Source organism: Pantoea sp. Fr+CA_20 (assembly GCF_024520835.1).
Lineage (GTDB): Bacteria > Pseudomonadota > Gammaproteobacteria > Enterobacterales > Enterobacteriaceae > Pantoea > Pantoea allii.
On sequence record NZ_JALNPN010000017.1, the window covers coordinates 57,672 to 113,974 of the forward strand.

At 52.3% G+C, this 56,303-nt stretch carries 50 protein-coding genes, 1 other RNA gene and 1 pseudogene (1 of these 52 only partly in view); 25 read left to right on the plus strand and 27 right to left on the minus strand.

Annotated elements, in window-relative coordinates; translation table 11 throughout:
• Positions 1-611 carry the 5' portion of an ATP-dependent Clp protease proteolytic subunit gene (locus NR177_RS18005; protein WP_109717479.1) on the minus strand. The gene continues 58 nt to the left of window position 1, outside the view, so the window shows 611 of its 669 coding nt (coding positions 1-611); it begins with the start codon at positions 609-611; the stop codon falls past the left edge of the window.
• A gap of 627 nt (positions 612-1,238) precedes the next feature.
• Here NR177_RS18005 and licT point away from each other — a divergent pair.
• The 4 genes from licT (at position 1,239) to NR177_RS18025 (ending at position 7,209) form a co-directional block, all read left to right on the plus strand.
• Positions 1,239-2,072, plus strand: a complete 834-nt coding sequence (gene licT / locus NR177_RS18010) for a BglG family transcription antiterminator LicT (protein ID WP_218995997.1) — start codon at positions 1,239-1,241, stop codon at positions 2,070-2,072.
• A 132-nt stretch (positions 2,073-2,204) separates the two neighbouring features.
• Positions 2,205-4,067 (plus strand): PTS beta-glucoside transporter subunit IIABC, encoded by a 1,863-nt coding sequence (gene bglF, locus NR177_RS18015; RefSeq protein ID WP_256853351.1) that lies wholly within the window; start codon positions 2,205-2,207, stop codon positions 4,065-4,067.
• A gap of 12 nt (positions 4,068-4,079) precedes the next feature.
• Positions 4,080-5,474, plus strand: a complete 1,395-nt coding sequence (locus NR177_RS18020; RefSeq protein WP_256853352.1) for a glycoside hydrolase family 1 protein — start codon at positions 4,080-4,082, stop codon at positions 5,472-5,474.
• 394 nt (positions 5,475-5,868) lie between these two features.
• Positions 5,869-7,209, plus strand: coding sequence for an MFS transporter (locus NR177_RS18025; RefSeq protein ID WP_256853353.1), 1,341 nt, complete (start codon positions 5,869-5,871; stop codon positions 7,207-7,209).
• Positions 7,210-7,369: 160 nt separating this feature from the next.
• Here the strand turns inward: NR177_RS18025 and NR177_RS18030 are convergent, their stop codons facing one another.
• From NR177_RS18030 to NR177_RS18045, 4 genes are read right to left on the minus strand one after another with little or no spacing between them, the layout of a single operon-like run.
• Positions 7,370-8,722 carry an MFS transporter gene (locus NR177_RS18030; RefSeq protein ID WP_172897321.1) on the minus strand — a complete coding sequence of 451 codons (1,353 nt, stop codon included), beginning with the start codon at positions 8,720-8,722 and terminating at the stop codon, positions 7,370-7,372.
• Positions 8,723-8,760: 38 nt separating this feature from the next.
• Positions 8,761-9,693 carry an SMP-30/gluconolactonase/LRE family protein gene (locus NR177_RS18035; protein ID WP_256853354.1) on the minus strand — a complete coding sequence of 311 codons (933 nt, stop codon included), beginning with the start codon at positions 9,691-9,693 and terminating at the stop codon, positions 8,761-8,763.
• Positions 9,690-10,628 carry a hydroxyacid dehydrogenase gene (locus NR177_RS18040; RefSeq protein WP_256853355.1) on the minus strand — a complete coding sequence of 313 codons (939 nt, stop codon included), beginning with the start codon at positions 10,626-10,628 and terminating at the stop codon, positions 9,690-9,692. The genes NR177_RS18035 and NR177_RS18040 overlap by 4 nt, the downstream gene beginning before the upstream one ends.
• Positions 10,628-11,320: a methyltransferase gene (locus tag NR177_RS18045; protein ID WP_063880630.1), complete on the minus strand. Its 693-nt coding sequence runs from the start codon at positions 11,318-11,320 to the stop codon at positions 10,628-10,630. The genes NR177_RS18040 and NR177_RS18045 overlap by 1 nt, the downstream gene beginning before the upstream one ends.
• A 171-nt stretch (positions 11,321-11,491) precedes the next feature.
• On the opposite strand from NR177_RS18045, the gene NR177_RS18050 reads away from it, so the two are divergent.
• Positions 11,492-12,208 (plus strand): IclR family transcriptional regulator, encoded by a 717-nt coding sequence (locus NR177_RS18050; RefSeq protein WP_145394908.1) that lies wholly within the window; start codon positions 11,492-11,494, stop codon positions 12,206-12,208.
• Positions 12,209-12,340: 132 nt separating this feature from the next.
• Here NR177_RS18050 and NR177_RS18055 read toward each other — a convergent pair whose 3' ends face one another.
• From NR177_RS18055 to NR177_RS18100, 10 genes are all read right to left on the minus strand, one after another.
• Positions 12,341-13,099: an ABC transporter ATP-binding protein gene (locus NR177_RS18055; protein ID WP_096012781.1), complete on the minus strand. Its 759-nt coding sequence runs from the start codon at positions 13,097-13,099 to the stop codon at positions 12,341-12,343.
• Positions 13,096-14,088 carry an iron chelate uptake ABC transporter family permease subunit gene (locus NR177_RS18060; RefSeq protein WP_172897325.1) on the minus strand — a complete coding sequence of 331 codons (993 nt, stop codon included), beginning with the start codon at positions 14,086-14,088 and terminating at the stop codon, positions 13,096-13,098. The genes NR177_RS18055 and NR177_RS18060 overlap by 4 nt, the downstream gene beginning before the upstream one ends.
• Positions 14,078-15,037 carry an ABC transporter permease gene (locus NR177_RS18065; protein WP_063880626.1) on the minus strand — a complete coding sequence of 320 codons (960 nt, stop codon included), beginning with the start codon at positions 15,035-15,037 and terminating at the stop codon, positions 14,078-14,080. Before NR177_RS18065 ends, NR177_RS18060 begins: the two co-directional genes overlap by 11 nt.
• Complete coding sequence (locus NR177_RS18070) at positions 15,038-15,979, minus strand: siderophore ABC transporter substrate-binding protein (protein ID WP_256853356.1); 942 nt, start codon at positions 15,977-15,979, stop codon at positions 15,038-15,040.
• A gap of 273 nt (positions 15,980-16,252) precedes the next feature.
• Entirely contained in the window at positions 16,253-18,460 is a 2,208-nt protein-coding gene (locus NR177_RS18075) for a TonB-dependent receptor domain-containing protein (RefSeq protein WP_256853357.1), read from the minus strand.
• A 1,030-nt stretch (positions 18,461-19,490) separates the two neighbouring features.
• Positions 19,491-20,387, minus strand: a complete 897-nt coding sequence (locus NR177_RS18080; RefSeq protein WP_256853358.1) for an alpha/beta fold hydrolase — start codon at positions 20,385-20,387, stop codon at positions 19,491-19,493.
• Between the two features lie 3 nt (positions 20,388-20,390).
• On the minus strand, positions 20,391-20,831 hold the full coding sequence (locus NR177_RS18085) for a DMT family transporter (protein WP_256853359.1): 441 nt from the start codon (positions 20,829-20,831) through the stop codon (positions 20,391-20,393).
• A gap of 3 nt (positions 20,832-20,834) precedes the next feature.
• Positions 20,835-21,452 (minus strand): TetR/AcrR family transcriptional regulator, encoded by a 618-nt coding sequence (locus NR177_RS18090; RefSeq protein WP_145394913.1) that lies wholly within the window; start codon positions 21,450-21,452, stop codon positions 20,835-20,837.
• A gap of 229 nt (positions 21,453-21,681) precedes the next feature.
• Entirely contained in the window at positions 21,682-22,146 is a 465-nt protein-coding gene (locus tag NR177_RS18095; RefSeq protein WP_256853360.1) for a hypothetical protein, read from the minus strand.
• A gap of 615 nt (positions 22,147-22,761) precedes the next feature.
• Positions 22,762-23,766, minus strand: a complete 1,005-nt coding sequence (locus tag NR177_RS18100) for a hypothetical protein (RefSeq protein WP_256853361.1) — start codon at positions 23,764-23,766, stop codon at positions 22,762-22,764.
• A gap of 557 nt (positions 23,767-24,323) precedes the next feature.
• On the opposite strand from NR177_RS18100, the gene NR177_RS18105 reads away from it, so the two are divergent.
• Positions 24,324-26,246: an ATP-binding protein gene (locus tag NR177_RS18105; RefSeq protein WP_256853362.1), complete on the plus strand. Its 1,923-nt coding sequence runs from the start codon at positions 24,324-24,326 to the stop codon at positions 26,244-26,246.
• A 113-nt stretch (positions 26,247-26,359) separates the two neighbouring features.
• Here NR177_RS18105 and NR177_RS18110 read toward each other — a convergent pair.
• From NR177_RS18110 to smpB, 3 genes and pseudogenes are all read right to left on the minus strand, one after another.
• Positions 26,360-26,632 (minus strand): annotated as a pseudogene (locus tag NR177_RS18110) (integrase arm-type DNA-binding domain-containing protein); the annotation flags it as partial.
• Positions 26,633-26,824: 192 nt separating this feature from the next.
• Positions 26,825-27,187, minus strand: a transfer-messenger RNA (tmRNA) gene (gene ssrA / locus NR177_RS18115).
• A 43-nt stretch (positions 27,188-27,230) separates the two neighbouring features.
• Positions 27,231-27,713 carry an SsrA-binding protein SmpB gene (smpB, locus tag NR177_RS18120; protein ID WP_063880613.1) on the minus strand — a complete coding sequence of 161 codons (483 nt, stop codon included), beginning with the start codon at positions 27,711-27,713 and terminating at the stop codon, positions 27,231-27,233.
• A 158-nt stretch (positions 27,714-27,871) separates the two neighbouring features.
• On the opposite strand from smpB, the gene NR177_RS18125 reads away from it, so the two are divergent.
• A complete protein-coding gene (locus NR177_RS18125) occupies positions 27,872-28,306 on the plus strand; it encodes a type II toxin-antitoxin system RatA family toxin (protein ID WP_063880612.1) in 435 nt (144 codons plus the stop codon).
• On the plus strand, positions 28,299-28,592 hold the full coding sequence (locus NR177_RS18130; protein ID WP_063880611.1) for an RnfH family protein: 294 nt from the start codon (positions 28,299-28,301) through the stop codon (positions 28,590-28,592). The genes NR177_RS18125 and NR177_RS18130 overlap by 8 nt, the downstream gene beginning before the upstream one ends.
• Positions 28,593-28,694: 102 nt before the next feature.
• On the opposite strand, the gene bamE is transcribed toward NR177_RS18130, so the two are convergent.
• The 3 genes from bamE to nadK form a co-directional block, all read right to left on the minus strand.
• A complete protein-coding gene (gene bamE, locus NR177_RS18135; RefSeq protein WP_256853363.1) occupies positions 28,695-29,042 on the minus strand; it encodes an outer membrane protein assembly factor BamE in 348 nt (115 codons plus the stop codon).
• Between the two features lie 186 nt (positions 29,043-29,228).
• Positions 29,229-30,890, minus strand: coding sequence for a DNA repair protein RecN (gene recN, locus NR177_RS18140; RefSeq protein ID WP_256853364.1), 1,662 nt, complete (start codon positions 30,888-30,890; stop codon positions 29,229-29,231).
• A gap of 84 nt (positions 30,891-30,974) precedes the next feature.
• Complete coding sequence (nadK, locus tag NR177_RS18145) at positions 30,975-31,853, minus strand: NAD(+) kinase (RefSeq protein ID WP_063880608.1); 879 nt, start codon at positions 31,851-31,853, stop codon at positions 30,975-30,977.
• Between the two features lie 122 nt (positions 31,854-31,975).
• Between nadK and grpE the strand changes: the two genes are divergently transcribed.
• Positions 31,976-32,557: a nucleotide exchange factor GrpE gene (gene grpE, locus NR177_RS18150; RefSeq protein ID WP_063880607.1), complete on the plus strand. Its 582-nt coding sequence runs from the start codon at positions 31,976-31,978 to the stop codon at positions 32,555-32,557.
• 57 nt (positions 32,558-32,614) lie between these two features.
• On the opposite strand, the gene ung is transcribed toward grpE, so the two are convergent.
• Positions 32,615-33,295, minus strand: a complete 681-nt coding sequence (gene ung / locus NR177_RS18155) for a uracil-DNA glycosylase (RefSeq protein WP_256853365.1) — start codon at positions 33,293-33,295, stop codon at positions 32,615-32,617.
• A 257-nt stretch (positions 33,296-33,552) separates the two neighbouring features.
• Between ung and grcA the strand changes: the two genes are divergently transcribed.
• Complete coding sequence (gene grcA / locus NR177_RS18160; RefSeq protein WP_063880605.1) at positions 33,553-33,936, plus strand: autonomous glycyl radical cofactor GrcA; 384 nt, start codon at positions 33,553-33,555, stop codon at positions 33,934-33,936.
• Between the two features lie 208 nt (positions 33,937-34,144).
• Here the strand turns inward: grcA and srmB are convergent, their stop codons facing one another.
• Positions 34,145-35,473, minus strand: a complete 1,329-nt coding sequence (gene srmB, locus NR177_RS18165) for an ATP-dependent RNA helicase SrmB (RefSeq protein WP_063880604.1) — start codon at positions 35,471-35,473, stop codon at positions 34,145-34,147.
• A 167-nt stretch (positions 35,474-35,640) separates the two neighbouring features.
• On the opposite strand from srmB, the gene NR177_RS18170 reads away from it, so the two are divergent.
• On the plus strand, positions 35,641-36,393 hold the full coding sequence (locus tag NR177_RS18170) for a tRNA1(Val) (adenine(37)-N6)-methyltransferase (protein WP_256853366.1): 753 nt from the start codon (positions 35,641-35,643) through the stop codon (positions 36,391-36,393).
• On the opposite strand, the gene nadB is transcribed toward NR177_RS18170, so the two are convergent.
• Complete coding sequence (gene nadB / locus NR177_RS18175) at positions 36,375-38,036, minus strand: L-aspartate oxidase (protein WP_096012796.1); 1,662 nt, start codon at positions 38,034-38,036, stop codon at positions 36,375-36,377. The genes NR177_RS18170 and nadB overlap by 19 nt on opposite strands.
• A 371-nt stretch (positions 38,037-38,407) precedes the next feature.
• Here nadB and rpoE point away from each other — a divergent pair, with 371 nt between their 5' ends.
• From rpoE to acpS, 11 genes are all read left to right on the plus strand, one after another.
• Positions 38,408-38,986 carry an RNA polymerase sigma factor RpoE gene (gene rpoE / locus NR177_RS18180; RefSeq protein WP_006120509.1) on the plus strand — a complete coding sequence of 193 codons (579 nt, stop codon included), beginning with the start codon at positions 38,408-38,410 and terminating at the stop codon, positions 38,984-38,986.
• Between the two features lie 26 nt (positions 38,987-39,012).
• Positions 39,013-39,666, plus strand: coding sequence for an anti-sigma-E factor RseA (gene rseA, locus NR177_RS18185; protein WP_109717518.1), 654 nt, complete (start codon positions 39,013-39,015; stop codon positions 39,664-39,666).
• Complete coding sequence (gene rseB, locus NR177_RS18190) at positions 39,666-40,622, plus strand: sigma-E factor regulatory protein RseB (RefSeq protein WP_256853367.1); 957 nt, start codon at positions 39,666-39,668, stop codon at positions 40,620-40,622. Before rseA ends, rseB begins: the two co-directional genes overlap by 1 nt.
• Positions 40,619-41,083, plus strand: coding sequence for a SoxR-reducing system protein RseC (gene rseC / locus NR177_RS18195; RefSeq protein ID WP_063880600.1), 465 nt, complete (start codon positions 40,619-40,621; stop codon positions 41,081-41,083). The genes rseB and rseC overlap by 4 nt, the downstream gene beginning before the upstream one ends.
• A 219-nt stretch (positions 41,084-41,302) precedes the next feature.
• Complete coding sequence (gene lepA, locus NR177_RS18200; protein ID WP_063880599.1) at positions 41,303-43,102, plus strand: translation elongation factor 4; 1,800 nt, start codon at positions 41,303-41,305, stop codon at positions 43,100-43,102.
• 9 nt (positions 43,103-43,111) lie between these two features.
• Positions 43,112-44,086 carry a signal peptidase I gene (lepB, locus tag NR177_RS18205; protein WP_063880598.1) on the plus strand — a complete coding sequence of 325 codons (975 nt, stop codon included), beginning with the start codon at positions 43,112-43,114 and terminating at the stop codon, positions 44,084-44,086.
• Between the two features lie 129 nt (positions 44,087-44,215).
• A complete protein-coding gene (gene rnc, locus NR177_RS18210; RefSeq protein WP_014594336.1) occupies positions 44,216-44,896 on the plus strand; it encodes a ribonuclease III in 681 nt (226 codons plus the stop codon).
• Between the two features lie 45 nt (positions 44,897-44,941).
• Entirely contained in the window at positions 44,942-45,847 is a 906-nt protein-coding gene (gene era / locus NR177_RS18215) for a GTPase Era (RefSeq protein ID WP_241567950.1), read from the plus strand.
• 4 nt (positions 45,848-45,851) lie between these two features.
• Complete coding sequence (gene recO, locus NR177_RS18220; protein ID WP_063880596.1) at positions 45,852-46,589, plus strand: DNA repair protein RecO; 738 nt, start codon at positions 45,852-45,854, stop codon at positions 46,587-46,589.
• Positions 46,590-46,655: 66 nt separating this feature from the next.
• Complete coding sequence (gene pdxJ, locus NR177_RS18225; RefSeq protein ID WP_096012801.1) at positions 46,656-47,387, plus strand: pyridoxine 5'-phosphate synthase; 732 nt, start codon at positions 46,656-46,658, stop codon at positions 47,385-47,387.
• Positions 47,387-47,767, plus strand: a complete 381-nt coding sequence (gene acpS / locus NR177_RS18230; RefSeq protein ID WP_063880594.1) for a holo-ACP synthase — start codon at positions 47,387-47,389, stop codon at positions 47,765-47,767. The genes pdxJ and acpS overlap by 1 nt, the downstream gene beginning before the upstream one ends.
• Here the strand turns inward: acpS and NR177_RS18235 are convergent.
• Positions 47,764-48,012: a YfhL family 4Fe-4S dicluster ferredoxin gene (locus tag NR177_RS18235; RefSeq protein ID WP_063880593.1), complete on the minus strand. Its 249-nt coding sequence runs from the start codon at positions 48,010-48,012 to the stop codon at positions 47,764-47,766. The two genes, acpS and NR177_RS18235, sit on opposite strands and share 4 nt — an antisense overlap.
• Before the next feature lie 369 nt (positions 48,013-48,381).
• A complete protein-coding gene (locus tag NR177_RS18240) occupies positions 48,382-49,221 on the minus strand; it encodes a MurR/RpiR family transcriptional regulator (RefSeq protein WP_063880591.1) in 840 nt (279 codons plus the stop codon).
• Positions 49,222-49,376: 155 nt separating this feature from the next.
• Here NR177_RS18240 and yfhb point away from each other — a divergent pair, with 155 nt between their 5' ends.
• A complete protein-coding gene (gene yfhb, locus NR177_RS18245; RefSeq protein ID WP_063880590.1) occupies positions 49,377-50,015 on the plus strand; it encodes a phosphatidylglycerophosphatase C in 639 nt (212 codons plus the stop codon).
• Positions 50,016-50,088: 73 nt separating this feature from the next.
• The gene (tadA, locus tag NR177_RS18250) at positions 50,089-50,583 is read left to right on the plus strand and encodes a tRNA adenosine(34) deaminase TadA (RefSeq protein ID WP_096012804.1); all 495 of its coding nucleotides are present in this window, start codon (positions 50,089-50,091) and stop codon (positions 50,581-50,583) included.
• Here the strand turns inward: tadA and mltF are convergent.
• Positions 50,580-52,037, minus strand: a complete 1,458-nt coding sequence (gene mltF, locus NR177_RS18255) for a membrane-bound lytic murein transglycosylase MltF (protein ID WP_096012805.1) — start codon at positions 52,035-52,037, stop codon at positions 50,580-50,582. The genes tadA and mltF overlap by 4 nt on opposite strands.
• A 267-nt stretch (positions 52,038-52,304) precedes the next feature.
• Between mltF and purL the strand changes: the two genes are divergently transcribed.
• A complete protein-coding gene (gene purL, locus NR177_RS18260; RefSeq protein WP_256853368.1) occupies positions 52,305-56,195 on the plus strand; it encodes a phosphoribosylformylglycinamidine synthase in 3,891 nt (1,296 codons plus the stop codon).
• Positions 56,196-56,303: the final 108 nt, after the last annotated feature.

Below are 56,303 nucleotides of genomic sequence, written 5' to 3' on the forward strand. Positions count from 1 at the left end.
CCTGTGGCGATGCCCGTGGCTAATGCCTGCTTGTTGTCCAGCAGCTTATGGTTATCTTCACTGTAGGTGATCTTTTCAATCTGCTCGTCAGTGAGGTGGGTGCAGGACTGATAAATCGTTTTTATCACGTTCCGGTATCTGCTGGTAAATTCGCTTTTCTCGTCCAGCATATTTTCACTGACATTGCTACGCGGCGGGTTTCCAACGGTTGGCGCATGCAGTAAGAAAATGCTGTCACCCATAACCTGCCTCTTTTGTGCGCCGCAGTAGATCATCGTCGCCGAGGACTCAACGGAGGAGGCGTTCACGGTCGTAACGGGAATGGGGGAGTTTTTAACGACCTGATAACCAATTTTCCCGGCATCAATGTCACCACCGGGGCTGCTGATATAGAGCAGCACCTGCGTGGCTGATTTATAATTCTGACCGATCTCATCGAGCACGGATGAAAGTGACATCACCTTATTAAGCGTGACCGCGCCGGTAAAAAACACCTTTACGGATTTAACCGTATTTGGCGGGCGTTTGCCGTCAACGACTCTGTTGATAGCAGCCAAAGAGGGTGCACTGATCGTAATAAACAGGGCCGCTATCAAAGCGTTATATTTCATTGTTGAATCATCCCTCCGTTTTTTTCATTTCTTATCAGCCACAGGGATTTTATGCAATGCCGATTCGTTTGTTGCAGGGCTTTGTTACCCTTTACTATATTTCTCATTATTATTTATCAGGCATTTTTAATTATTAGGGTGCGAATTGTTTTTCCTCGCGATAGTAATAGCGTGAATCCCGGAATACCTGATGCTTAACACTGTTTTGAATATCGCGAAACCTGTTATCAGTGAACACCTGCGCCTCTGAACGGAGTGCTGTCACCTGAAAGCAAATGGCGGCGCATGGAGGATAATCCAGCTGTCGGGTGATTGCCGGATAACCGTGAATGCGTTGACCAGGCACGTTCGACGCATGCACTGAAGGCGCTCTCAACACAAAACGCTGTCGGTGTCGGTCAGGTCATCGATTCGCGCCTTATCCTGGGTGTATTTTCGCCTGTCTGCGCTCGCGTGCAATGAAAACATGAAGAGACCTTCGCGCGACATCACGTTTTTAGTGGCGGTGTATTGAGGCGCAAAATGAAACTGATAAGATGCCTTTTTTGGATTGTTACTGCTGCGGCAGGCAAAACCTGATTTCCTGGCCTGTGCCGGAAGTCGGGTTTTTTTGTTTCTGGGGTTCTGATGAAAATCGCCAAAATACTTAATAACAATGTGGTGGTTGTTCTGGATGAGCACGGGCGTGAGCAGGTTGTTATGGGCCGGGGGCTGGCGTTTCAGAAACGTGTGGGTGAAGCGCTGGACAAGCAGCGTGTAGAAAAGGTGTTTGCGCTGCAGAACGATGAGCTGGTTCATCGCCTCGGGGAGTTACTCAACCAGATTCCGCTGGAGGTGATGACGACCTGCGATCGCATTATCGAACGGGCAACACAACAGCTGGGGAAATTGCAGGACAGTTTGTACATCACTCTGACCGATCACTGCTACTTTGCGATTGAGCGACAGAAGAAAGGGCTGGCGATTAAGAACGTTCTGCTGTGGGACATCAAACGGCTTTATCCCAGGGAGTTTGCGTTAGGGCAGGAGGCCAGGCAAATCATCGCCAGCCGTCTTCATACCGAGCTGGACGAGGACGAAGCCGGTTTTATCGCGCTGCATCTGGTTACCGCGCAGCTCAACAGTGAAATGCCAGAAGTGATGCACGTGACGCATGTTATGCAGGAAATCCTGCAACTGGTGAAATATCAACTGAAGCTGGATTACCAGGAAGAGTCGCTGAGTTATCAGCGTTTTGTGACGCACCTGAAATTTTTTGCTCAACGCATGTTAACGCGCACCGTGGTGCCGGATGATGATGTTTCACTGCATTCGGCAGTCAAAGACAACTATGCGAAAGCCTGGAAATGCGCGGAGAAAGTTTCACAGTATCTACAGCAAAGCTATCAGCGCGAACTGACAACGGAAGAGATTATGTTTCTTGCCATTCATATCGAACGGGTAAGAAAAGAGGCGCATTAAGCCTTATTAACACAGGATTGTAACTGCATTGCGCAGGCAAAACCTGAGCGCGGCCCATGACACACAAGGGGGCCGTTCTCAGGTTTTTTTATTTTTAACAGATGCCAGCGGCATCGCTCTGAGGACATCAACATGAAATATCAACCGTTGGCCAGGGATATTCTCAGCCACGTCGGCGGCAAAGAGAACATCATCAGTCTGGTGCATTGCGCCACGCGTCTTCGCTTCCGGCTCAAAGACCATCATCAGGCGGATGTTGAAGGACTCAGGCAGCATCCCGATATCATCATGGTGGTAGAGAGCGGTGGACAGTTTCAGGTGGTGATCGGCAACCACGTTCACGAGGTCTGGCTGGCGGTATGTGATGAAGCGGGACTCACTGACGAGACGCACGACCACAGCGATGATAAGGCTGAAAAGGGGCATTTTTTTGGCCGCCTGATTGATGTGATCTCCGCTATTTTCACGCCGTTTATCGGCATTCTTGCCGCCTCCGGTATTTTGAAAGGGCTGCTGGCTCTTGCGGTGGTGTGCGGATGGCTGACCACCGACAGCGGCACCTACAAAATCTGGTTTGCCGCCAGCGATGCGTTGTTCTTCTTTTTCCCGTTAGTGCTGGGTTATACGGCCGGTAAGAAGTTTGGCGGTAATCCTTTTATTACCCTGGTCATTGGTGGCGCGCTGACGCATCCGATGATGCTTGAGGCTTTTCACGCCAGTCAGCAAGCCGGGGCGATAAGCGAATCATTTCTTGGCATCCCGATTACCTGGTTCAACTATAGCTCCTCTGTGATTCCCATTATTCTTGCCGCATGGGTCAGCTGCTGGCTGGAAAAGCAGGGCAACAGGCTGTTACCCTCATCGATGAAAAACTTCTTCGCGCCGCTGATCTGTATTGTGGTGACCGTGCCGCTGACCTTTCTGGTTATTGGCCCTGTGGCGACGTGGCTCAGCCAGTTGCTCGCGAATGGCTATCAATGGATCTACGAACTGGCACCGTGGCTGGCTGGCGCGGCAATGGGCGCGCTATGGCAGGTTTGCGTGATTTTTGGTCTGCACTGGGGCCTGGTTCCGTTAATGATCAACAATCTGGCGGTGCTCGGTTATGACTCAATGCTTCCGATGTTACTGCCCGCCGTGATGGGCCAGGTGGGCGCCACGCTGGGGATTTTTTTACGCACCCGAGACGCTCGTCAGAAAATGCTGGCGGGATCGTCGATCATGGCCGGCATCTTCGGCATTACCGAGCCTGCGGTGTATGGCGTGAATCTGCCCTTGCGGCGTCCGTTTATCTTCGGCTGTATTGCTGGCGCGATTGGCGGAGCCATCGTGGGATTCAGTCATGCGCACGTTTATTCATTTGGCTTTGCCAATATTTTTACCATCGCGCAGATGATCCCGCCTGGTGGCGTCGATATGACGCTGTGGGGCGGCATCGTCGGTGCGCTGGTGGCATTCGTTCTGAGCGGTGTGCTGACCGTTGTGGCTGGCATGCCCAAAACGCTGACGCCCGATCTTCCGACCGCGTTTTCTGTCGAGAAGAACGAGGTGCTGGCACCGATGACGGGGACGGTGTTAGCTCTCGATCAGGTGCCTGATGCCACGTTCGCCAGCGGCGTGATGGGTAAAGGCGTCGCCATTATTCCAGCCGATAATCAGGTTATTGCGCCCTTTGCGGGCGAAGTCGCCTCGCTTTTCCAGACGAAACACGCCATTGGCCTGCTGAGCGATAGCGGTATTGAAGTGCTTATTCATGTCGGCATCGACACCGTCAAACTCGAAGGGAAACCTTTCACCGCCCACGTAAACGTCGGCGACAAGGTGCAACCTGGGGACATTCTGCTGACGTTTGATCGTCAGGCCATGCTTGCTGCCGGATTTGATCTGGCAACGCCCATCATTATCAGTAACAGCGACAGCTTCGACACGGTGACCGTTTTGTCCTCTTCCGCTGTGGAGGCGGGAATGCCGTTGCTGCGCGTCAGTGACCACTAACAGGAGAGTAAGATGAAAACATTTCCAGAGACATTTTTGTGGGGCGGCGCGCTTGCCGCTAACCAGGTAGAAGGCGCGTATCTCAAGGATGGTAAAGGCTTGTCCACCTCTGATGTACAACCACAAGGGGTTTTTGGCCCGGTTGTCGAACGCGTGGCGGGGGACAGCGGCATCAAAGATATCGCAATCGATTTTTATCACCGCTATCCCCAGGACATCGCGCTGTTTGCCGAAATGGGGTTTAGCTGTTTACGCGTTTCCATCGCCTGGACGCGCATTTTTCCCCATGGCGACGAGGCGCAACCTAACGAGGCGGGCCTGGCTTTTTACGATAAGTTGTTTGATGAACTGGCAGCACACAACATTACGCCTCTGGTGACGCTGTCTCATTACGAGATGCCGTGGGGGCTGGTTAAACAATACGGCGGCTGGGGCAATCGTCAGGTCATCGGCTTTTTCGAACGTTATGCCCGCACCGTTTTTACCCGCTATCAACACAAGGTGAAGCTATGGCTGACGTTCAACGAAATCAATATGTCGCTGCATGCGCCGATGACAGGCGTGGGACTGCCGGAAACCAGCAGCAAAGCGCAGGTTTATCAGGCCATTCACCATCAGTTAGTGGCAAGCGCGTTAGCCGTTAAAGCCTGCCACGAGGTCATCACAGACGGCAAAATTGGCAATATGCTGCTGGGTGGGCTGGTGTATCCGCTCTCCAGCAAGCCCGAAGATGTTCTCAAGGCGCTGCAGGAAAACCGCACCTGGCAGTTCTTTGGAGACGTGCAGTGCCGGGGCGCGTATCCCGGCTACATGTTGCGCTATTTTCGTGAAAACGCGATTGAGCTGGATATCACCGACGCAGACCGCGATGCGCTGATGTCGACCGTGGATTTCATCTCCTTCAGTTACTACATGACCGGTTGCGTGACCACCGATGAAGAACTGAACAAACAGGCGCGGGGCAATATTCTGAGCATGGTGCCCAATCCTCATCTGAAGAGTTCAGAGTGGGGCTGGCAAATCGATCCGGTCGGCTTGCGCACCTTGTTGAATACCTTATGGGATCGCTACCAGAAACCGCTGTTTATTGTGGAAAATGGTCTGGGTGCCAAAGATACGCCGGATGCGAACGGTATGGTTCAGGATGATTACCGCATCAATTACCTCAATGACCATCTGCTGCAGGTCCGTGAGGCGATTGAAGATGGCGTGAATGTGATGGGTTATACCAGTTGGGGGCCGATCGATTTGGTGAGCGCGTCTAAGGCAGAACTGTCTAAACGTTATGGTTTTATCTATGTTGATCGCGATGATTCCGGGGCCGGGACATTGGCACGCAGTCGTAAAAAGAGCTTTTATTGGTATCAGAACGTGATTGCCTCTAAAGGTGCCTCGCTGAAAGCATAACGACCTTCAGGCTGGTTGAGGCTCATCCTTCGTGTCGCCTCAACTTGCCTGCCATCCTTCGCGCCGCTGGTGGCGAGCGTTAACCAGTAGGCCATTCTCTCTGTCGTATTATTCCGCACGGAACCAAACCCCATTTGCGGGAGGGATCTGCCTGCTTTTTCTCTGCGGCTTATCCCCAAGTAGCTACAAGATCACCGCCTGAAAACTCCTGCAGCGTCACATATCACAACTCGTGCAGCTACCTTTTTGTGACAAATCACACAACCTCATAACATTTGCCTGCACAGGGAAAGGTTTACCCAGATAATGATTGTACTTTGTACACCGTAGTTTTACAGGGTAAAACAATGATTGTGTCCCGGCGTAAAACCATGATAATTCTGCGAGGAACACCATGTCTGAAAAGATGCCGAATGGCGCTTTAACCTCCGAGATAGAACAGCAGACCGTAAAGCGCGTTATACGACGGATTCTGCCGTTCCTGATCGTCTGTTATCTGATCGCGATTATCGATCGGGGCAACATCGGGATGGCAGCATTGCAAATGAACGAGGATCTTGGCTTGTCCAAGGCGGTCTTTGGTCTGGCAAGTAGCCTGTTTTTTGTCGGGTATTTCCTGTTCGAAGTGCCCAGCAACTTAGCGATGCAAAAGATTGGCGCAAAGATTTGGATATCACGCATCATGGTGACGTGGGGCATCGTGTCCGTCTGCACCGCGTTTGTTTCAAGTGCCGAAATGCTCTATTTCCTGCGCTTTCTGCTGGGGGCTGCCGAAGCAGGGTTCTTTCCCGGCGTTATCCTTTATTTAACCTACTGGATTCCGGGTAAATATCGCGCCCGCGTCATTGCCACCTTTATGGTTGCGATCCCGGCGGCAAACTTTATTGGTTCACCGATCTCGGGCGCAATATTGTCACTGGATGGATGGTTCGGATTACGCGGCTGGCACTGGCTGTTTATTTTAGAAGGCGTTCCCGCCGTGCTTTTAGGTGTCGCCGCCTTTTTCCTGTTAAGCAATCGCCCTGAAAACGCGACCTGGTTAACCGAAGAGCAGCGTAACTGGCTCAGCACCACGCTTGCGGCAGAAAATGCAAAACGCAAAGTGATTGGTCATATTTCGTTGTGGCAGCTTCTGCGCCACAAACACATCTGGGTAATGGCACTGATTTATGCGGGCGCTTCGGCTGCCGGTTCCACATTGAGCGTCTGGTCGCCACAGTTGCTCAAGTCGTTTGGGCTGGACAATTTCACCACCGGTCTGGTTAACGCCATTCCTTATGGCCTGGCGTCGGTGCTGATGATTATCTGGGGACGCAGCTCTGACCGCACGGGTGAACGCCGCTGGCATACTGCGTTAACGCTTTTCCTGATCGCGGGCGGTCTGCTGTCAGCTTTCCTCACGCAGTCGCTGGCGGGAAGCGTGGTCATTCTGTCGCTGGTGCTGATTGGTGCTTACTCCATGAAAGGGCCATTCTGGGCGCTGGCGTCGGGCTGGATGTCTTCCACCACCGCGGCGGCAGGCTTAGCCGCTATCGGCGCAATGGCGAATCTGATTGGTGGTGGCCTGATGGTTAACGTCTACGGCATTATCAATGAGCAAACCGGCAGTCATGCATTGGCGATGGTTCCACTGGCGGTACTCTGCAGTGCGGGAGGCATTGCGGTGCTGATCATGGGCCGCAAAAGCGCGGCGAAAATCGAGGTGGATCAAAGCCTGTCGACCGCAAGCAAATAGTGGGTTCGTCTCAACATCGGTAAAGCGCCTGAGGGCGCTTTTTTTATGCCAGACACGTTTACAGGGCAGATAAAGGGCGAGAGGAGGGCGCAGGAAAGGAAAGAGGCGCCGCGCCCGGAGCGCCTTGTTTTTCTTATAAAAAAATAAGTTGCCGATTGCGCTACGTTTTGCGGTAAGGATCGTTGATTAACGCCACGGTGGCGGCACCTGTCATTAACACAGCGGACACCGCCAGCAGCGCCCACATAAATCCTCCGCTTGTCTGGCGTACATAGCCAATAAGAGAAGGCCCGACAAAGCCGCCCAGATTTCCGACAGAGACAATCATCGCTAAACCCCCTGCGGCGGCGCTTCCTGTGAGAAAGCCTGAAGGCAATGCCCAGAACGATGCCTGAAAAGCCAGAATGCCGCTCACGGTAAAGCACAGTGCAAGCATCTTCACCACGGGTTCATCCACCACGGCGCTGCAGGCCAGCGCGATGGCGGCGATCACCAGCGCAGCGCTGATCCAGCGAATGCGGTGGTCGGATGCATTTGCCCGCTGCGCCCAGAACAGCATGCTTAACGCGCCGCAGACGTAAGGTAATGCGGTCAGGAAGCCGGTCGCGGTATGGCTAACGCCAATCTGCTTGATGATCTGCGGCATCCACAGGCCGACACCGATAGAACCCACAATGCCGCAAAAGTTAATGAAAGCCAGCAGGTAGAGCAGCGGATTACGCAGTGCATCACGCAGGCTGGAACCGTGCGCCTTTTCTATCTGCTGTTGCTCGTCTGCCAGTCTCCTGCTCAGCAACGTTTTTTCCGTATCGCTTAGCCAGTTTGCTTTTGCTGGGCGGTCATGCAAAAAGAACAAGCATATTATGCCCAGGATAACGGCTGGAAAACCTTCCAGCAGCAACAGCCACTGCCAGTTACGAATATGTTCGTGTCCGGTGATTTGCATCAGCATGCCGGATAGGGGCGCGCCGATGATGTTTGCCACGGGAATCCCGACCAAAAACGCCGCCGTAATTTTTGCGCGCCAGCTTCCGGGAAACCAGTAGGTGAAGAACAGGTAAATACCGGGTGTGAATCCTGCTTCGGCCACGCCCAGACAGAAACGGGCAAAGGCAAAACTGGCTGGGCCAGTGACGAAGGCAGTCGCCATGGAGATTATGCCCCACGAAATCATAATGCGGGCGATCCAGATACGGGCCCCCACTTTTTGCATGATCAGGTTACTGGGCACTTCAAACAGGAAATAGCCGATGAAAAACATCCCGGCTCCAAACCCAAACTGTTCAGCCGTGATGCCCAGATCGGCGTTCATGCCCAGTGCGGCGAAGCTGACATTGGTGCGATCCAGATAACTCACGACATAACAGAGGAAGATAAAGGGCAGGATACGGCGGAACGCTTTACCCGCCGCTAACTCGCTTTGTTCAAAATCTGTTTGATTCATTTCTTCACGAGATGCGGACACGGCTTGCGGCTCAACAGGTGAGCCGGCGCTTGCAGAATGCAGATTCATGGTTGCCTCCGCTGCGTTCAGTAAACGCAGAGTTGTTCTCAGAGAAAAGCAGTGGAAAGGAAGGGCAGTGGGTGGCCTGGTGTTTTCATTGAACAGGTAAGAATGCTGCCGCTGACGGATTCGGTAATAAACAGCTGCTGTAAATTTTCTCCACCAAAACAGAGATTAGTGGTGGAGCGTCCGGCGGGGCTGGTGAGGATTTCTGCAGGCTCAGCCAGATCGTTGAGCAGCCAGACGCGGCCCAGGCCCGGATTGGCAATCAGCAGCTCGCCGCGCGCGTTCATCGCTAACCCGTCGGGACCGCTGGGTCCGTGCGAGGTAAAATATTGACCGACCTTGCTGATCGAACCCTCTCGCTGAAGCGGCACGCGCCAGATTGCGTTGCCGCGCGTCATGGCGACATACAGCACCTTTTCATCTGGCGACAGAACCAGCCCGTTTGGGCTGGGGCAGTTATCCAGCAGGATATCCAGTCGGCCGTCCTGGCTGAGTCGGTAAACCCGTCCGGTGGGATCGTGCAGCCCGGTTTGCCCTTGATCGGTGAAGTAAAGATTTCCGCGACTGTCGGGCGTTAGATCGTTAACGCCACGAAAACTCTCGCTATTGCGGCGCGACAGCCAGGGGGTGATGGTTTGCGTTTTAAGACAAAGCTTCATTAACCCGTGACGATAATCCGTAATCAGAAGCGTATCCGGGTCGGTGAGTTTCATGCCGTTGGGTTCGCCGTCGTACTGCACGACGATCTCCCAGTTGCCTGCCATATCGACCCGGAATATCCGGCCAAAGGGGATGTCGGTCAGGTAAAGACAGCCCGAAGGATGCCAGACCGGCCCTTCCAGAAACGAATCGGTAAGCTGGCCGCCGCGATTGGCGGCAGCCCAGGCATTGTTGCTGTCGGGTACGCGGAAACGGTCAGGCAGCCGGGTGAAAATCGTTGTCTGCCTGACTTCCGCTGTTGTCAGGCACATCATACGGTGGCTTCCTTTTGCGCTAAGACCTTGAGCAGATTGGTCACGGAGGCGGTGCCCATTTTCACATAAGAGTTATCGCTTACGCCGCCGATGTGCGGGGTAATGATGACGTTTTCGACAGACTGCCAGATGTGCGGCGCAGTAAGAGGTTCAACGGTGAAACTGTCCAGGGCGGCCCCACGGAGTCTGCCGCTCTTAAGGGCCCGAATCAGGGCATCATCATCAATCAGTCCGCCACGTGCAGTGTTGACCAGAACGGCGCCGGGTTTGAACTGGGCCAGCGCCTGTTCATTAATCATCTTGCTGTTTTGCGCGGTAAGGGGACAGTGCAGCGACACAATATCTGCGCGTGCATACAGCGTGGCTAAATCATCCACCTGCTCACAGCCTGCGGGCAAGGTTTTCGCCCAGGGATCGTAAGCAATAACCTGCATGCCAAACACGCGACCAATATCCGCCACCCGGCCGCCAATCGCGCCCAGCCCGACCAGCCCGAGCGTCCGACCTTCCAGTTCAAGTGACTTGTGGGTGGATTTATCCCAGTGTCCCTCACGCATCCGGCGATCCAGCGGGAGCAGGGATTTTGTGCAGGCCAGAATCAGTGCCCAGGTATGTTCAGCCACCGCCGCCGCATTGGCGCCTGGCGCGGACTGGACGCTGATGTTGCGTTCGGCCGCCGCGTCTTGATCAATGACGTCAATGCCGCTGCCATGCTTGGCGATCACGCGCAGCGCAGGCGCGGCATCCATAATGCGTGCGTTGATTTTTCCATAGCGCACCACGATCCCAACGGGATTATACTGCTGGCACAGCGTGAATAAGTCGTCTTCAGACGGCTTACTGCCCGCAAAAACCACCTCATAATTGTCCAGCATCGCGAGCGCGGCGGGGGCAAGATCTTCGCCAGTTACGATGACGGTGTCCTGTTTGCGCATCAGAGTTCCTCCCCTTCCGCTAACATGCCAGCTGCACGCAGTGCACCGTTCAGCCAGCCCGGTCTTTTGTCCCCCGCTTTGATCGCGGCAATACGACGGGTTTCCATATCCAGCTTTTTCGCCGCGAGTGCTAATACTATTTCAACGTCGTCGCGCGGCACGACCACCACGCCATCGATATCCCCGACCACCAGATCGCCCGCGTTAATCGTGGCGCCGGCAACGGAAACGGGATAATTCACGCGCCCGGGAATCGACTTGGTTGGGCCACAAGGGTTAAGGCCTGCGGAAAAAACAGGGTAGGTATGCGTGCTGAGTGCATCGGCATCCCTGACTGCGCCATCGATGATGATGCCAGCAATGCCGGACGCTTCGGCCTGGGTTGCCATAATCTCGCCCAATAGCGCGCAGCTGATATCACCTTTACCATCAACCACGATGACGTCACCAGGTTTGGCAACCGCCAGCGCAGCATGGATCGCCAGGTTATCACCGGGACGAACCTCGACGGTCACTGCCGGACCCGCCACTTTCATATGTGCACCCAAGGGCTTGATGCGGCCATGAAGTGTGCCCCTTCTGCCTGCCACATCAGCAATAATCGCGGCCTGAAATTCAGCCGCGCGTCTGACATAATCAGCGCTGACTCGCGTAACTTCACGGTTAATCATGGGTTTTTCATTGGTGGACATAGCGTACCTCATACGTTGTTTTACACAGTAAAACCAGGTTGTACATAATGAAACCACTATATCGGTGATACTGACGATGACGCCAGTGTTGCGAGCTTGTTTGTGATGTAAACAAGATGTGACTCACAGTTTCGGGTACACTCGGTTCCAGCAAAAATCAGGAGAAGCAAAATGGGAAATGAAGGCGTTAATGCTGTAGAGAAGGCACTGGCCTTGCTGGACTGTTTTAAGCCAGGCGAAGAAAGTCTGTCACTCACGGCGTTGTCACAGCTTTCGGGTTACCATAAAACCACCGTTTATCGCCTGATGAATTCGCTGGAACGCATGAGTTATGTGGTCAGAAGGGAGAATGGCATTTATACCCTGGGGCCAAGGTTGCTGTATCTGGGCAAGCTGTATGAACAGTCGTTTCATCTGGCCAGCGTGGTTCAGCCCGAACTGCAGGCGCTGGCCTCGGCAACAAACGAAAGCGCAAGCTGGTATGTGATTGATAACGGCCAGCGTCTTTGTGTCTTCCGTGCGGAGTCGTCGGACGGTTTGCGCCATACGCGACTGCCTGGCTCGCTTTATCCGCTGGATAACTCGGCGATTAGCCAGGTGCTGCGTCACTGGGGAATGGGCGAAAGCTTGTTTACTGACGCGCCCGATTTACCGCTCTATACCTCAGGCGCGCGCGATCCGCATACTGCCGCCTTTGCCATCCCGGTGTTTGGCGAAGGGGATAAATTGACGGCGGCCCTTGCGCTGACGGGGCCATCGTCACGATTAACCCTGGATCGTAAAGCGGCAGGGCTGGGCGACCTGATGCGGGACAGTGCGGCCAGACTGTCGGCCCAACTGGGCGCGAGAAAACCTTTCTGTGATTTCGTTTATGCACGTAACGCGTGAAAAGCGTACGGCAAAAAACACGCATTCTGTAGGCCCACATTAACGCAGACCCGGCTGACAGGCGGACGGTTGCCCGGCATGAACGTGACAGGGCAGGGGAAAACCGTCGGCGGTTATGCTCAGTGCACAGGATTAACGGTAGTAAACCGCAATATGTTGCCCCGCCACGGTTTCAACCGCGACAGGTATTTCAAAAAGGCGTTCGATCAGATCGGGTTTCATCATTTCAGCCGGGGTGCCTCTGAAAAAAACCTCACCCTTTTTCATGGCGATAATATGGTCTGAATAGGTCGAGGCGAAGTTAATATCATGGATGACCAGGATAATGGATTTTCCCAGCTCGTCAGCGGCGCGCCGTAGCTGCTTCATCATGGTCACGCTGTGTTTCATATCAAGATTATTTAGCGGCTCATCCAGCAGAACATATTTGGTATTTTGACACAGCACCATGGCGACAAAGGCGCGCTGCCGCTGTCCCCCGGACAGTTCATCAAGATACCGCTCGGCCAGTGGCAGTAAATCCAGAAAATATAATGCCTGATGAATATGATGCTTATCGTTTTCCGTTATGCGCCCTTTTGAATAGGGATAGCGGCCAAAACTCACCAGATCGTAAACCGTGAGTCGGCTGGTAAAATGATTATCCTGCCGCAGGACTGACATGATTTTCGCCAGCTTCTCGCTGTGCGTTTCATTGACGACCAGCGAGTCGATCCTGACCTCGCCACTGTCGGGCATCATCAGGCGGCTAATGACTGACAGTAATGTGGATTTGCCGGCCCCATTAGGCCCGATGATTGAGGTGATACCGGATGAGGGCAGGGTTTCATTAATGTTTTTAAGGACAGATAAGGGCCCGTACGCTTTATTAACATTTGCAACTTCAATCACGTCGCCACCTTTTTCAGAACCAGATAAATAAAGAGCCCACCGCCAAAAAATTCAATAATGACGGACAGCGTTCCCGCCATGTTGAACAACTGCTCCAGGAGCAACTGTCCGCCCGTCAGCATAATGATGCCAATAAGAATCGCCCCCGGTAGCAAATAACCATGACGCCAGGAGCCCACCACCGGCCAGGCAAGGTTAACCACCAACAGTCCCAGAAACGTCATCGGCCCGACCAGCGCGGTTGAAATCGCCACCAGCAGCGAAATCAGCAGCAGCAGGCCGGTCACATAATGTTGATAGGGCACACCCAGTGCCGTCGCGCTATTGCGCCCTAGCGCAATGACGTCAAGGCGATGCCGAAGCCGCCAGACGATAACGGTGATCGCAACAATCATCATGGCTGAAATGGCCAGTACCTCAGCATCAGCATGGGTAAAGGTGGCAAACATCCGGCTTTGCAGCACGGCAAATTCGCCGGGTGACAGTAAACGCTGCATCAGACCGGAAAGGCTGCGAAACAGCGTGCCGAACACCAGGCCAGTTAACAATACCCGGTGAAGATCCAGCCCACTGCGGTTGAATAACCAGCGATAGAGCAGCGTGGCAAAGATCATTAACAGCGCCGTTTCGCCAAGAAACTGCACCACGCTGCCCATCTGACTCAGTTGCGAAAGCTGAATAAAAAACACCAACAGGGTTTGGAGAAAGACAAAGAGTGACTCAAGCCCCATCACCGACGGCGACAGAATGCGGTTTTGCGTAATGGTCTGGAAAAGCAGCGTGCTGATTCCGGATGCAAAGGCGACCAGTACGATGGTTAATAAAATCTGCCCTCGGTGTTTCAGTATGTAGCTGATATTTCCCTGCAGATTAAGGGTCATAAAGACCAGGGATAATACGACCGCAAGCAGCGCCAATATCCACAACCGCTTCACGGGCGATCGTGCCGCTCTCGGGGCGTGGGACGGTTGCAACAGATCAGTTGGCATAGCGCTTTCCCCTGATAATCAGCACCAGAAAAACGGCTGCGCCCAGCACGCCGAGTAAGGCGCTGACCGGAATTTCAAAGGGATAAATAATCAGCCGTCCCAGGATATCGCAGCTCAATACCAACATGGCGCCTGTCATGGCGACCCAAGGCACGGTTCGTCGCAAATTATCGCCAAAAATCATGCTGACAATATTTGGGACGATCAATCCCAGGAAAGGTAAAACACCGACCACAACGATAACCACGCCGCTGGCGATGGCGATCATGGCCATGCCCGTTAACTGAATCTTGCGGTAGTTAAGCCCGACGTTAACAGAAAAGTCATGGCCCAGGCCGGCCACCGTGAACCGATCGGCAATGAAGGCCGCCAGCAGGGTAATCAGCCCGACAATCCAGAGCAGCTCATAACGTCCCTGCATCACGCTGGAAAAGTCACCGGATTCCCAACTGCCCAGGGATTGCAGGATATCAAACTGCATCCCCAAAAATGTCGTCACGGAACTGAAAACGGCCCCCAGCATGATGCCTGTAAGCGGCACGATAAAAGCGCTTTTCTGACGGATGTGTTGAATGAGCAGCATAAACAGCACCGTGCCAGCCAGGGCAAACAGGGACGCGATGCACATTTTGACGATGACGGGCGCGGCGGGATACCAGACCATCACCAGCAAAAGCCCCAGGCTTGCGGATTGCGTGGTGCCCACGACAGAAGGCTCAACAAAGCGGTTTTGCGTCAGCATCTGCATGATCTGGCCCGCGACACTCATCGCACTACCGGCCAGCACCAGCGCGACGGTACGCGGAAAGCGGCTGATAAACAGAATGTCCCGCATCTCTGCATCTTGCCACAGGTCGATTAATGACACGCGGGTTACGCCCGTCACTAAGCTCAGAATAACCAGCGCAGCCAGCAGGCCCAGGCTGACAAGATAAGCCCCGTATTTCATTCAGGGCTGGTTCCCGGCCGCGATCAGGTGCTGCCTGATCTGCTTCATCATGAGGCTGTAGCTCTGGATTCCACCGGCAATATACAGCGAGGCGGAATCCAGATAGATAATTTGCTGCTTTTTCCAGGCGGTGGTGCGGCGCACCAGCGGATTATCCAGTACCTGGCGGGCCGACAGGCCTTCTTTGCTGCCGATGGCGCTGTCACGATCCAGAACGAACAGCCAGTCGGGGTTGGCCTGCATGATCAGCTCGGGTGAAATGGCATTGCCATGTTTGCTGGCGTTTGGCATAGCGAGTGCAGGTTTGAACTGCAGCACATCAAAAATAAAACCAAAGCGGGAGTGCGGCGTGTAGGCGCTGAGTTTGCCTCCGTTTACCATTAACATCATGGCGCTGCCCGACTGAGCGGCGGCGGTGCGAAGGTCTGCAATTTGTGCATTAAAGGCGGTTAAAACGGCCTTTGCCTGGGCCTGTTTACCAAAGATCTCCCCCAGTTGCGTAGTACGCTGTGTCAGACTCGCCATGACATTATTCGGGTCAAGATCCAGCGAAACGGTTGGGGCGATATCGCTGAGTTTGTTGTAGGCCGCAAGGGCTCTGCCACCCGCAACGATCACATCCGGCCCGGCAGCGCTTAAGGCTTCATAGTTTGGCTCAAACAGCGTGCCGGCATTGAAATAGTCATGGCTGTTGTATTTAGCCAGATGCGCCGGATAGGTGAGACCGGATTGCGCGACGCCCGCAGGGTTAATGCCTAACGCATCGGCAATATCCAGCGTGGCCGGATTCAGGATCACCACGCGTTGGGGATGCAGCGGCAGCGCGGTGGTTCCCTGTAGATGCGTGACGCTGACCGTTTGTGCCGCCTGGACCGAAGCCGGAGGGAAAACGGTCAGTATGCAGGCCAGGGTAAATAAAATCGTCAGAAGAGGGAAACGCATAAGTTCTCCTTGCGCGTTGCTTTTATCCATGGGAAAGCATTCGTAGTCGGTTATAAATAATCGTTAATCTGTGCGTCAGGTCAGATAACCGGCACGCCTTGCCTGTATGACGCTCAACGTGCCAGCACCGCTTCCTCTCAGGTCGCAATAAATAAAACGTGATGCTGGCATCTGTTAACGTTCAGGTTTTATATCGCCATACCGGGCTGGTTTACCTGAATCATCCTTTTCAAAACGCCCTTAATGCAGCGGCCTGATAACAAAGCAGGGCGATCAGAATGAGGCCGTTATTGAGGCATACATGGTGCGACCGGGCACCGCGTAATTGTTGCCTGAATCCCCGCTTGAGGACGGAGTGTCAGAGACAGGATTTTTATCAAAAAGATTGTCCAGCCCGACATTAAACTTGAGGTTTTTCGTTGCCCTGTATTGTCCTGACAGACCATAAATCATGTAGGCTTTTCGGATACGTGCTGTCGCAGTATTGCCTCGCGCGGCCTGGTCTGCGCTGCTGTTCAGCCCCAGCATTTTCCCATAGTATTTTGCGGTAAATGAAAGGCTTATGTCGTCATTAACCTGCCAGTCAAGAGAAGACCAGGTGGAGAGTTTTGGCGTTGTCACTAACATCACGCCCAGAGAATCTTCGGCTTTAATCATTCGCGTGAGCGTGTTATTCAGTGACAGACGCTTCATCCAGGGACCCTTTTCTTCTGATATCAAAGGAAGAGTTAAATTGCCCTCCAGGCCCTGGGTGCGCGCAGTGTCAAGATTGACGCGTTCAAGCCAGTAGCGGCCGGAGGTATCGCCCGGAATATAGCCAACAGGTGCCGCGGCAATTTTGTCTTTGAATCGGCTGTCAAAGAAAGTCAGTCCTGCGCTCCATCCCTCGTAATCGAAGATTGCGCCAACTTCCCAGTTTTGTGATGTTTCAGGCTTGAGTTGGTCGCTGCCCATCGTGTAACAACCCCCGCTGTTGTAATCGGCATAGCCGTTACATCCCGCGCCTTTTGAGGATTCAATAAAGCCTTTGCTTGCCTGGCGCACGCTGGGTGCTTTAAAACCTTCTGAATAACCGCCTTTTAATGTCCACGCGTCCGTGGCTTGCCAGACCAGATAGGCGCGCGGCGTTGTCCTGTTACCGTAATCGGTATTATCTCTGCGCAGGCCCAGAGTCAGTGAAACATCCTCCAGCAGGTCGATCTGGTCTTCGACGAACAGGCCGGTGCTTTTGGCTTCACCGCTGTGTTTGCCGTAGGTGCTGGAGGCGTCCGCTACCACGCCGATAGAACGAGGATTGTTCAGCGCTTCTTTTTTCCACTGTGCGCCGAATGTCAGGTTGTGCGGTAAGCCGAACTCAAAAGGCAGGTTAATATCGCCTTCCACGATACTTTCTTTATTCCATAGCGCGACATCCTGGCTGCCCGTTACCGTAGCGCCAGAAATCACCGGGATATCGGACACCCAGTTTTTGAACTTATTTTGATAGGCGTTCAGCTTCACCGTGCCAAAGTCAAAAATACCGCGATAATCCAACGCATAATTTTCACGTTCAAGTTTATCTACGCCACGCAGCGCAATTTCACTGCCGTCACTGGACTCGCCGGGAATCCCTTTTTCGGTTCCCTGCTGAGTAGAAACGGACAGGCGGTGATTAGGGGTAATATCCCAGCCGAGTTCTGCGCCGTAATTTTCATTCTTGCGTCCTTCCTGGCCGCTTCCCCAGCGCAATGCGTTGGTCTCGCTTTTATCCGCTTCGCGCTTATTCCACGAACCGTTAACGCGCAAATCAAATCCATTGCCCAGCGGGCCGCCGATGCTGCCTGTCCAGGTTTGGGTGTTTCCCCGGTTACCATCTTGCGGCTGACGGGTGCCTGCCGTTAATGCACCGTGCCAGGCATCATTATTTTTTTTGGTGATAATATTCACCACACCGCCCATCGCATCTGAACCATACAGAGCGGACATTGGCCCTCTGACCACTTCAATACGTTCAATGGATTCGGTTGGAATCCAGTTAATGTCGTCGAAATAGTTTTGCTGTGTGCTTTTGATGCCGTTACTTGAGCCTATGCGTTTGCCATCCACCAACAACAGCGTATATGCCGCTGGCATTCCGCGCAGTTGAATACCGGAACTCACGTCTGTACCAATCGCTTTTGTTACGCCTGCGACACGTTCGAGAATATCCGCCAGATCCGTGGCCGATTTACCGATGTCTCTTTCCAGCTGTTCTGCGGTGATGACAGAGATCGATGCGGGCGCATCTTTAAGCCGTTGTTCAATTGCCGATGCCGTTACCACCATCACATCTTCATTGTCGTCGTTAATATCAGGCTCAGCCAGCGCGGGGGAAACCATACCAAAGGCGGGAATGAATAAACTCGTAGTAATATGACGGGTGATTTTTTTTAACGGCAGCATAACGATTAATCCTTTAACGATTGTCATCCAGTTGAGGAAGCCACACTCGAAAGAAATCATAATTCCATATGCAAATGGGAATCAACTCAAGAATCATTATCAATTGTCGAAAAAATAAATCCGTCCGGAAACTGAATAGTTTTTTTAACGGATAAAGGCGAGCGGGAGGAGAGGGCGGCATCACGAATCGCTCGCCAGAGTTTGGTGTTAACTGATTTAATTGAAATGATTTTTACTTATGATTTTCTGGATTTAACATTGAATTAACGGTAAGAATAAATAATAAGGCGCCTATAAGTAACTTGCAAAGATTAAATATTCTCTTCTTTGTAATCCATCACCTTTTAAGAGTGAGTAACGATTTTTTATTGAATAGTTAACTCATCATCAACTTTACAGGAACGTTTAAAACATAACATGACCTTGTCAGGTTTGGTTCCGGCATTGCGTGGATGGCGTGTCATTCAGATTTGTCATGGTTTCATGACAATACAGGGTGCGACAGGCTGAAATGATGGGAATATCTGGGCATATATCCATCACCACTACGAAGGTGGTTATCAGGTGGGCGAGGGCTTAGCCTCTGTTTTAAATAGGCCTTTAAGCCCGAAACGCGTTTGACGCCACCTTGCTCGCGATAGAAAGGAACGCGGAGTTTGGGGCGTCATTCACTTTTATTTTCCACACAGAACCACTAATGAAACTGAATGTTATGGTTTCGTCATTTACCGACAGCGGTTCGAAAAAAACCTGATGAAGACGTATTGCCAGTTTGCAGGCTTTCAATATTCCCTTTGCTCAAGCTGATTAGCGTTACAGTTAAAGAGAATATCGTCTGTCGTGAACAGTAGATATCTGTCGTTATCGACCTTTACCGTTGTGCGTTAATCGTGATACCTGTCGGTTTATTCTGATAACAACTTAAGAAATTGCCTGCTTAACATGCGTGGCTTTATTTTTTTACGCAGAGTCACCGAACCCGTTTGCTTCATCCTCCTCCAAAACGCTATTTCAAAAGTTCTATGACGGCTTCGCATAATAAATTAGCGTTCTGATTAATTTATACCGTTGCCAGACTAATCAACGGATTTTAATGTGCGTACTGACCAAAAAACGCGGCTAGCGCATGGGCCGTGGCTTCGGGTTGCTCCTCGGGCTGGAAATGTCCGCAATCCGAGAGACGCTGACCCTGTACATTATCGCCGTAGGCTTTCAACGTGGCAGCCATATCAGGAATGGAGCCCTGGTCGGCGGACAGTCCCAGCACTGGCATGATCAACCGCCCCTGCCTGACCAGTTCTGCATTTTGTGCAGCGGATTGAGACAGCGCCCTGTAAAATGCCAGCCCGGCGCGTAATCCCCCCGGTGTTTTAAGCAACCGCTCATATTCGGTCAGTTCAGTCTCGCCATAACAGCTGTGGTCAGCGGCTTTCTCGCGGAAAAACCATTCCAGATAAATGCGTTCACGTCCTGCCAGCAGGGCTTCAGGAAGATCAGCCACGGCATGGAAGGCAAAATGCCATGTTTTCCAGGATTTGTCGGAGGCCGACGGCAGTTTATCCGGCAGGGATATTCCCGGGATACCGGCATCCATCAGGGTCAGCGCACGTATTTCATCGCCATATAACATTGCATAGGTAAAGGCGACCCAGGCACCGACGTCATGCGCGGCAAGAAAGTACGATCCTAAATCAAGTGAATCGACAAAAGCATGCAGTCGCGTGGCAACCGTTTGAGTGTCGTAACCGGAAAGCGGCTTATCTGTATCCCCCTGTCCCGGCAAATCAACGGCAATGATTCGGTATTTATCAGCCAGGGGGCGCATGACATTTCGCCATGCAAACCAGCTTTCGGGGAAACCTGCCAGTAACACCAGGGGAAAGCCATCCTCACGGCCGCCTGTCACATAATGAAAGCGCAGACCATTTACACGCGCAAAGTGGTGACTAAAACCATCGGGTGCAGCGGGGAGCATAAAAGCAGACATAATCTATTCCTGTAGTAAAAGTACAGTACCGGTTAACAGCAGAACCGCTGCCATGGCACGTTGTACTGTAATGGGATGAGGGGGAACACCGAACAGACCGAAACGATCAATCACCAGAGAAAACGCTACCTGCCCGGCGATGACCAGGGCGACCATCGCGGCGGCACCCAGGCGCGGTAGACTGACCGTGACGCCAGCCAGCGTCATCACACCGCAAAGACCGCCAAACCACGCCCATAAAGGCAGAGACGGCAGGGATGAGGTGCGCGGTAAGGTTCCGGTTGTGATAGCGCCGAGTATAAAAAGAACGAGTGCCGAAACCAGTGCCGATACCGCCGCCGCCCAAAGCGGTGAACCCAGCGCATAGCCCAGGCGAGCATTGAAGACCGCCTGCAACGGCAGCATCGCCCCGGCTAGAACGGCAATAACGACGTAAATAATCATGGCTTATTCCAGTACCTTCAGCGCCTGAGCCACAAAACGCTCAGTATCCTGTGTGAGGGTTGAGGCCTTTCCGATGACGCGCATTCCCTGAAGTAAAGCCAGAATGACCTCGGCAGCGGCGGTTTCGTTGGTAGTCGCGGCAATGGAACCGTCCTGTTTTCCGTTTTTAATCAATTCCGCAATGTTGCTGCGTCGCTTTGCCAGCTGTTTCTCCAGACTACTGGCCGCAGCGCCAAGCTGGTCGAAGCTGGTGACACCGGCCACCACCATGCAGCCCAGCTTGCCGTCTTTTCCCTGACTGAGCTCAACATAGTCCCGCAGCAGTTCCGCAAGCTTGTCTTTACTCGTTGCCGCCTTTTCCAGCCGGGTTTTTATCTGCTCTTCGCGAAGAAACACATAGCGCTCAAGCGCCATAGCAAAAACACCCTGTTTGTCTTTATAAGCCTTGTAAACGCTACCGGTACTGAGGTTGGTGGCCGCGGTGATGTCACTGATGCTGACGCCACTAAAACCGCGATCGCGGAAAAGCCTAATAGCCCCATCCAGAAATTGTGCTTCGTTGAAAGCGCGCGGACGGCCCGCAGAGGATTGCGCACTACCGGTATGGGAAGATGGTTTCATGGCTAACCTCCAATTAGGAAATGATCGTTTCCTTTTTAAGGCATAGAGGGGGAGGTTGTCAAGGGGAAGGATGGGGAGGGGGATTTTGGGGAGGTTGTGGGTGGGTTGGGGTTTGCTGCTGGCGGAGTCTGAATAAAATTTTTATCTGAATGAATTTAAAAGATAAATACTTAATTTTAGAATTATTGATACACCTAAACGTATATCAATTGCTTTTGCTAAATGGTTTTTATGTAGGGGAGGGCGATGGCTTTGCATCTATCGTCAGATATGCTTTCAGACCTGAAGATCGTTTTACACCACGCGGATCGGAAAAGAATGGAACACGGAGCTTTGGGGTGTCGTTCACTGTGATATTCCAGACAGACCCGCCAATAAAATTGAACTCAATGGTTTCGTGATTGACAGACAGCGCTTCGAAAGAGCCTGACGAATACTCATTGCCAACCTGCAAACTTTCAACAATCCCCTGGCTCAGGCTGATGAGAGTAACAGTAAGAAACTCCTCAAAGATCACATCATCAGTTGTGAAAAGAATATACCTGTCATTGTCGACTTTAACTGAGGCTTCGAGTACCTGTCCTTTTATAGTGATACCCGTCGGATTGTTATCGATCACTACTTCAGAAACGGCCTGCTGAAAATCAGTCGCTTTACTTTGCTCAACAAGCTTTACCGAAAGAGTTTGTTCCATGACTATCCCCAAAAACGTCCCATTTCAAAGGCGGCAAGTGCACCACCAATCTACCAATCAAAACGCAAACGGGTGCGCACGGGCCGCATACCAAACCTGCTAAAGCACTTCCCGCTGCACCACCTGCTATGCCAGCACCGTTAATGGCTATTTTTTAACGGTTTCAGTATCAATTATCTTAATGGTAAAGAGAAATTGGCTGTTAACAGGTGTTTATTTACATCATTAAATTATTTTAATTTTGATTAGGACAGCGATAACTGCAAGTAAAAAACAACAAAAAAAGCCCAATAAAAAAGTAAAATATAACGGTTTGAGGCTATTTATCTCTGCGCTATATTGACTGTTACTTGCAAAATCATAGGCCTGACTTTTGGGGTCTAAAAAGAAGATTTTTTTGTTTTGTTTTAATCGCATAAAAAAATAGAGTGTTAGTGGCGAACCTAAGTAACCCATATTGCAATGCAATAAGTAAGGGGTAGGCAGCATATACTTTTGTTGGAAGTCAGAAATCAATTTGTTGTAGCGGGATCTGTTACTTAGATACAAAAGAACGCTTACCACTAAGCAAACCATAGGAAGCATAATTAAAACCATTATGGCCGACTTCATTCTTTAAATTCCCATGTATTCATAGATAGTATCCATTATAGAGTCACTCGCTTTGGCACCGACATAACCCGCGGCTATTGAGCCAACTGCTGCACATACTACCGCTCCGGTTCCTGCTGTGGCGACCCCTATCGCTGCGCATACACCTAATCCTGCTACAGAACCGGCTGCACCAGCTCCCACACCTGTTAATGTTGAAGCTCCAAACTTACCGTACTCTTTGAACGCCGTTCTTTTGCATTCGCTCTCTCGTCCTTTAACGCAGGCATTGACGACTTCATTCGTGGTACCCGCAAAGGCAAACCCTATACCTATGTAGCCACCTGATTTCAAAAATTTTGCCGCTTTCGCTGCACTACCTACATAATTCGAATAGCCAGGTATCACTCCCAGCCCTACAGTGGACCATTCATGTACGATGGAGCGGCTGGATAGATTCAGTGCTCTACGCATGTCTTCGTAAGGCTTGAACTTCACGGCATAACGAATCAATGATTTCAGTAGTGGCTTGTTCACAAGTTCTTTTAGCTGATTGAAGAGCCGGTTACGTTCTGCGAAGAATTGCTGACTAATCAGTGTCCCCTGAGTACGGAACTGGTTTTGGTAACTGATTTCTATCTTTTTGAGGGTATTCTCGATCTCTGAAAAGTATCTCTCACCAACGTCACCAATAGTGCCAAAAATTTTATCTCCCGCAGTAGTCAGGGCAGCGATCAAACCGTAGTGTTGCTGCATAAAGCTCGCTTCGTCAGGAGTTACACCAACAAACGCAATGTTAGTTTTCTGTTTGGCCTGCCTTAAAGCGTTCAACATTTGCATGGTTTGTGAAGAAGCTGGGTCTGCAACAATGACTATCTGACCCGGATTCAGCCAGGGCGTGTCTGCATTGGTTTGCATAAAGAGACGAGCAGCTTCTGAGTTACTGTCATTGAAAAGCATTCTTGCCTGGAATCCGAGGTTACCAGGTTGTTGAACTACACAGTATGCAGGTGCGAGATTGCGAGGCATTCCATTTCCTCCGATGAAACAATTAGTTAGTAGTGGGTTTGAGGCTTTTTTTCTAACGTTACTTAATCAATCCTGCCTGAGATTGTAAATAAGTCTGACGATGTAGGCAAAAGGTATTGGTCTTTATGACCGTGTGAGTATCCCGCTTAAGGGAGAGTCAGACGTTGGGCCGTTATGGTTCTGGATTTCGCCAGGTTCGTTAACTCCGCACAGCTGCTGCCTGACCAGCGGCTTTTTTATGCCTGTCCTTTGTTTTTCTGAAGCCCTTTTTCTGTCCAGCCGCTTTGTAGTAAGTGATGCATGAATAGGGTGAATGGATTTGCATGAAAAAACATGCACCGCTTTCCACCGTTCAGGACATACCGGGTGCTGCTCTGACCGCATCATGCATCTGCATGAAAAGCGATGCATAAAGCGGGCAGGTGAGGCGGGGATAGCATTGCGCGCTCATAAAAAAAGCTGAAACAGCATGATGTAGGAATGATAACTCTATAGACATCTCTCAAATCGATTCTTACTATGAAGTATAAAATGTTAGTAAGAGAGATAAGAAAGCAATGAATGATTATTCGGTAACATATGAGGAGCGATTTCTTTTTAAAGAAATAGGGTCTATAGCTACTAAGCCAGATGTTGCAATAACTGAAATTGTAGCAAACTCTCACGATGCAGGTGCCACTGTTGTTAAAATAACTGTCACAGAATCTCAACCTCAAATTCTTACAATTGAAGATAACGGCGTAGGGTTAACACAGAGTGAGTTTGAAAATAGATGGCTCAAGCTTCGCTATGACAGGCATAAACATCAAGGCATCTATGTTGAATTTCCTCCAGACTGCCATATAAAAACTAAACGCTTGGCTTTTGGTTGTAATGGCGTCGGTCGCCATGCGGGACTTTGTTTTGATGATAATTATACCGTTGAGACATGGAAGGATTCAGTAGCTAACTCATTTGATTTGGCAGTTTCTTCTGGTGACTCACCGATAAAGGTTATAAATCATGAATCTACACCTGCAAGCGGTCATGGAACCAAGATAACGGTTAACGTTAATAGAAATTTCATTAATCCTGATGAAATAAGAGATGTTTTGTCAGCGCGATTTCTGTTTAACCCTGAGTTCCATGTTTATATTAATGGAAAACAAATAACTCTTCTTGAACATCCTGGGATAGTAAAAGTAAAAAAAATTAATCCCATCGGGAAAATCAACCTAAAGCTGACTTTGGTTGATTCATCTTCTGCGGCTAGAACGTCGAACCAGCATGGAGTTGCCTTTTGGTTGGGGGGGAGGTTATTAGGTAAACCCTCATGGTCTATTGCCAAAAATCAAATAATTGATGGAAGGAAAGCCTTTGCCAAAAGATACACCTTGGTTGTCGAGTCTAATGATTTATTTAGTTATGTTGAACCAGATTGGTCAGGGTTCAAATCGGACTTTGCTGCACTAAATGTCATTTCAGAAGAGATTGGCAAAATCCTATTAAGTTGGTACGCCGAGCTATCTAAAAAAGATGTTGAGCAAACAAAAAATAAAGTAATAAATAATCATGTTGAAGATATAAAAAAATTGAATGTTCTTGCACGTAAGGAACTTAATGATTTCTTAGACCAGATTTTACATGAAAATCCTGATGTTAAACTTGATTTTTTGGAGTTGGCATTTAAGGCAGCATTAAATTTAGAAAAGTCTAGATCCGGGCATTCTCTCTTAGAAAAACTTGTACAAATCTCGCCAAATGATGCGGAAGCTCTAGACATGTTTCTGAATGAATGGAGCATTTCTGATGCAATGACTATTCTTGCGGAAATCGACTCAAGAATTAAAGTGATAGAGATGATTTCTAACTTAAGTGGAGATCACTCTGTTGATGAATTACATACGTTGCATCCTTTGATTGAAAAAGCTCGGTGGGCTTTTGGTCCTGAATTTGATACGCATGAGTATTCAAGTAATAAAGGCCTAATAAAAACAATGAAAACTATATTCAATAACAATTACAAGAAAGAAAAATTTTTAAAATCATCTCGACGCCCGGATATTGTTGTTGGCGAGAATTCATCTGTAAGCATGATGGGTCTTGAAGAGTTTGATAACGAAATCAAGAGGACTAAGACTGTTCTTTTGATTGAATTAAAAAAAGGAGGATTTACAATTGGTCGTGATGAAATGAATCAAGCAAGGTCATATGTTGAGGATATATGGCATGCGGGAGTAGGGTCATCAAGACCATTCATCAAGGCATTTGTTGTAGGTGATATGGTTGATAAATTTGCGAGTAGATATCAGACGGTAGGTAATGATGAACACGATAAGTTTGGAGAAGTTAAAGCAATTACTTTCGACGAAATGGTTCGCACAGCTCAGGCCAGACTATTCAATTTAAGAGATAAGTTATTCATACAGTATGAAGGGTTGGATAATGAGAAAACTATGAGCGAAATTATGAAAATACCAAGCCAATGTAAACTAATGTAGGCGTGAACTTTATAGTTAGGCATAACGTATGCCTAATTTATTTAATAGTGTAAGTCAATACTTTTGAGATGAGTCTTTTTGGCATTGAACTGCGGATGGAATAGATAAAGATGCTGCTTTTGCGGGTCAATCCCCTGCGCAAGCGTCGAGAGATATTGGTCACGCATTTGGCGAGCGACAGCGAGTGTTAGGGAAGGGCAGGAGCCAAGGCTGAGATTTGTGCGACTGCTGCTATTTGGTCGCTGGTAGCGAAAAGGCCACAGCTTTTTACCTGATGTTTTGACAAGCAGGAAAAGGCCGTCACCATCATGCAGTGTGAAGTCTTTCTCTTGAAGCTTAGCCTTGAGGATTTCGTTATTGGTGAGGGGGCGTGTCATCCGCGCCATGACTGGTTTCCGTCCATAATTAGTACACGTTTTTGGTACACATTATAACGTGTACCAATTCATGTACCAATTATCACTGGATTTAGCCGGATTCGCTCGGACGATTACAGACACAAAAAAACCCGCAAAGCTTTCACCTTGCGGGCTTTCAGGACTTCAGCGGACAATTCTGGTATCGCCGCGAAAGAATTTTGGTGGAGCTGGCGGGAGTTGAACCCGCGTCCGAAATTACTACACCGTCGGCACTACATGCTTAGTACAGTCTTTACATTCGCCGGTCAGCTGCGGACAGACACGCCACTGACAGACTAGCCTGATTCAGTTTAACGCTTCAACCCCAGGCAAGGCATCCGCGCGATCTCTTTTGGGTTTGACCTCTCTTGATCCCCGTCCTAAGAGCGGAGGCTAGGGAGAGAGGGCTCTAAGCAGGTTATTAAGCTGCTAGTGCGTAGTTTTCGTCGTTTGCGACTATTTTTTTGCGGCTTTTTACGAGGCCAACCGCCCCTCGGCATGCTCCTAAGGCTTCACAATCCCGTCGAATCCAGAATCAGCCCCAGAACTTCAAATACTAGCAAAAAAGCGTATCGAATTCCAGTGTTTAACGATTGGCATTCTTCATAATGCGTGCTTTATCCATTTGCCATTCGCGATCTTTGATGTCGTTGCGCTTGTCGTGCTCTTTCTTACCGCGTGCAACGCCAATCTTTAACTTACACCAGGCGTTTTTCCAGTAGAGCGACAGCGCAACGACGGTATAGCCTTCGCGGTTGACACGACCGTAGAGTGAGTCCAGCTCACGCTGCTTTAACAGCAGTTTACGGCTGCGGGTGGGATCGCAGACCACGTGCGATGAGGCCACCGCCAGCGGCTGAAAAGTGGAACCGAACAGATAAGCTTCGCCGTCGCGCAGCAGAATATAGCTGTCGCTGATGTTAGCTTTACCTGCACGGAGTGATTTAACTTCCCATCCCTGTAGCGACAGGCCAGCTTCGAATTCTTCTTCAATGAAGTATTCATGGCGAGCGCGCTTGTTCATGGCAATGGTGGCAGAACCGGATTTGTGTGTTTTTTTCTTTGTCATAATGCCGCGTATTTTACATCACTTGGTCGGTTATCGCATCCCCAGTCCAGCGGGGCAGCAGGAAACAGGCTATTCTAGCACACCATGACAATGAGGAATTTTTGTTTAATCGCTGAAAATGCTATTATTTAGCGGTTTTGTGACGAACAGGAACCATTATGGCTCAGATTAGTCGTTCGGCGCTGGTCCCCTTTAGCGCCGGACAAATGTACCAACTTGTAAATGATGTGGATGCTTACCCGCAATTCCTGCCGGGCTGCACCGGAAGCCGCGTACTGGATGCCTCAGAAAACCAAATGACGGCTTCAGTCGACGTGTCGAAAGCGGGCATCAGCAAAACATTTACCACCCGAAATACGCTGACTGACAACCAGAGCATTCATATGCAACTGGTCGATGGGCCGTTCCGTAAACTCACCGGTGGCTGGCGCTTTATCGATCTTGGGGAGGATGCCTGCAAGGTTGAGCTAAGCCTGGAGTTTGAATTCACCAACATGCTGGTTGAGATGGCATTTGGCCGAATCTTTAAAGAACTGGCTAATAGCATGGTGCAGGCATTCACCCAGCGCGCCAAAGAGGTTTACAGTGCCTGATATCTCTGTCGAGGTGGTGTACGCCCTGCCCGAAAAACAGTATCAGCACTATGTAAAACTGGAAGAGGGCAGCACGGTTGAGCAGGCTATCCGCAAATCAGGCTTACTGGAACTGCGGCCTGAAATCGATTTGGCCAGCAACAAGGTGGGGATTTACAGCCATCCGGTAAAACTGAGCGACAGCGTGCAGGAAGGCGATCGGGTAGAGATCTATCGCCCGCTTATCGCCGATCCTAAAGAGCTTCGTCGTCAACGTGCGGAGCGCGCGGCGAGCAGTAAAAAATAACCAGTTGGTACAAACTCTGGTCATTAAAAAAGGCGCTTATCAGCGCCTTTTTACATTCTGTGATACCCGGTCGTTTGTCGGTAACGACCTTTGCGTCTTCGATTAGTTATCCTGCGAAGACAGCGCTGTCTTGTTGTCGATGTTGGTCAGTACGCCGCTGCGGTCAAAGGTCAGCGTCAGCGTTTGCTGTTTCACTTTCTCGTGACCTGGCTCCTGACGGAACACGTAGTACCAGACATTGCTGCCAAAGGGATCTTTCATCATTGGCGTACCCAGCGTATAGGCCACCTGTTGCTGTGTCATACCGTTATGAAGCTTGGCAACATCATTGGCAACCAGATAGTTACCCTGGTTTATATCGGGGCGATAAACAACGCGCTCTAAAGTGGAACATCCGGCGGTCATCATTAACATTACTACTGCCGCGGCAGTCAGCGTTTTACAGCGCATCTATACATTCCTTTTCCGGGGCGAAACGCCTTTTACAGGCTGTTCTTCTGCCATCAAATTCTGAACTCTGCCTGCGGCAGGCTTTATTATTCAGGCGACATTAGCTGTCGATGATAATAAACCTTTTCGCTATTGGAAACCTCTACAGAGCATGCATATGACCACGCTGTGGTAAAAAAGTGCATATCAGGCCGCTAAAAGTTCTTTCGCGTTAGCCAGTGTGTTGCGGGTGACCTCGCTGCCGCCCAGTAAGCGTGCCAGTTCCTGCAGGCGTGCGCGCTTATCCAGAGGCTGCATGTGCGTTTCCGTCATTTCGCCATCGGTTTCCTTGCTGACATAGAAATGCTGATGCCCACAACCCGCCACCTGCGGCAGATGGGTTACGCACATGACCTGGGTGGATTCCCCAAGCTGGCGCAACATTTTACCCACTACCGCCGCCGTCGGACCGCTAATCCCTACGTCAACTTCGTCAAAAATCATCGCCGGCGTTTCCATTTTTTTGGCGGTGATAACCTGAATCGCCAGCGCGATACGCGACAGTTCACCCCCAGAGGCGACTTTACCCAGCGGCTGTAATGGCTGTCCGGGGTTGGTGGTCACCTGAAAATCAATGCGGCTGGCACCGTCGGCGGTCAGTTGCTCAGGGTTGAAGATCAGCTCAATGGCAAAGCGACCGTGCGGCATAGAGAGCAAATGCATGCTTTGGGTAATCAACTGCTGCAACTCGGTTGCATAACGGCTGCGCTGAGCGTGCAGTTGCTCTGCACACTGGAGGGCTGCGTTGTAGTGTTCGGTTACCAACGTCTGCAGGCTTTCCTGATCGCTTTCCTGCTGTGACAGCAGTTCCGCTTCATCCAGCAGTTGCTGGTGCACGGCGGGCAGGCCTTCTGGCGCCACATGATGCTTGCGGGCCAGAGCGATTTGTCGGGAGATACGCTGTTCCAGCTCATAGAGGCGGTTCGGGTCCAGATCCAGACTGTCGCAGTAGTGGCGCAGTTCGTCACTGGCTTCGCTCAACTGAATCGCCGCTTCTTCCAGCAGGTTATAAACGCCGCTCACCTTGTCATCCAGCGCGCTGAGTTCAGACAGCATCTGACGCGCGCTGTACAGCATGCTGTTCAGGTTGGTGTCATCGCTGTCGGCTAACAGCTGAAGCGCCTGCTGACTGGTCGACAACAGCTGGCCGCTGTTGGCCAGACGTTTGTACTCTTCGTCAATCTGCTCAAACTCGCCTGCCACCGGGGCAAAATCGTTCAGCTCTTTAAGCTGATACTGTAACAACTCACGGCGGGATTCACGCTCCTGCGCCTGCTGCTGATGCTGTGCCAGCGTACGGCAGCTCTGGTGCCACGTCTGGTAGGACGCACGCATTGCAACAAGCAAGTCGTCATGACCGGCGTAGGCATCCAGCAGGTGCTTCTGATGATCGGACTTGAGCAGCAACTGATGGGCATGCTGTCCGTGAATCTGAATCAGTAACTGGCCCAGGTCGCGTAACTGAGAGAGGGGAACGGCTGTGCCATTGATAAAGCCGCGTGAGCGACCATCGGCGCTGATAACACGGCGCAGCAGGCACTCGCTACCGTCGTCCAGATGATTGTCAGTCAGCCAGCGCTGTGCCGACGGCGAGGCTTTGATTTGAAAGCGCGCGCACAAGTCCGCGCGACTGGCGCCCTGACGCACCATATCCGCATCGGCACGGCCGCCAAGGCACAACCCAAGCGCATCGATAGCAATAGATTTACCTGCACCGGTTTCACCGGTGATGGCGGTCATACCGCGTTGAAAATCAATGTCGAGCTCACGAACGATAGCGAAATTGCTGATGGTCAGTTGTGCCAGCATAGCGTCACCTGTATGAATAAACACATATGGTTTTTCATACAGTATAAACTGGTTTTTTATACAGTAAAGAGGGCGCGGTCATTTTCAGAACAATTTTTTTGACCAGCCCAGTTTCGAACTCAGCGTGTTGAAATAACTGTAATTTTTAGGATGGATAAGATTGAGATGATTTTCGCTGCGGCGAATCAGCACATCTTCCCCTTCCTGGATAGGCAGCGCAATCTGGCTGTCACAGCTGATCTCAAGGTCGTTACGACGTGCCGAGAAACGGAGCCGAATCGTACTGCTGCTATTGATCACCAGCGGGCGCGCGGACAAGGTGTGCGGGAACATGGGCACAATGGTAATGGCGTCCAGAGAGGGCGTTAAAATCGGGCCGCCGGCGGAAAGCGAATAGGCGGTCGAGCCGGTGGGCGTAGAAATAATCAGGCCGTCTGAACGCTGCGAGAAGGCAAAAACTTCGTCGATATAAACTTCAAACTCAATCATGTGGGCGACTTTGCCCGGATGCAGCACTACTTCATTGATAGCGCTGCCAATACGCGGCGAGCAATCCGACTTGCACACCTGCGCTTCCAGCAGGAAGCGGCTTTCAACAAAATAGTTGCCGTTCAGCACTTCATCGAGCTGGTGATGCGCGTTATCGGGGTCAAGATCGGTTAAAAACCCCAAATTGCCGCGGTTAATGCCAATCACTTTAATGTCATAACGCGCCAGCACTCTGGCCGCGCCTAACATATTACCGTCACCTCCCACCACAACGGCCAGATCGGCTTTTTGACCGATTTCAGCCAGCGTACCGGTCTGGACATCGCCAAGCGACAGTTCCTGCGCAATCTGCTGTTCAACAATAACGGGATAGCCTTTGGCGGTCAGCCAGCGACACAGCATTTCATGCGTCGTGAGTGCGGTAGGATGGCGTGGATGGCCCACAATACCAATACAGTTAAAGTGTTTGTTCATCGAGTGGGTGTTCCTCATAAGCCAAATCGGCACGATGATGTGACGTGTTCCCTTGAAACCGTCAAACCAATCCCCATAATAAGCCAACCAGCGAAGTGAATGTGCAAAACGCGGAGAAATTCATGAGTAGTAAAGAACAGAACACCCCAAACGAGCAAGTCTCAGACGAAATTCAACAGGATCAACATCAACCTCAGGACGCGGAGACAGCAGTAGAGGTGGATCCGCGTGATGAGCGCATCGCTCAGCTTGAAGCTGAGTTAGCCCAGTTGCAGACGGGCGTACGTGATGCTCAACTGCGTGCGCAGGCCGAAATTGAAAACGTTCGCCGCCGCACCGAAATGGATATTGAAAAAGCGCACAAGTTTGCGCTGGAGAAGTTTGCCAATGAGCTGCTTCCGGTGATTGATAGCCTGGAACGTGCGCTGGAACTGGCAAACAAAGAAGACGAGAAGTCTGCCTCTATGGTTGAAGGCATTGAGCTTACGCTGAAATCCCTGCTGGGCGCGGTGCGTAAATTCGGTGTTGAAGTGGTCGGTGAAACCGGTGTGCCGTTTAACCCGGAAGTGCACCAGGCGATGTCGATGATGGAATCTGAGGATTTCGAGCCGAACCACGTGATGATGGTGATGCAACCCGGTTATACGCTGAATGGCCGCCTGCTGCGTCCGGCCATGGTTGCCGTGGCGAAAGCGAAAGCCTGATTATTGCTTTATCCTGCAACGGCCGCGCACTGACGCGGCCGTTTGTGTTTATGGCGTTTACTCAGGTAAGACCGGCGTCCAGTTAATTGGCGTTTTACCGGCCTCGCGTAACAACGCATTGGTTTTGGAAAAATGCTGGCAGCCAAAGAAGCCACGATGTGCAGAAAGCGGGGAAGGGTGCGGAGCCTGCAGAACGTGATGGCGCTGGCGATCGATAATGCTGCCTTTCTTCTGCGCATGTGAGCCCCAAAGTAGAAAGATCACGCCTTCACGCTGCTCATTGATAGCCTTGATCACCGTATCGGTAAAGGTTTCCCATCCCAGTCGGGCATGAGAATGCGCTTTACCGGCTTCAACGGTCAGTACGGTGTTCAGTAACATCACGCCCTGTTCCGCCCAACTGGCCAGATAACCATGATTGGGTTTCTCAAAGCCCGGAATGTCCTGCTGCAACTCTTTGTACATGTTTTGCAATGACGGCGGTGTCTGTACGCCCGGCAGTACAGAGAAAGCCAGTCCGTGGGCCTGATGCGGGCCGTGATAAGGGTCCTGTCCCAGAATCACCACGTTCACATCGCCTAATTCGGTTAAGCGAAACGCGTTAAACACATCTTTCTGCGGCGGATAAACCGTTACGCCTGCAGCCCGCTGGTTAGCGACATGCTTCAGGGTTTCAATAAAGTAGGGTTTTTCTTTCTCTTCAGCCAGCACGTCATGCCAGGTCAGCTTTTCAGCCATGATCAACTCCCTTGTATTTCGAACCTTAAGCTTAGCGGTTCACTCTGCAGACATGAAGCCCAAAATTTTTTTAAAAATTAAACGAAATTTTCTTAGGGCGCGTTTTTAAAATCAAAAGCTTACCAGCGTGAGGATAAAACGCCCGATTGTAATTGATGCAGGTCAAAGTCATGGCCGCTATCGGGTGATATACCAACAGCTCAAATTGACTGATTCACGGTGTTGGCAACCGTCAGCACGTTGTTGGAGGGATTGAAATGATCACAGGTATTCAGATTACCCAATCGAGTAATCCGGCATTAATTAACTCGTTTTGGCTGCTGGACGAGGAAAAAGCGCAGGCGCGCTGTCTCTGTGCCGTCGCAGGCTATCAGGAGGATCAGATTGTGACGATTGGGGAACTCGGCGACGTCGCTTACCGTGAAGTGCCTGTCGAGGTAAAACCTCAGGTGCGCGTCGAGGGTGGACAGCATTTAAACGTCAACGTATTGCGCCGGGAAACGCTGGAAGATGCCGTGAAACATCCCGAGAAGTACCCACAGCTGACTATCCGCGTGTCGGGCTATGCCGTACGTTTTAACTCACTCACCGCTGAACAGCAGCGCGACGTGATTACCCGCACTTTTACAGAAAGTTTGTAACGGCTCTGGTGTCGAAATAAAACGCAGCGCCTTATCCGGGAATTTGTTTCTATTAACAAGGAGATAACTTTTCGGGCAGGCGCGTCACGCCTGACTGTGAGGCCGGAGTAACCTGTTGGGCGTTAAAATGGCACTAAAGCAGTATTTACTGGCCTGATAAAATAAAAATCGCCTCATAAAGAGGCGATTTTTTTGAGCGGGTGTTGAATTATTCCGCACTCTCGCTGCCTGGCGTGCTGCCGCTTGGCTTGCGGCGCTTACCGACATTTTTGAGATCGCGATGACGTTTTTTAACCCGTGGTTTCTCTTCGTCTTTCGCTTTTTTCTCTGCACGCTTCACAAGCACCTTTTTCGACGGTTTTCCCGTGGATTTCGGTGAGGGCGCACGGGTCACAGGACGCAGCTCATCAATCACGCGCGCCTTAAGTGGCTCATCCACATAACGACTGACTTTACCCAGCAGCAGATAATCGTGCGCTTCGACCAGCGAAATCGCAATGCCTTTACGACCGGCACGACCGGTGCGTCCAATGCGGTGCAGATAGGTGTCCGCCGTACGTGGCATATCGAAGTTAATCACGTGGCTCACGTCGTCAACGTCGATACCGCGCGCAGCGATGTCCGTTGCTACCAGAATATTTACGCGTCCCTCAATCAGGCGCTTAATCGCCTCATTGCGTTTCGCCTGCACCATCTCACCTTCAAGGTAGCTGGTACGAATGCCGGCATCGTGAAGCCAGCCGACCAGTTCATGCAGACGTTCACGCTTACGCACAAACACAATGGTGCGGGTGACTTCAGGCTGTTTTAACAGGTGAACCAGCAGTTTGGTTTTGTGCTCCAGATCATCGGCCCGGTAATACCACTGCTGAATCTTTTTACGCTCGCGACGGCTGGGATCGGCTTCCAGTTCGACCGGATCATTGAGCAGGCGCTCGGCAAAATCTTTGATGTGTTCGCCTTCCAGCGTGGCTGAAAACAGCAACGTCTGTTTGCGCCAGCGCGTTTCACCCGCGATGGTTTCGATATCCTGGGCAAAGCCCATATCCAGCATGCGGTCAGCTTCATCCAGAATCAGGGTTTCAACGGCGCGGCAATCAAAGTTTTCTTCTTTAATGTACTGCAGCAGACGTCCGGTGGTCGCCACCACCACGTCCTGATTCTCGCTAAACACTTCGGCGTGGTTCATATAGGCTACGCCGCCCGTGATCGTCGCAATATCCAGATGCGTATGCTTAGCCAGTTCACGCGCCTGGTCGGCAACCTGCATCGCCAGTTCGCGGGTTGGCGTTAAAATTAAAATGCGTGGCGGACCAGACTTTTTGCGTGGAAAATCGAGCAGGTGCTGCAACGCCGGTAATAAATACGCAGCGGTTTTCCCGGTCCCGGTAGGTGCCGAACCCAGAACGTCGCGGCCCTCCAGCGCGGGGGGAATGGCAGCAGCCTGAATTGCTGTAGGGCGCGTATAGCCTTTCTCCTGCAGCGCTTCAAGCAGGCTTTCGTCGAGTTCAAGTTCGGAAAATGTGGTTACGGTCATGTTCTACCTCAGTTTGGGGCGCTGATTATAGACAGATCGGACGTAATCTTCATCTGTTTATCGGTATTGACTGCGCCAGATTACGTCAACGACGTGAATTCCCCAACCCACCACGTTACACTGAGCCCTTGCCGTACGGCAGGTAAAAAGGTGAATGGTCGCTGAGTATGATGCAGGACAAGCCGCAGACGCGGCCACAATTAAAAAAGAATGGTTTTACCTTCAAGCAGTTTTTTGTTGCCCACGACCGCTGTGCGATGAAGGTCGGTACAGATGGTATTTTGCTGGGCGCATGGGCGCCGGTGGCCGGAGTTAAGCGGATGCTTGATATCGGTGCTGGTTCGGGGCTGATTGCCCTGATGCTGGCCCAGCGTACTCCGTCAGCGGTTGACATTGATGCGGTAGAGTTAGATCCCGATGCCGCACAGCAGGCGCGCGAAAATATCCAGCACTCTCCATGGGCAACGCGGATTCATGTCCATCAGCAGGACATCGCCCAGTGGGCTGAAAACTGCGAAGCGCGCTACTCGCTTATCGTCAGTAATCCTCCTTATTTTGAGCCCGGTGTGGCCTGCGCGACGTCCGCAAGAGCCAGCGCGCGCGCCACCGGTTCGTTAGATCACCAAACATTATTACGTTGTGCGGCCTCGCTGATTGAAGAAGAGGGGTTTTTCTGCGTGATCTTACCCGAAGCGACAGGGCAGCAGGTTATCGCCCAGGCGCAGGCTGACGGCTGGCATTTACGCTTTCGTTTTGATGTTGCGGAATACGCGCATCGCCCACCTCATCGGGTGCTGCTGGGGTTTTCGCCCAGCGCGGGCGAAACCCTGTTTGAACGGCTGGCTATTCGCGACGCGGACAGACAATACTCTGAAGCCTGGCAAAGCCTGACGCGCGACTTCTATTTATTTATGTCATGACCGGGTTGCAGCACGGTAGGTTGTGCCTCGGGTAACAAATCAGGATAGTCGCGGATAAAATGCAACCCGCGACTCTCTTTCCTCTGCAGCGCACAGCGCACCATCAGTTCTGCCACCTGCACCAGGTTACGCAGCTCCAGCAGGTTATTAGACAGGCGGAAGTGACGGTAATACTCGTCAATTTCCTGTTGCAACAGCGTGATGCGGCGCAATGCCCGCTCCAGCCGCTTGGTGGTGCGGACAATCCCCACGTAGTCCCACATAAACAGCCGCAGTTCATGCCAGTTATGCTGAATCACCACCCGTTCATCGGCATCATCCACCTGGCTGTCGTCCCAGGCCGGTAAGCTGTCTACAGCATCAACCTCGGGTAAAATACGCAGCAGATCTTCCGCCGCCGACCAGCCATAAACAAGGCATTCGAGCAGTGAATTTGACGCCATGCGATTGGCACCGTGCAGGCCGGTATAGCTGACTTCGCCAATCGCGTACAAGCCGTTGATATCGGTGCGACCCTGCTCGTTCACCATCACGCCGCCGCAGGTGTAATGGGCAGCGGGCACCACCGGGATCTTATCCTTCGTCAGGTCAAAGCCAAAGGTGAGCAGTTTTTCGTAAATCATGGGGAAGTGCGAACGCACAAACGCTTCAGGCTGATGACTGATGTCCAGATACATACAGTCCACGCCCAGGCGTTTCATTTCATGATCGATGGCGCGGGCGACAATATCGCGCGGTGCCAGCTCAGCGCGTGCATCAAAGTCGGGCATAAAACGCGAACCATCAGGCCGCACTAGCCAGGCACCTTCGCCGCGCAGCGCTTCGGTGAGCAGAAAGTTTTGTGCCTGGGGATGAAACAGGCAAGTGGGGTGAAACTGATTAAACTCCAGGTTAGCCACACGGCAACCTGCCCGCCATGCCATCGCAATGCCATCGCCCGATGCGACATCGGGATTCGTGGTGTACTGATACACTTTGGCTGCACCGCCTGTGGCCAGGACGACGGCACGTGCGCGGCAGGTTTCAACCCGTTCGCGGTTACGGTTCCAGATCCAGGCACCGGTAACACGACGCGGGCCCGGCAGGCCGAGCTTATCTGAAAGAATAAGATCTACCGCGTTGGTGCGTTCAAGAATGCGGATATTCGGATGATGTAACGCCTGACCTACCAGCGTGGTTTCTACCTCGCGTCCGGTCGCATCCGCGCTGTGCAGAATACGGCGATGACTGTGGCCGCCTTCTCGCGTCAGATGATAGCGCATCTCCCCCGCAGCCTGTGGATCGGTATCAAAGGCCACCCCGTTATCAATCAACCACTGTACGCAGTGACGCGCATTGCTGGCGACGAACGACACAGCAGCGCGATCGCATAAACCTGCCCCCGCGACCAGCGTGTCTTCAACATGCGAATCAATGCTGTCGGTTTCATCAAAGACCGCCGCAATGCCGCCTTGCGCATACAGCGTCGAGCCTTCATTCACCTGCGCTTTGCTTAATACGGTGACCTGATAATGCTCTGCCAGACGCAATGCCAACGACAATCCTGCCGCACCGCTGCCCACAATGAGTACATCGCACTGATAATCTGAGGGAGAGAAAGTTGTCATGGTGTTTAATTTACTAAACAAGAATGGACCGAGCATAAGCGTTTGGTCGTTTTTTGTGAAGTATTTTGAACACAAATGGCGCAGGATTCGCGCCTTTAAATTAATTTATCAGATATATCAAAAGGTTAATGTATAACGGCTTTAAGCAGGGTTTTTTATACCAAACTTAATCGATTACAAGGATTTAAAGATGAAAAAGCTGTTGTCATAGGTTACTCTGCCTGCGATTTGCGCGCTTTACACTGAACGAAAACCAACAAACTGTGTAATTCTGCCGTAAAGTGGCTAAAAAGAGGCTGAGAGTGAACTTTTCGCCACGCAAAGACTCAAAGCGCATGCTTGCTCAATAGCGGTGTGCTGGCAGTTCCTTAACGCATAAGAAAGTATTTGGGGAGACATTACCTCGGATGAGCGAGCAGTTAGCGGACCAGGTTCTTGTTGAACGGGTTCAGAAGGGGGATCAGAAGGCTTTCAACTTACTGGTAATTCGTTACCAGCATAAAGTGGCGAGCCTGGTCTCACGATATGTCCCTTCAGGCGATGTGCCTGATGTCGTTCAGGAATCATTCATTAAGGCTTATCGCGCACTGGATTCGTTCCGTGGCGATAGCGCGTTTTACACATGGCTGTATCGGATAGCAGTGAATACAGCAAAAAATTATTTGGTCGCTCAGGGACGGCGTCCGCCTTCCAGTGACGTTGATGCAATTGATGCTGAAAACTTCGAAAGTGCGGGCGCATTGAAAGAAATTTCGAACCCTGAGAACTTAATGTTGTCAGATGAACTGAAACAAATCGTCTTTCGTACCATCGAGGCGCTTCCTGAGGACTTGCGAATGGCAATTACCCTCAGGGAACTTGACGGTCTGAGCTATGAAGAGATCGCCGTCATTATGGATTGCCCGGTGGGCACGGTGAGGTCGCGTATCTTCCGTGCACGTGAGGCCATTGATAATAAAGTTCAACCGCTTATCCAACGTCAGTGATAACGGCTACTGGAAGGGTATTAGGCATGCAGAAAGAAAAACTTTCCGCTTTAATGGATGGTGAGGCTTTAGATAACGAGCTGTTTTCAGCGCTGTCTAAAGATGCAGATCTACAAAAAAGCTGGGAACGCTACCATCTCATCCGCGATACCATGCGCGGTGATGTTGGTGAGCACCTGCATTTTGATATTGCTGCACGCGTCGCTGCTGCTATTGAAAAAGAGCCACAGCGCAACGTTACAACCTTGATCCCCGAAGCACAGCCCGAACCTTCTCGCTGGGAAAAAATGCCGTTCTGGCATAAAGTTCGCCCGTGGGCGGCACAGATTACCCAGGTTGGCGTCGCCGCCTGTGTTTCCCTGGCTGTTATCGTTGGCGTCCAGCATTACAACCAACCGGCCGGCGGCGGCGTCGAAAGTTCCGACTCGCCGGTGTTTAATACCTTACCTGTGATGGGTAAAGCCTCACCTGTGAGCCTGGGCGTGCCGTCTGATGCCTTTGGCGGCGGTAATGTCACGCAACAGGTGCAGGACCAGCGTCGCCGCGTCAATGCCATGCTGCAGGACTATGAACTCCAGCGTCGCCTCCATGCGGACCAGCTGCAGTTTGAAACCAATGCGCCTAAACAAGCGCAGGCCAATGTCCCTGGTAATCAGTCATTAGGAATGCAGCAGCAGTAATGAAGCCGCTATGGTATGCCGTCAGCCTTCTGGCAGGCAGCCTGTTGTGGTCATCTGCCGCCCCAGCGCAGGTTTCTGCGTCTGGGGCGTTATTGCAGCAGATGGAGCAGGCAAGCCAGACCCTCAACTACGAATTCGCCTATATCAATGTGTCCCGCCTTGGCATGGAATCGCTGCGCTATCGTCATGCGGTTATTGACGATCGCGTGTATGCGCAGGTGCTGCAGATGGACGGCCCGCGTCGTGAAGTGATTCAGCGCGGCAACGATATCAGCTATTTTGAACCCGGGATTGAACCTTTCTCTCTGCCGGGCAATCACATTGTGGATGCACTCCCGTCCATTATTTATGCCGATTTCGCCAAGCTGGATGTCGCCTATGACTTTATTACCGTAGGCCGCTCGCGCATTGCCGACCAGATGTGTGACGTGGTGCGCATCGTTTCACGCGATGGCACGCGCTATAGCTATGTCGTATGGCTGGACGTGGATACCAAGCTTCCTCTTCGCGTCGATTTGCTGGACCGCGATGGCGAAACGATGGAGCAATTCCGTGTTATCAGCTTTGCGGTCGATGATGGCGTACGTAATCTGATGCAGGGGCTGGAGAAAGCTAATCTGCCGCCGTCGTTGTCATTAACTAAAGCCGATAACGTCTCGTTAGACTGGCAGCCCGACTGGCTTCCCGCTGGAATGACGCTGATGTCTCAAAGCCGTCGAATGATTCCCACATTAAATAAATCGCTAGAGTCACGGCTTTACAGCGATGGGTTGTTTAGCTTTGCCGTCAACGTGACGCCAGCAGATAAAAACAGCACCGCACAGACATTGCGCACGGGACGTCGTACGGTGCAGACCGTAATACGCGATAATAACGAGATTACGGTCGTCGGCGAGCTACCGCCCGTGACGGCAAAACGTATCGCAGACAGCGTCGAGCTCGGGGCAAAAAAATGATGAGAGAATGGGCCACCGTTGTGGCATGGCAGGATGGCATCGCCACGCTGCACACAGAAGCAAAAACGTCCTGCAACAGCTGCCAGGCTCGTAAAGGCTGTGGCAGCCATATGCTGAATAAGCTGGGTCCTAAGAATGCGCACGTGATGCAGATAGCCAGCAGCAAGCCGCTGGAGCCAGGTCAGCGCGTTGAACTGGGCATCAAAGAGAGCAGCCTGCTGGGTTCTGCGCTGCTGGTTTATATGACGCCACTGTTCGGCCTGTTCCTGTTTGCCGGCCTGTTTCAGGCGCTGTTTGGCAGCGACCTGGCGGCAGCCAGCGGTGCGCTGTTAGGCGGTGTGGGCGGGTTTATCGTTGCTAAAGGCATTTCCATGAAATTTGGCGATCGTGAAGCCTTCCAGCCCGTTATTTTGAACATCGCTTTGCCGCCTGATGCGCTGCGCGTTGAAAGCGAAGCCTGATCCTCACTCAAGCCGCACTTGCTGCGGCTTTTGCCATTATGACTCCTCGCAAAAAACTGTTTCGTTTCCACAACGTTCCATTCTTTTATGCGCGGCCTTAACAGTGTAATATGCGTCGTCATTAATGAGGCTGACAGGATTGTGGGTTAAGAGCGATCTTCCTGAATGTGTCTGTGCTCAGGTTCCTAACTGATTCTCTACGTGAAGATATTCCTATAAATGAAGCACATAAGAAATTTCTCCATCATCGCCCACATTGACCATGGTAAATCCACGCTCTCTGACCGCTTGATTCAGATTTGTGGCGGATTAACTGCTCGCGAGATGGCCGCACAGGTTCTTGACTCTATGGACCTGGAGCGTGAACGTGGCATTACGATTAAAGCGCAGAGCGTAACGCTCGATTACAAAGCGAAAGACGGCGAAACTTACCAGCTCAATTTCATCGACACACCGGGACACGTTGACTTCTCATATGAAGTTTCCCGCTCACTGGCAGCCTGTGAAGGCGCATTGCTGGTGGTTGATGCCGGACAGGGCGTAGAAGCACAAACCCTGGCCAACTGCTATACCGCACTTGAGATGGATCTGGAAGTCGTGCCGGTGCTGAATAAAATCGATTTGCCCGCTGCCGATCCCGATCGTGTTGCTCAGGAAATCGAAGACATCGTCGGAATTGATGCGACCGACGCTGTGCGTTGCTCGGCCAAAACTGGCGTGGGCGTTCCTGAAGTCCTGGAGCGTTTAGTCCGCGACATTCCGCCGCCAGAAGGTGATCCAGAAGCCCCGCTGCAGGCGCTGATTATCGACTCCTGGTTTGATAACTATCTTGGCGTCGTATCATTGGTGCGCGTAAAAAACGGCACCATGCGTAAAGGCGATAAAATTAAGGTACTGAGCACCGGTCAGGTCTACAATGCTGACCGACTGGGCATCTTCACGCCGAAGCGGGTTGATCGCAATGAACTCAACTGCGGCGAAGTTGGCTGGCTGGTCTGCGCCATCAAAGATATTCTTGGCGCGCCAGTGGGCGATACCCTGACAACCGCACGTAATCCGGCTGATAAAGCCTTACCGGGCTTTAAAAAAGTGAAGCCGCAGGTTTATGCCGGTCTGTTCCCTATCAGCTCTGATGATTATGAAGCCTTCCGTGATGCGCTGGGCAAGCTGAGTCTGAATGATGCCTCACTGTTCTACGAACCCGAAAGTTCAACGGCACTGGGCTTTGGTTTCCGCTGCGGCTTCCTGGGTCTGCTGCATATGGAGATCATTCAGGAGCGTCTGGAACGTGAATACGATCTCGATCTGATCACAACCGCACCGACAGTTGTATACGAAGTGCAAACCACGAGCGGCGAAGTGGTCTATGTCGATAGCCCGTCAAAGCTTCCACCGCTCAATAATATCGAAGAGTTACGTGAACCCATTGCCGAGTGTCATATGTTGCTGCCTCAGGAGTACCTGGGCAACGTCATCACACTGTGCATCGAGAAACGTGGCTTCCAGACCAACATGGTTTACCACGGCAATCAGGTGGCACTGACCTATGAAATTCCGATGGCCGAAGTGGTGCTCGACTTCTTTGACCGTCTGAAATCAACGTCACGTGGTTATGCCTCACTGGACTACAATTTTAAACGTTTTCAGACCTCTGACATGGTGCGCGTCGACGTTCTGATTAACTCAGAACGTGTTGATGCGCTGGCGCTGATTACCCACCGTGAAAACGCACCTTATCGTGGACGTGATCTGGTTGAGAAAATGAAAGAACTCATCCCACGTCAGCAGTTTGATATTGCGATTCAGGCGGCTATCGGCAACCACATTATCGCTCGCTCGACCGTTAAACAGCTGCGTAAGAACGTTCTCGCCAAATGTTATGGCGGTGACGTCAGTCGTAAGAAAAAGCTGTTGCAGAAGCAGAAAGATGGTAAGAAGCGAATGAAGCAGGTCGGTAACGTTGAGCTGCCGCAGGAAGCATTCCTCGCCATTCTGCATGTCGGAAAAGACAGCAAATAAGGATCTCAAATGGCTAATATGTTCGCCCTGATACTGGCGATAGCGACATTGATTACCGGTATTCTTTGGGTGATTGATCGTATTAAGTGGGCACCACAGCGGCGCGCGGTGCAGGCGGCGGCGCAGGCGCAGGCCGGGGGTTCACTCGACAGCAAAGCGCTGGCGAAGATGGCACCTAAGCCGGGCTGGATTGAAACCGCAGCATCAGTATTTCCGGTGTTGGCCGTGGTGTTCTTTGTGCGCTCTTTTGTTTATGAGCCATTCCAGATCCCGTCCGGTTCCATGATGCCAACCATGCTGATTGGGGACTTTATACTGGTCGAGAAGTTTGCTTATGGGATTAAAGATCCTATTACGCAAACGACGCTGATCCCGACCGGGCATCCAAAACGCGGTGATATCGCGGTATTTAAATACCCGAAAGATCCCAGCCTGGATTACATCAAACGCGTGATCGGTTTGCCTGGCGATCGGGTCACGTACGATCCATACAGTAAAACGCTGACCATTAACCCGGCCTGCGATAACGGCAAACCTTGTAGCAAAGCGCTGCCTGTGACATACAGCAATATCGAACCCAGCAAATTTGTTCAGACGTTCAGCGGGTTTGACGGCAATGAAGCGGGTAATGGTTTCTATCAGTTACCGCTGAATGACAGCATGCAGGGCGGATTACGTCTGGCAACGCGCAAAGAAACGCTGGGCGATGTGACGCATGACATTCTGTTAGTAACCGAAGCACAAAGCCAGGCGAGCATGTATTATCAGCAGCCGGGTCAGCCGCAGGCTAGCTGGGTTGTGCCGCAGGGACAATATTTCATGATGGGCGATAACCGTGATAACAGCGCCGATAGCCGCTACTGGGGCTTTGTGCCCGAGCGCAATCTGGTGGGTAAAGCGGTCGCCATCTGGATGAGTTTCGAAAAACAAGAAGGTCAGTGGCCAACCGGCGTACGACTCAGTCGTATTGGTGGTATCCACTAACCGTAGCCTGACCGTCAGGCAAATAGGGTGGCCTCCATTTGGGGGCCACTGCACACCAAACAGAATGTGTTGGTTTTCCAGCCCTGTTTGGTATGCAGAGTGACAGACGCAAAACAGAACTGGAATCGCATGAACCCCATCTTGATTAACAAGCTTCAGCGTAAACTGGGCTACACTTTTACACATTCTGAACTTTTACAGCAGGCCCTGACGCATCGAAGCGCCAGCAGTAAACACAATGAACGTCTCGAATTTTTAGGCGATTCCATCCTCAGCTATGTGATCGCTAACGCGCTTTATCACCGTTTTCCACGCGTGGATGAAGGGGATATGAGCCGTATGCGTGCCACGCTGGTGCGGGGTAACACTCTGGCAGAGATGGCGCGTGAGTTCGATTTGGGTGAATGCCTGCGTTTAGGCCCTGGCGAGTTAAAAAGCGGGGGCTTCCGCCGTGAATCCATTCTGGCGGACACCGTAGAGGCGCTGATTGGTGGCGTGTTCCTCGACAGTGATATTCAGACGGTGGAGAAACTGATCCTCGACTGGTATCAGACGCGCCTGGACGAAATCAGTCCGGGTGACAAACAAAAAGATCCCAAAACGCGCCTGCAGGAGTATCTGCAAGGGCGGCATCTGCCACTGCCAAGTTATTTAGTGGTGCAGGTACGTGGCGAAGCCCACGATCAGGAATTCACCATTCACTGTCAGGTGAGTGGCATGGCAGAGCCGGTGGTGGGCGTAGGTTCCAGCCGCCGTAAAGCTGAACAAGCAGCAGCCGAACAGGCGCTGATTAAACTTGGTCTGGAATAGTTTTATCCCGGCGCCGCAACCGGCGCTGAAAACCTCAGGATTCGAATGAGCGAAAACGTTACATACAGCGGCTTTGTCGCGATAGTTGGCCGACCAAACGTCGGCAAATCCACCTTACTGAACCAGTTGCTGGGGCAGAAGGTCTCGATTACATCGCGTAAGCCGCAAACCACTCGTCACCGCATTATGGGCATCCATACTGAAGGCGCCTATCAGGCGATCTATGTGGATACGCCAGGGTTGCACATGGAAGAGAAGCGGGCGATTAACCGCCTGATGAACCGTGCGGCCAGCAGTTCTATCGGTGACGTTGAACTCATCATCTTTGTGGTGGACGGCACGCGCTGGACGCCCGATGACGAAATGGTATTAAACAAGCTGCGCGATGGCAAAGTGCCTGTCGTGCTGGCAATTAATAAAATCGACAATATTCAGGATAAAAGCATTCTGCTGCCGCATTTGCAGTTCCTTAGCCAGCAGATGAACTTTATCGATATTGTGCCGATCTCCGCAGAAAACGGTAAAAATGTTGACACCATTGCGGCTATTGCCCGTAAGCATCTGCCGGCGTCTGACCATCATTTCCCGGAAGATTACATCACCGATCGCTCTCAGCGCTTTATGGCCTCAGAAATCATCCGTGAAAAGCTGATGCGTTTTCTGGGCGCGGAACTGCCTTACTCGGTCACGGTTGAAATCGAACAGTTCGTGTCGAATGCGCGCGGCGGTTACGACATCAACGGTTTGATCCTGGTGGAGCGTGAAGGGCAGAAGAAAATGGTGATTGGTAACAAAGGTGCCAAAATCAAAACCATTGGTATTGAAGCGCGTAAAGACATGGAAGAGATGTTCGACGCGAAAGTGCATCTTGAACTGTGGGTTAAAGTTAAATCCGGCTGGGCAGACGACGAACGTGCGTTGCGCAGCCTGGGTTACACAGACGATCTCTGATTAAATGGAAGGCTGGCAACGCGCCTTTGTGCTGCATAGTCGCCCTTTCAGCGAGACCAGCCTGCTGCTTGACCTGTTTAGTGAAAGTGAAGGCCGCGTTCGTGTTCTGGCAAAAGGGGCACGTTCACGGCGTTCGCAGTTAAAAGGCACGTTACAGCCTTTTACGCCTTTACTGGTGCGCTGGAGCGGGCGCGGGGACGTAAAAACCCTGCGCAACGCTGAAGCGGTCTCCCTGGCCTTACCTCTCAGCGGTATCACGCTTTATTGCGGCCTGTACGTCAACGAGCTGTTGTCTCGGGTACTGGAACAGCACATTCCCTTCTCTGAACTGTTTTTTGACTACCTGCAATGCATCCAGATGCTGGCAGGGGCCGAAGGTTCACCCGAACCGGCGCTGCGTCGCTTTGAGCTGGCGCTGCTGGGACACCTTGGCTACGGCGTGGACTTCCTGCACTGCGCGGGCAGCGGCGAACCGGTCAGCGAAACCATGACCTACAGCTACCGTGAAGAGAAGGGCTTTATTGCCAGCCTGGTGCTGAACCAGCGTAGTTTCACCGGTCGCGAGCTGCAGGCGCTGTTTACCCGAGAATTCCCCGACGCAGAAACCCTGCGTGCAGCCAAGCGTTTCACCCGCATGGCGCTCAAACCCTATCTGGGCGGTAAACCGCTAAAAAGCCAGGAGCTTTTTCGCCAGTTTACACCGAAAAAAAAGCCGACTATTTCTGACGAGACAGAGCTCTGACCGTAGCCTGGCCTTATCTCTGCGCGGTACACTCAGCACAATGACCATAATGAACCGAGGATTGTCATGGCTGAGTTACTGTTAGGCGTGAATATTGACCACATCGCTACCGTCCGCAACGCACGTGGAACCCATTATCCCGATCCGGTACAGGCAGCGTTTATCGCTGAACAGGCGGGAGCGGACGGCATCACTGTGCACCTGCGCGAAGATCGTCGCCACATTACCGACAGAGATGTCCGCATCCTGCGCGATACCATTGAAACGCGTATGAATCTCGAAATGGCAGTGACCGAGGAGATGCTGGCTATCGCCTGTGAAATCAAACCGCATTTTTGCTGCCTGGTGCCGGAAAAGCGTCAGGAAGTCACCACAGAAGGCGGGCTGGACGTGGCAGGACAGCAGGAAAAACTCAACGCGGCGGTGAAACAACTCAGCGAAGCGGGCATTTTGGTGTCCCTGTTTATCGATGCAGATCATCGCCAAATCGAGGCGGCGGTGACCAGCGGTGCGCCCTATATTGAAATTCATACCGGTGCCTACGCAGAAGCGCCCGAAGGCCCGGCCCGCGAGGCTGAACTGGCACGTATCCGTCAGGCCGCGACCTTTGCGGCCAGCCGCGGCTTGAAAGTCAACGCCGGACATGGCCTGACCTATCACAATGTGTTGCCGATTGCCGCACTGCCGGAAATGCATGAGTTGAACATCGGTCATGCGATTATTGGACGCGCCGTCATGAGCGGCCTGCCTGAGGCGGTGAAAGAGATGAAACAGCTGCTGCGGGAAGCGCGTCGTTAATGGCTATCTTAGGACTGGGTAGCGATATCGTCGAAATAGCGCGTATTGCCGACGTGATTTCACGCTCAGGAGACCGTCTGGCACGCCGTGTGCTCAGTGATGCCGAATGGCAGCAGTACCAGCAGCACCTTCAGCCGGTGCGCTTTCTGGCTAAGCGTTTTGCGGTCAAAGAGGCGGCAGCAAAAGCGTTCGGCACCGGCATTCGTGGCGGACTGGCTTTCAACCAGTTTGAAGTTTATAACGATGCCCTGGGTAAACCGCTGCTGCGCTTCTTCGATCATGCTGCCGAGATGGCGCAACGGCTGGGCGTGCAACATGTGCATGTCACCCTGGCGGACGAGCGTCACTATGCCTGCGCCACGGTAATTATCGAAAGCTAGCCATCTAGCTGCACAAACTTATCCCACAGCGCATCGCGTGATTCGATGTGCTGTGGATCAATGATGATCGTGTTATCGATAGGGCAAACGCTCTGGCAGGTTGGCACATCGTAATGACCAACACATTCGGTACAGCGACTCACATCAATCTCATATATCGACTCACCCATTGAGATCGCCTGGTTCGGGCACTCAGGTTCACACATATCGCAGTTAATGCAGCGTTCGGTAATCAGTAAAGCCATTATGGTTTCTTAATAAATACATCGTTTCGGTGGTTTTGCCGTATCTGGCAGTGTTGACAACAGACGACAGGTTAACCCCTTGCTCAAGACCTGAGATTGTAACAGGCCGATGTTATAGCCTCAGGCCATTTTGCTTAAGCTGTCAGCGGACAGGACAGTAGCATATCTCCTTCATCACAAAAATGATGTAGATTGCAGGACGTATCATTTCAATGGCTTTTATCCAGCCGTTTCCCTTTTTATCTGGCGTTATCGCAACCGTATCGTGCAAATGGGCAACGCGTGATGCCGTGGTATTGCAGTGCCGCTAAGGCCAGCCTGACAAGCTGGCCTTCTGTCCGTTCGGTGTAGGCGTAAAACCGGGATTGCCTAAATCAGCTTCTTAACCAGCGCCTCACTGTGACGAATATGGCTGGATGCGCGCTCAGGATCGTTCTGCACCAGCGCCATAAAAAGCAGGTCGGTTAACGCCAACTGAGCGGTGGTGGACGAGATGGCGGCGCTGCGTGTGCTCTGCTCTTCTGCCACGGTGTACAGGCAATGCGTAGCGCACTGCTGAAGTGTATTCGGCGTAAAGCCGGTAAATGCCAGCACGTCCGCGCCCACACGAACGGCTTCCTGCGCGGCAAGATTAATCTCGCGCCGTTCGCCGGTATAGGAAATCGCCAGCAGCACATCGCCGGCAGACATCGCCTGCACGCTGGCCAGCAGCGCGTGCATATCCTGTTCCGCCACCGCGTTGATACCGATTTTCATCAGCTTCCATGAAAAATCCTTTGCCACCAGGCCTGAGGCACCAATCCCGACCAGCAAGATACGGCGCGCGCGTTTAAGCAACTGCAGGACGGCATTTAATTTCTCTTCACTGTTGATATCCAGCGTCGCACGAATCGCCGAGAGTTTTTCCGTCAGCAATTTTTCGCCAACCGCTTTAAGCGGATCGTCACTCAGTATCTGATTGTGCACAGTAATGGCATCTTTATCCGCCAGTGACTCACTCAGTGCCAGTTTGAGCGCAGGAAAACCTTTGTATCCCAGCTTTTGCGCAAACTTAACGACGCTCGACTGACTGACCCCTGACTCTTCCGCCAGCTTTTGCGAACTTAAATGCCGTGCCCGATCCGGTTGTGACAGTAAAAAGTCTGCCAGCCGCCGCTCGTTCAGCGCCAGAGAGGGATAAAGCTGGCGAATGCGCAGCAATGAACTCATGCTCAATCCTTGTGATTTAGCGGATGTTCCGCATGGAATAAATGATTCAATGGGCATTGTAGTCACTGGAATAAAAAATGACAGTCATCGCCTCGCTGGACGAAGATGACTACAATAGAGGCTGTTGATGCATATTCGTTAAAAAGGAGTGTTGTTTGACCAACGATATACAACGTCGCGTGGTGTTTTTCGACCTTGATGGCACATTGCACCAACAGGACATGTTTGGCACCTTCATGCGCTATCTACTGCGTCGCAAGCCGCTGAATGTGCTGCTGGTAGTGCCGTTACTGCCGGTGGTGGGCGCAGGATTATTAGTCAAGGGACGTGCCGCGCGCTGGCCGATGAGTTTGCTGTTGTGGTCGATTACCTTTGGCCGCTCTGAAGCAACCCTGTTGCGCCTGGAGGCTGAATTCGCCCAATGGTTTCGGCAACGCGTTAAAGCGTTTCCCGTGGTGCAGAAACGCCTCAGTGAATACCTCAGCAGCGATGATGCAGATGTGTGGCTGATTACAGGGTCCCCCCAGTCTCTGGTTGAACAGGTCTATTATGACTCCGCGTTTTTGCCACGAGTAAAGCTGATCGCCAGCCAGATGCAGCGTGGTTTAGGAGGACGTGTATTGAAAATGCGCTGCCTCGGTCACGAAAAAGTCGTGCAGCTGGAAGAGCAGATCGGTACGCCATTGCAGCTTTATAGCGGTTACAGCGACAGCAAACAGGACAACCCGCTGTTGTTCTTTTGCCAGCATCGCTGGCGCGTCACGCCGGTTGGTGAATTACAGCAGCTGGAATAACGGCCATCGCGCTTCGGTTTTCCGGGCGTGATGGGTATAATGCGCCGCTTTTTTGCTGCCGGGAGTGGTCTGCGTGACTCAAGAACAAGATGAATACTGGATGCGCCGTGCGCTTACCCTGGCGCAGCGCGCATGGGAGCAGGGCGAAGTGCCAGTGGGCGCGGTGCTGGTTCAGGGAGAGCGGGTGATAGGCGAGGGCTGGAACCGGCCTATCGGGCAGCACGATCCCACGGCCCACGCGGAGATCATGGCGCTACGTCAGGGCGGAAAAGTGCTGGAAAACTATCGCCTGCTTGATACCACGCTCTACGTTACGCTGGAGCCGTGCATTATGTGTGCGGGGGCGATGGTGCATGCTCGCATTGGTCGTCTGGTATATGGGGCGCACGATGTGAAAACCGGCGCAGCCGGCTCCCTGATTGACGTGTTAGGCCATCCGGGCATGAACCATCAGGTGGCGTTGCATCACGGTGTGCTGGAAGAGGCGTGCGCGGGGATGCTGAGCGATTTTTTCCGTATGCGCCGCCAGCAACAAAAAGCGCTGCGTCAGGCGCAGCGCGACAGTTAGTTCATTGCCACCTCGGGCGTGACGGCAGGATAACCTTTGCCCATCTCCGCTTCCAGAGCGGCCTGTTGGGCAAGGTGTTTTTCCTGCTCCTGCAAATAGCCCACCAGGCTAATCTCATACTTACGAATATTCTCTACGTAGTTGTAGGCTTCCTGCCCGCGCGCATAGCCATAGGTGGTTTGCGTGTAGTAACGCTTTTGACTCAACATGGGTAAACGGAGTTTCACGTCAGCCCAGCTGTCCGGGTTACCGCCCTGTTTCGCGGTGAGCTTACGCACATCCAGCATATGAGCATAGCCCATGTTATACGCCGCCAGCGCAAACCAGATACGTTCATCTTCTGGAATGGTTTGTGGCACTTTTTCCATCATGTTTTGCAGATACTGGCTCCCGCCACGAATACTCTGCTCGGGATCGGTACGGTCACCCACTTCAACGCTGTCAGCGGTGTTACGCGTTAACATCATCATGCCGCGCACGCCGGTCGGCGAGGTTGCCTGCGGATTCCAGTGGGATTCCTGATAGGAAATGGCTGCCAGTAATCGCCAGTCGATATTATTGGCATACTTCTCGAACAGCGGCTTAATGTCAGGCAGGACGTTATCAATGGAACGCAGGAAGGTGCGCGTATCCACATAGTCGAAGGTGCCGACGTGACCAAGGTATTTCTCCTCCAGTCGGGCCATCGCGCCTTCTTCTCCCATGCTGTTAAAGAAATCCAGCATCGCAGCATTCAGGCTGTCATCACTGTCATGGGGCAGGTACCACGTAACGGGTTCTTCATCCGTGACGTCGAAGGCAACGGCTAACTGAGGATGAATGCGCTGAAGCAGGGCAATCGTTACGGAATCGCCAATCGTGTAATCCAGCTTGCCTTCTGCCACGGCTTCCAGCAGGGCTTTTGGACTTTGATCGGTCGAAATGGCCCAGTCGAGATCGGGATACTGGTTTGTCCTGGCGCTCTTTAACGTCGACAGGTAGGCCGATCCTGAGGCAACCACCAGCCGTCCCTTCAGGTCACCCAGGTTTTTCGGCCGGGGTTTATCCACGCGATAAACCAGCTGCTGCGAAACGCTGTAGTAACCGGGGCCGGTTTGATAGCGATTCAGGCGCTCATTGTTGTAGATAAGGCCCGCCGCCAGCAAATCGGCTTTGCCATCGTCGAGCGCATCAAACAGGTCACTGAGGTTAGCGCGCACGGTTATGTCGAGCTTCACGCCCAAATAATCGGCAAAACGCTTTGCCAGCTCGTAGTCCATCCCGGCCGGTGCTTTATTCACGGTGTAGTAAGTCAACGGCGAGTTTACGGTACTGACGCGCAGCACTCCCCGTGATTTAATCTGTGAGATCGTATCTTGTCCACCACCGTACCAGGGGATGGACGGCCACAGTGCCAAAGCCAGAAGCACGGTGAGAAGACCGATAACCAGATAATTAAATTTTAGGCGTTTCAAATAGTTATCTCTCGATGGCTCCAAGGCCTCTGTCTTTTAAGGCAGTATTGATCTTGTTTTAACTCCCAGAGCGAGGGGCATTTTGCGCAACAAACTCGGGTAGAGCAACTTATAAAGCAAGTTTTGCGCAAATTTCAGGCAAATCTTGTTGGCCATAAATTTTGCGCAAACGGTTTCGTCGCGGAGTGGGTTTCTCTATAATACGCCCCGTTTTCCCCTGTTGCGCCCAATGAAGCGTCGCCCGGCGCTTCGAAGACGAGAGATCTTATGATGGAAATTCTGCGTGGTTCGCCCGCCCTGTCGGCATTTCGTGTAAACAAACTGCTGACCCGCTTTCAGGACGCTCATCTGCCGGTGAGTGATATTTACGCTGAGTACGTCCATTTTGCCGATGTCAGCGCGCCGCTGAGCGAGGATGAAACGTCCCGTCTGCAGCGCCTGCTCAAGTACGGCCCTTCTCTCGCTGAACATGCGCCACAAGGGCGTTTACTACTGGTGACGCCGCGTCCTGGCACCATTTCACCGTGGTCATCGAAAGCCACTGACATTGCCCACAACTGCGATCTTTCGCAGGTGCGTCGTCTGGAACGTGGCATGGCCTTTTATGTCCAGGCGCCTGAACTGACGGAAACCCAGTGGCAGGCGCTGGCGGCGCTCCTTCATGACCGCATGATGGAAACGGTGTACAGCGATTTCAATCAGGCCGAGCAGCTGTTTGCTCACCATGAACCTCAGCCGGTCAAAAGCGTCGATGTGCTCGGTGAAGGCCGTCAGGCGCTGGTTGAAGCCAATATGACGCTGGGACTGGCGCTGGCAGAAGACGAAATTGATTATCTGCTGGCTGCCTTTACCGCACTGGGGCGCAATCCAAACGACATTGAGCTTTATATGTTTGCCCAGGCGAACTCTGAGCATTGTCGTCACAAGATTTTTAACGCTGACTGGATTATCGACGGCGAAAAACAGCCTAAATCGCTGTTTAAAATGATTAAAAACACCTTCGAGCAAACACCGGATTATGTTCTGTCAGCCTACAAAGATAACGCTGCGGTCATGGAAGGCTCTGAGGTGGGACGCTTCTTCGCGGATGCTGAGAAAGGCGAATACGCCTATCACCAGGAAGCGGCGCACATTCTGATGAAGGTTGAAACCCACAACCATCCCACCGCGATTTCCCCCTGGCCTGGCGCGGCAACCGGCTCCGGCGGTGAGATTCGTGATGAGGGCGCAACCGGACGAGGCGCAAAGCCGAAGGCTGGCCTGGTCGGTTTCTCGGTATCGAATCTGCGTATTCCCGGCTTTGAACAGCCATGGGAAGAGGATTTTGGCAAGCCTGCGCGCATCGTCAGCGCGCTGGATATCATGACCGAAGGCCCACTGGGCGGCGCGGCGTTTAACAACGAATTTGGTCGTCCAGCCTTAAACGGCTACTTCCGTACCTACGAAGAGCAGGTTAACAGCCACAACGGCACTGAACTGCGTGGCTACCACAAACCCATTATGCTGGCTGGCGGTATCGGAAATATCCGTGCCGATCACGTGCAGAAGGGTGAAATCACCGTGGGTGCCAAACTGATCGTGCTGGGTGGGCCGGCGATGAATATCGGCCTGGGTGGCGGTGCTGCATCATCAATGGCGTCGGGTCAGTCCGATGCCGATCTCGATTTTGCGTCAGTGCAGCGTGACAATCCAGAAATGGAGCGCCGTTGCCAGGAAGTCATTGACCGCTGTTGGCAGTTGGGCGATGACAACCCCATTCTGTTTATCCACGATGTGGGCGCAGGCGGATTGTCCAACGCGATGCCGGAACTGGTCAGCGATGGTGGTCGCGGTGGCCGCTTTAACCTGCGCGATATCCTCAGTGACGAACCGGGAATGAGCCCGCTTGAAGTCTGGTGTAATGAATCACAAGAGCGTTATGTGATGGCCGTCGCCCCAGAGAAGCTGGCCGAGTTTGCTGCTATTTGTCAGCGTGAGCGTGCGCCTTATGCGGTTATTGGTGAAGCCACCGAGGAGCTGCATCTGACGCTGGAAGACAGCCACTTCTCTAACAGCCCGATTGATATGCCGCTGGATGTGTTGTTGGGGAAAACCCCGAAAATGACCCGCGATGTGGTGAAACAGCAGGCTCAGGGGCACCCACTCCAGCGCGACGGCATCACGCTGACGGATGCGGTGAACCGTGTGCTGCACTTGCCGACCGTGGCGGAAAAAACCTTCCTGATCACCATAGGCGACCGCAGCGTAACCGGCATGGTGGCGCGCGATCAGATGGTCGGCCCCTGGCAGATCCCGGTCGCCAACTGTGCCGTAACAACGGCCAGCCTCGACAGCTACCATGGTGAGGCCTTCGCGCTGGGCGAGCGCGCCCCTGTGGCGCTACTCGACTTTGCCGCCTCCGCCCGTCTGGCCGTCGGTGAAGCACTGACTAACCTTGCGGCCACGCCGGTCGGTTCTTTGAAGCGCGTGAAACTTTCGGCTAACTGGATGTCGGCAGCAGGCCATCCGGGTGAAGACGCTGGCCTGTATGACGCTGTAAAAGCCGTCGGTGAAGAGCTGTGCCCGGCACTTGGCATCACCATTCCGGTGGGTAAAGACTCCATGTCGATGAAAACCCGCTGGCAGGAAGGCACCGAACAGCGCGAAATGACCTCGCCTCTGTCTCTGGTGATTACCGCGTTTGCCCGTGTAGAAGACGTGCGCCGCAACGTGACGCCACAGCTGGTGGCAGATCAGGATAACCTGCTGCTGTTGATCGACCTTGGTAACGGCGCTAACACCTTAGGCGCGACGGCACTGGCTCAGGTTTATCGTCAGTTGGGCGACAAGCCTGCAGATGTGCGTGATGCACAGCAACTGGCGGGCTTCTTTAATGCCGTTCAGGCGCTGGTCAGCCAACAAAAACTGCTGGCTTACCATGACCGTTCAGATGGTGGCCTGCTTGTTACCCTGGCGGAAATGGCCTTTACCGGTCACTGCGGCATTGACGTCGATATCGCGGCGTTGGGCAGCGATGCGCTGGCTGCGCTGTTCACCGAAGAGCTGGGGGCGGTCATTCAAATCAACGCCGCCGATCGTGAGGCAGTAGAGCAGATTCTTGCAGCGCACGGTCTGGCGCACTGCAGCCATGTGCTGGGATGTGCGAAGCCGGGCGACCGCTTTGTGATTCGTTCTGGCGAGAGTGCTGTGTATAGCGAAAGCCGTAACACCTTACGGACCTGGTGGGCCGAAACCACCTGGCAGATGCAGCGTCTGCGTGATAATCCAGCCTGTGCCGATCAGGAACATCAGGCAAAGCAGGATAACAACGATCCGGGTCTGAACGTCAGCCTGACATTCAAGCCAGAAGAAGACGTTGCAGCACCAATGATTGCCACAGGTGCGCGTCCACGCGTTGCCGTCCTGCGTGAGCAGGGGGTTAACTCCCATGTGGAAATGGCCGCCGCCTTTGATCGCGCCGGGTTTACTGCGGTTGACGTTCATATGAGTGACCTGCTCGCCGGACGGATCGATCTGGAACGTTTCCAGGCGTTAGTGGCTTGCGGCGGCTTCTCTTACGGTGACGTATTAGGGGCCGGTGAAGGTTGGGCAAAATCCATTCTGTTTAACCCACGCGTCCGCGATCAGTTCGCATCCTTCTTCCATCGCCCACAAACGCTGGCGCTCGGTGTCTGTAACGGCTGCCAGATGATGTCTAACCTGCGTGAGTTGATCCCCGGCAGCGAACTGTGGCCACGCTTTGTCCGTAATCAGTCAGAGCGTTTTGAAGCGCGCTTCAGCCTGGTTGAAGTGGCTGCCAGCCCGTCGTTACTGTTAGACGGTATGGCCGGCTCACGTATGCCAATCGCCGTATCGCACGGCGAGGGCTTCGTTGAGGTTCGCGATGGGGCGCATCTTGCCGCCCTCGAGTCCAAAGGGCTGGTGGCGCTCCGTTATGTCGATAACGCAGGTAAGGTGACAGAAACCTATCCGGCAAACCCGAATGGGTCGCCAAACGGCATCACCGCCGTGACCAACGAGAGCGGGCGCGTCACCATTATGATGCCGCACCCTGAGCGCGTGTTCCGCACGGTCAGCAACTCATGGCACCCGGCTGAGTGGGGTGAAGACAGCCCCTGGATGCGTATTTTCCGTAACGCGCGTAAACAATTAGGTTAATTGCTGTAAAAAAAATGGGAGGCCTGAGTGCCTAATGCCGATCATTTAAGGATCGGTTGACCGATCCAGTGGCAGGTGTAAAAAGGGTTCATGTTCATCATGGACCCT

Excerpts from the sequence above, each read along its gene's own strand:
- NR177_RS18170 (WP_256853366.1), top strand. The coding sequence starts at position 35,641 with ATGATGCAGGACAAGCCGCAGACGCGGCCACAATTAAAAAAGAATGGT.
- grpE (WP_063880607.1), top strand. The coding sequence starts at position 31,976 with ATGAGTAGTAAAGAACAGAACACCCCAAACGAGCAAGTCTCAGACGAA.
- lepA (WP_063880599.1), top strand. The coding sequence starts at position 41,303 with ATGAAGCACATAAGAAATTTCTCCATCATCGCCCACATTGACCATGGT.
- NR177_RS18085 (WP_256853359.1), bottom strand. The coding sequence starts at position 20,831 with ATGATTATTTACGTCGTTATTGCCGTTCTAGCCGGGGCGATGCTGCCG.
- NR177_RS18065 (WP_063880626.1), bottom strand. The coding sequence starts at position 15,037 with ATGAAATACGGGGCTTATCTTGTCAGCCTGGGCCTGCTGGCTGCGCTG.
- bamE (WP_256853363.1), bottom strand. The coding sequence starts at position 29,042 with ATGCGCTGTAAAACGCTGACTGCCGCGGCAGTAGTAATGTTAATGATG.
- NR177_RS18040 (WP_256853355.1), bottom strand. The coding sequence starts at position 10,628 with ATGCGCAAACAGGACACCGTCATCGTAACTGGCGAAGATCTTGCCCCC.
- NR177_RS18240 (WP_063880591.1), bottom strand. The coding sequence starts at position 49,221 with ATGAGTTCATTGCTGCGCATTCGCCAGCTTTATCCCTCTCTGGCGCTG.
- NR177_RS18025 (WP_256853353.1), top strand. The coding sequence starts at position 5,869 with ATGTCTGAAAAGATGCCGAATGGCGCTTTAACCTCCGAGATAGAACAG.
- NR177_RS18095 (WP_256853360.1), bottom strand. The coding sequence starts at position 22,146 with ATGGAACAAACTCTTTCGGTAAAGCTTGTTGAGCAAAGTAAAGCGACT.
- NR177_RS18080 (WP_256853358.1), bottom strand. The coding sequence starts at position 20,387 with ATGTCTGCTTTTATGCTCCCCGCTGCACCCGATGGTTTTAGTCACCAC.
- nadK (WP_063880608.1), bottom strand. The coding sequence starts at position 31,853 with ATGAACAAACACTTTAACTGTATTGGTATTGTGGGCCATCCACGCCAT.
- NR177_RS18070 (WP_256853356.1), bottom strand. The coding sequence starts at position 15,979 with ATGCGTTTCCCTCTTCTGACGATTTTATTTACCCTGGCCTGCATACTG.
- rseC (WP_063880600.1), top strand. The coding sequence starts at position 40,619 with ATGATGAGAGAATGGGCCACCGTTGTGGCATGGCAGGATGGCATCGCC.
- smpB (WP_063880613.1), bottom strand. The coding sequence starts at position 27,713 with ATGACAAAGAAAAAAACACACAAATCCGGTTCTGCCACCATTGCCATG.
- NR177_RS18090 (WP_145394913.1), bottom strand. The coding sequence starts at position 21,452 with ATGAAACCATCTTCCCATACCGGTAGTGCGCAATCCTCTGCGGGCCGT.
- grcA (WP_063880605.1), top strand. The coding sequence starts at position 33,553 with ATGATCACAGGTATTCAGATTACCCAATCGAGTAATCCGGCATTAATT.
- nadB (WP_096012796.1), bottom strand. The coding sequence starts at position 38,036 with ATGCTCGGTCCATTCTTGTTTAGTAAATTAAACACCATGACAACTTTC.
- srmB (WP_063880604.1), bottom strand. The coding sequence starts at position 35,473 with ATGACCGTAACCACATTTTCCGAACTTGAACTCGACGAAAGCCTGCTT.
- NR177_RS18125 (WP_063880612.1), top strand. The coding sequence starts at position 27,872 with ATGGCTCAGATTAGTCGTTCGGCGCTGGTCCCCTTTAGCGCCGGACAA.
- rpoE (WP_006120509.1), top strand. The coding sequence starts at position 38,408 with ATGAGCGAGCAGTTAGCGGACCAGGTTCTTGTTGAACGGGTTCAGAAG.
- licT (WP_218995997.1), top strand. The coding sequence starts at position 1,239 with ATGAAAATCGCCAAAATACTTAATAACAATGTGGTGGTTGTTCTGGAT.
- NR177_RS18235 (WP_063880593.1), bottom strand. The coding sequence starts at position 48,012 with ATGGCTTTACTGATTACCGAACGCTGCATTAACTGCGATATGTGTGAA.
- era (WP_241567950.1), top strand. The coding sequence starts at position 44,942 with ATGAGCGAAAACGTTACATACAGCGGCTTTGTCGCGATAGTTGGCCGA.
- NR177_RS18020 (WP_256853352.1), top strand. The coding sequence starts at position 4,080 with ATGAAAACATTTCCAGAGACATTTTTGTGGGGCGGCGCGCTTGCCGCT.
- lepB (WP_063880598.1), top strand. The coding sequence starts at position 43,112 with ATGGCTAATATGTTCGCCCTGATACTGGCGATAGCGACATTGATTACC.
- NR177_RS18100 (WP_256853361.1), bottom strand. The coding sequence starts at position 23,766 with ATGCCTCGCAATCTCGCACCTGCATACTGTGTAGTTCAACAACCTGGT.
- NR177_RS18045 (WP_063880630.1), bottom strand. The coding sequence starts at position 11,320 with ATGTCCACCAATGAAAAACCCATGATTAACCGTGAAGTTACGCGAGTC.
- bglF (WP_256853351.1), top strand. The coding sequence starts at position 2,205 with ATGAAATATCAACCGTTGGCCAGGGATATTCTCAGCCACGTCGGCGGC.
- rseA (WP_109717518.1), top strand. The coding sequence starts at position 39,013 with ATGCAGAAAGAAAAACTTTCCGCTTTAATGGATGGTGAGGCTTTAGAT.
- recO (WP_063880596.1), top strand. The coding sequence starts at position 45,852 with ATGGAAGGCTGGCAACGCGCCTTTGTGCTGCATAGTCGCCCTTTCAGC.
- rnc (WP_014594336.1), top strand. The coding sequence starts at position 44,216 with ATGAACCCCATCTTGATTAACAAGCTTCAGCGTAAACTGGGCTACACT.
- pdxJ (WP_096012801.1), top strand. The coding sequence starts at position 46,656 with ATGGCTGAGTTACTGTTAGGCGTGAATATTGACCACATCGCTACCGTC.
- ung (WP_256853365.1), bottom strand. The coding sequence starts at position 33,295 with ATGGCTGAAAAGCTGACCTGGCATGACGTGCTGGCTGAAGAGAAAGAA.
- NR177_RS18035 (WP_256853354.1), bottom strand. The coding sequence starts at position 9,693 with ATGATGTGCCTGACAACAGCGGAAGTCAGGCAGACAACGATTTTCACC.
- NR177_RS18105 (WP_256853362.1), top strand. The coding sequence starts at position 24,324 with ATGAATGATTATTCGGTAACATATGAGGAGCGATTTCTTTTTAAAGAA.
- NR177_RS18060 (WP_172897325.1), bottom strand. The coding sequence starts at position 14,088 with ATGCCAACTGATCTGTTGCAACCGTCCCACGCCCCGAGAGCGGCACGA.
- NR177_RS18050 (WP_145394908.1), top strand. The coding sequence starts at position 11,492 with ATGGGAAATGAAGGCGTTAATGCTGTAGAGAAGGCACTGGCCTTGCTG.
- NR177_RS18030 (WP_172897321.1), bottom strand. The coding sequence starts at position 8,722 with ATGAATCTGCATTCTGCAAGCGCCGGCTCACCTGTTGAGCCGCAAGCC.
- acpS (WP_063880594.1), top strand. The coding sequence starts at position 47,387 with ATGGCTATCTTAGGACTGGGTAGCGATATCGTCGAAATAGCGCGTATT.
- purL (WP_256853368.1), top strand. The coding sequence starts at position 52,305 with ATGATGGAAATTCTGCGTGGTTCGCCCGCCCTGTCGGCATTTCGTGTA.
- recN (WP_256853364.1), bottom strand. The coding sequence starts at position 30,890 with ATGCTGGCACAACTGACCATCAGCAATTTCGCTATCGTTCGTGAGCTC.
- NR177_RS18075 (WP_256853357.1), bottom strand. The coding sequence starts at position 18,460 with ATGATTTCTTTCGAGTGTGGCTTCCTCAACTGGATGACAATCGTTAAA.
- rseB (WP_256853367.1), top strand. The coding sequence starts at position 39,666 with ATGAAGCCGCTATGGTATGCCGTCAGCCTTCTGGCAGGCAGCCTGTTG.